The sequence below is a fragment of the Imperialibacter sp. EC-SDR9 genome (genome assembly GCF_902498805.1).
Taxonomy (GTDB): Bacteria; Bacteroidota; Bacteroidia; order Cytophagales; family Cyclobacteriaceae; genus Imperialibacter.
In genome coordinates this window covers 229,107-275,019 of the sequence record NZ_LR701578.1, presented here as the reverse complement: position 1 = coordinate 275,019, position 45,913 = coordinate 229,107, and the positions used below count along the sequence as shown (strand labels likewise).

The following is a 45,913-nucleotide window of genomic DNA, read 5'->3' as shown; positions in this document are numbered from 1 at the left end:
TCCAAAAAACAAAAGCCTATCGTCAAGCGGAAGCCCTGACTCTCACTTTTAATGCCTTCTTATGAATGTTGATTTCAAAAGGTGGGTGGCCCAAAAGCTCCCCGTCGATATGCATCCATTGCTTTTTGTCAGCCTCTATGCTTACGTGACTGGCTTTAAAGAAGCTTACTTCCTCTAGTTTGCCGTGCCTTCCGGCCCCAAGCTTGCTCAGGCTAAGGAACCTGTTCCAGGGGAGAATTCTTTCAATAAGGCACACATCCAGCAAGCCATCATCCACTTTGGCATCCGGAGTTAGCACAAAGCCACCGCCAAAAGTGGTTCCATTGGCCACCGTGAGCAAAAGAACTTTTTTGGTGTATTTCTTACCATCGATGCTGAATGATAGCTGCTTCTCCTGGTATGAGCTTAAGATTCTGAGCACCCTGTACAAGTAGGCCCCGTAGCCCCAGAGAAGTAACGGCCTTTTCTTTTGCTTCATATCAGCTACAATCTGACCATCGAACCCTATTCCAACCCCGTTGTGAAACAGCCGTTCGTTGCAAACGCCCAAATCGATGGTTTTCTCTACTCCATGAAGAAGGGTATCCAACTGCTGGATGAGATTGCTCCCAACATTTACCGACTTAATAAAGTCGTTGCCTGTGCCGGTAGAAATTACATTTACAACGACCTTCCTATTCTCGCCAATGCCGTTTATCGCATCGTTGAGCGTTCCGTCTCCGCCGATAACCAAAAGGTCAGTAAAGCTTTCGTCCAATCTCTTCTTCACGATTGCCCTTGCATTCTGGCCTTTCTTAGTAAAGAAAGATTCATAGACCAGGTCGTTCGTTCGCAGGAATTTCTCTACCTCTCCAACTATTTTGGCACCTTTGCCATACCCGGCGGCCGGGTTTACCATTAACAGAAGTTTTCTGGGCATAGTCGGCTATAGGTTGTCAATAATGAAATTGGTCATCATGGTGTACAAGTGATACCGGTACTTACCACCAGAAATGCCATGCGTTTTGTCGGGATAATAAAAAGACTCAAACTGTTTTCCCTCTCTGATAAGTGCGTCCTGTAGTGCTACCGAGTTCTGAAAGTGAACATTGTCATCGCCCGTTCCATGTATAAGCAAGAAATTGCCCTTTAGCTTATCGGCATGGGTAATAGGCGAGTTGTCATCATATCCACCGGCGTTGTCCTGTGGGCGCATGAGGTAGCGTTCAGTATAAATGGTGTCATAAAATCGCCATGTGGTCACAGGCGCCACCGCAATGGCCGCCTTGAAGAGATCAGCCCCTTTGAACAACACCAGTGAGCTCATGTAGCCTCCATAGCTCCAGCCCCAAATACCGATGCGGGAGATGTCGACAAATGGCAGCTTCCTAAAATAACGGGCCGCTTCTATGTGATCCTCCGTTTCATACTTGCCAAGCTGCTTGTAAGTCAGCTTTTTAAACTGTTCGCCACGCCCCCCTGTTCCCCGGGTGTCGACCACCGCAACGACATAGCCCTTTTGAGTCAGCATTTGGTGCCAAAAAAAGTGCCCTCCTCCCCAGGCGTTGGTTACGTTTTGAGAGCCAGGCCCGCTGTATTGGTACAGCAATACCGGATACTTTTTATTCGGGTCAAAATCAGCGGGCTTCAGAAAATAGCCATTCAAGTCGGTTCCCTGCGAAGTGGTGAAACTGAAAAACTCTTTATCAGCAAAGCCATGATCTTGAATAGCTTTCACCAGTGCGGCATTGTCCTTCAATACTTTTACTAATTTGTTGCCTTTGCTTTGATGCAAAGTAACTTTCTGTGGCTGCGTGGCACTGGTGAAGTAATTAATATAAAAACGGGTATCGGTGCTCATTACCACTCTGTTCCATCCTTTGTCCAGGCTCAACTTCGCCTTGTTTTTCCCTTTTACATCTATTCTGTAAAGAGCTCTTTCCATCGGCGACTCTTCAGTAGAAGTATAGAACAATACTGGGGTTTTGGTGCTTTGGTCAACGCCGACGAGCGACACTGCCTCCCATGGGCCACTAGTAATCTGCCGGACCAGCTCACCACTCAGGCTATACAGATAAAAGTGTTTGAAGCCATTTTTTTCGGAGGAAAACAAAAATGTTTTGCTATCCTCCAGATAGGTGAGGTCGTCACAGAAGGTGAAATCAATATATGTCTCTGACTTATCGGTGAGTATGATTGTCGATTTCCCGGTGGAGGCGTCGGTGTGCAAAATATCCAACTGGTTTTGAAGGCGGTTCAGCCGCTGAATCGAAAGGGTTTTTGCATCTTTCAGCCACTTGATTCTGGGGATATAAATGTCTGCCTCGCTGCCAATATCGGCTTTAACGTTTCTGTTAGCTCCCACCTCGTAAATAAAGATATTAACCACCGAATTCGATTCGCCTGCTTTCGGGTACTTGTATCGATAGTCCTCCGGGTACAGCTGTCCCTCATGCCACACTTGCATGTTGTACTCCTTCACCAACGACTCGTCAAACTTGTAGTAGGCTATTCGCTGACCGTCGGGTGACCATTCAAAGGCCTTTGTCAGGTACAACTCCTCCTCATACACCCAGTCGGTGCTGCCGTTAATGATGGCGTTGCGTTTGCCATCGCTGGTTATCTGCACCTCCTGGCCTGAGGCAATGTCCTTCCAAAACAGATTGTTGTCACGGGCAAAGGTAACTTTGGATCCGTCGGGAGAAAAGGTGCCGTATGCCTGGCGCCCCTCAGAAAGTTTTGAAACAGCCTTCGTTGCGATGTCATACACATAAAAAACCGCTGTGTAGGATCTCCTGAACACCGACTGCCTGTCAGTTAACAATAATATTTTAGCCTCGTCCTCACTGAATGTGTAGTCGTCAATTTTCAGAGAAGGGGAAAGTGCACCTCCATCAACAAGCTCCTCAACTGTCAGACCGGTAGTGACATCGTATTTCACCACCTTATTGTCCTCCAGTGCGGAGTAAAACTGCCCGTCCTTCATCCAGTTCACGCTGTTGACCGACTCCACGTTGAAAGTGTTCTTCAAAGTAAAATCTTCAACAGTTATCTGGCTTTGCGAAAGAAGAGAAGTATTCAGGCTAATTAGAATTAAGAGCGTTGCGACTAACTTATGCATTGTTTTCATCTTTGAACTTCGAAAATAACTATTTCCAGAAGTATTTCTAAACCGGCTATCAATCCCACACGGATGTCTTTAGAAACAAAAACACCTGAGACTTATGTCCCAGGTGCCCTCTAAATGTGATGTTGAACTACTTAGTTTCCTCCAGTTGGAGCAGCCTTAGGAGTAATCCCCATTTTCTGCAACACGATGTTGGAGATTTCGTCGCTGTCCTTGGCAAAAAGCAACGCTTCTGATCTGAATACGTGAGTGAAGCCATTTTCTTTGGCCACATCGTCAATCGCTTTCTGAATTTTGTCGTAAGCCGGCTGAAGCAACTGAAGCTCCTTGTCCTGCATAGACTGCTGCGCATCACGCTGAAATTTTTCGATAGAGGCCTGAAGGTTCTGAAGCTCCTCCTGTTTGTCGGCCCTTTCAATGTCGGTCATCGTCTGGTAGCCGCTTTGAAACGCCTGGCCTTTGGTTTGGAACTCCTGAATTTTCGCCTGAAGGCGGTTTTGCAATTGAGTTTCATATGCCTTGAGATCGGCCTCGATTTGCTTCGATTCGGGCATTTGGGTGAGTATATAGTCTACATTGGTGTACCCAACTTTCAGTTCCTGTGCTGTGACTGAAACAGCGAAAAGTACAAATACACCAAACAGCAAGCTTCTAAGTTTCATGACTTTACGTTTTAATTTTTAATTACATCGTTTTCGTTGGCCAGGCCAAGCTCTTCAAGTACATAGTCAGTATAATCATGAATCGGATCTGTGTAGATCATGACCAACTCACCGGATTTATCAAAAACAATGGCGAGGCGATTGTTCTTTGCCATTTTTTCAACAGCCTCCCATATTTTATCCTGAACAGGCTTTATCAGCTCCTTCTTCTTTAAGAAAAAAAGACCTTCAAAGCCAAACACTTTCTTCTGATACTCCTTCACTTCCTGCATTTTCCGGTCGATCTCCGCCCGTCTATCCTTCTTCATCTCCTCAGTAAGAAGCACTTCTTCTGCATGGAAGGCAATCTGCATCTGCTCCACTTCCTGGAACATTTTCTTTATTTCTTCTTCCCAGGACAGCGACAACTTGTCGATTTCTCCCTGGGCTTCCCTGTAATCCGGCATTTGCTCCAGGATATACCCGGTGTCAACATAGCCGAATTTTTGGGCAAAGGTAGTATTTATCCCTAAACTTAAAATAAATAGCGTAAAGACTGTCCTTTTCATAGTCACATGAGGTTAGCGTATTTGCTGCCCTATGGAGAAGTGGAACTGTCCACCACTTCTGGAGGTTTGGCCTGGTATGGTGTCAAAGCCATAACCATAATCAACACCCAGAAGCCCAAAAGCGGGCATGAATACTCTAACGCCTGCTCCTACCGATTTATATAAGTTATAAGGATTATAATCCTTCAAAACGTTCCAGTTGTTGCCGCCTTCAGCGAAGGTAAGCAGGTAAATGGTGGCAGTTGGGCTCAGGGACACTGGGTACCTCAACTCGAACACAAACTTGTTATATATCACACCACCCGTAATATTGTTTACCTCATCGTAGGTTCGCAGGGAGTTATCTGTATACCCTCTCAAACCAATAATGTCGGTGGCGAGAATAAAGTTTTGTCCTGCCAAACCACTACCTCCCAATGAGAACCTTTCAAAAGGCGTGCCAGGACTGTCTTTGTCGTAAGACCCGATAACACCAAAGTGCACACGGTTCACCAAAACAAGGTTACCCACCAGCTTGAGATAGTACCACGAATCGAACATCCACTTGTGGTATTCCACCCACTTGTACTTTTCGTTAGGGGGTAAGTCCGAGATCCCCTGACCTCTGATGGCAGAATACGGTGGTGTAAACGATGCAGTTAATGAGATGTTAGAGCCAGACCTCGGGTACATCGGCTGATCCACACTGTTTCTGGCAATGGTGGTGTTGAAAGTTAAGCTATTGGCAACACCGTCGGTAAAACCAAGAGACTGGGTGCTGGTGAATCCAGCCCCATAGTTATTCAAATCATACTTCAAATAAGAAAGGCTATTGCTTACCGTGAAGTAATCATCAGGCCATGTAACACGGCGACCCAAGCTTGCTGTAATGCCCTGCACACCAAGGGTTCCGATTGGGGGCTCAGTGGTTGTGTAAAGGTATTGCCTCTGAATGGAATAGCTGTACGAAAGTCCAAAGGAATTCGGCTTGCGACCTCCCAGCCATGGCTCAGAGAACGAAACTGAATAGGTCTGGAATCTTTTTCCGTTGGCCTGGAACCTAACGGAGAGCTTTTGACCATCACCCACAGGAAGCGGGCTCCATGTTTTCGGATAAGGTATCTTCCTTAGAGAGAAGTTGTTGAACGTGACACCAAGGGTACCTACAAAACCGATTGGTCCACCCCAACCGCCTGAAAGCTCTATCTGGTCACTTGGGCGCTCCTCTACCTGCCATTCGATGTCGGCAGTTTCCTTGGCCATGTTAGGGAGCACGTTCGGCGTTACTGTTTCCGGATTAAAGTAGCCTAGCTGTGCAAGCTCCCTTTGCGTACGGATCACGTCGTTGCGGCTGAATTTCTGACCGGGAAGCGTTCTCAGCTCACGAATAATTACGTGGTCGTTCGTCCGGTCATTGCCGGTCACATAAATCTTATCAAGCGTTGCTTGCGAGCCTTCAGAAAGGCGCATTTCTACGTCGATGCTATCTCCGTTTATTCTAACTTCTACCGCTTGGGGATTAAAGAAAAGGTAGCCATTGTCCATATACAGAGAGCTAATATCCGGACCCTGCGGGTTGAATGTCAGTTTCTTTTGAATGAGCTCCATGTCATACACGTCGCCCTTCTTAATGCCGAGCACCTTATCCAGCGTTTCACTGTCATATACGTAGTTGCCTGACCAGGTGATGTCCCCAAAGTAGTATTTCTGACCTGGGTCTACCGTGATGTAGACATCAAGCCCTTTGTCGCTCTTTACGGTTGAGTCGGCTACAATCTCCGCATCCCTGTATCCCTGAGAATTAAAATAAGTGATAAGGCTCTTTTTGTCCTCCTCGTATTTTGGCTGAAGAAACTTCTTGGTTTTGAAAAAATTGATTTTAACGTTGTCGTGCAAGTAGCTTCTGAACTCTCTCCACCCGAAGGGCTTGGTTGAAGTAACAAATTCTTTTATTTCCTTAGGCTGGAAGATTCTAAGAGAACGACCAACCAAGTCCTCTATAAGCGTGAACCTAAGCCGCTCTCCCGTGTTTTTCATTTTTGACTTTAGCTTGGAGTCAAGAAAAACATCATTGCCTGTAAATTTGATGTCGTTTACCTTGACCTTGTACTTTTTGTCAACCACTATCTTCAGCATGACGCTGTTGGAGAGCAGCGTGTCTTTTTGTTGCACAACCTTTACGTCGGCATTCAAATACCCTTTTCCCTGAAAATACTTTTGAATCGTCAGTTCGGTGTTCTTGATGACGGCGTCGGTTACAACCCTTCCTTTTATGAGTTTAATATCGTCTTCGATATCGCTTTTCTGCGTTTTGTTAAGGCCCTCGAAAGTGAACTTGGTCAGTCGTGGTCTTTCCTTCAGCTCAATCGTCAAAAAGATTTGGTTGCCCTCTATTTTGCTTACAAAAAGAGAGACGTCTCCCAAAATTCCCTGGTTCCAAAGCTTTTTGATGGCACCGGAGGTAGCGTCACCAGGCACCTTAATCGTTGACCCAACACTCAGGCCCGAAATTGAGATGATGGCATTCTTGTCCAGGTATTCTGAACCCGTCACTTCTATCCCCCCAATCTCATACTCCTTTGGGTTGGAGTAGTCAAGCTGAAGACCAGAGCCAGACGTGGCTGGCGTGCTCCGAAGTCCCGGGCGGATTTGTGCGTCCACACTTTGGACAATGCACAACAGGGAGGCCGCAAATACAATTACAATTTTCTTCATTCTCAGGAATTCACTTGTTCACTGATTTTTCCAAATCTTCTTTCTCTTCTTTGGTACCCAACTATAGCCTCATAAAGATGATCTCTTCTGAAGTCGGGCCAAAGCACTTCTGTAATAAACAACTCGGTGTAGGCAACTTGCCAAAGTAAAAAATTACTTATGCGCATTTCCCCACTAGTCCTAATTAACAATTCCGGGTCAGGAATGCCCTTAGTGTCAAGGTAAGCGCCCAGCAGCCCCTCCGTAATGTCTTCTGTGCTTCTGTGCCCGTCCACGATATCCTGGGCTACTTTTTTGACAGCTTCCGTAATTTCCCACCTACCGCTGTAATTTAAGGCCAGTATCAGGGTCAATCCATCATTGAACTGGGTCGCCTTCTTGGCATAGTCCAGGTTGTCCTGGGCATCCTTGGGCAGGCTCAGAATGTTGCCTATCGACTTAAGCCTTATATTATTTTTCTGTAGTGTTGGCAGCTCCTTTTTTATGGTGGATACCAACAATGACATTAATCCATTTACTTCCTCAATAGGCCTGGCCCAATTCTCCGTTGAAAATGCATACAAAGTTAAATAATCGACGCCCAGCTCTGCACTTCCTTCTGCCGCATCTCTCACTGCCTGTATGGCATTCTGATGTCCGAATATCCTTGCAGCGCCTCTTTTCTTAGCCCATCTGCCGTTGCCATCCATAATGATGGCAATGTGGCGGGGAATAGCGTCTGAATTAATCAATTCTTTCATGCCCTAAGGGTCTCTCAGTGTCTAGCAAACCGCAAAGTTGCTAATTTTTAGCTAAATAAATAAGGAGAAATCTAAATAGGAGAGTCAATTATACTCATAACGGTTGGGAACATACCTGAAAGGGCATGGAATTTCGTACAAAATATAGGTAATCGAGAACCCAGCGAAGTAATACCAGTCTTTGCTTTCCGGGTTGCCGTACTGGTAGTTCTTCAATGTAATGTCACCATCGGACACGCTGTCCAAATAGTCGAAAAAAGTCTTTCTCAAGCCAAATTCTAATCCTACTGCATATCTTTTTCCCACCAGCTGCTTAATGCCTACCCCAAATGGAATAACTGGTTGCAGCTTATTAAAGTCTGCTCTTGCCTCATCGTAGCCAAAGGTTCTGAAAATGCCAAAACCCGCAAAAAAGTAGGGAGAAAAGTAAACGTTGGTGTGTGGGTGCTTATAGTCCAGAAAATAGTACTCAAACACAGATGAACCCTCAATTAACGTGATATCGAATGAGTAGTCTCTATTGGTGCCTAGTATATCAACTGCCCGTTGATCGTCTCCTTTTATCTTTCCTGCCGTCAGCCCAAGCCTTACACTAACGACGTTGTTAACATTCATCCTGTAAAATGCGTTGAGTCCGGGAGTCCAGCCTTTCAATCGCAGTTTTGGGCTTAGATCTCCGGTATAAGTAAGCATTCCCAATCCCCCACCGTACTCTGTATATTGAGCAAGGGCCTTGCCGCTAAAAAAAATCACCAGCAGACTGGTGATTAATGATATGTAAACTCTCTTTTTCAACTTCCCAATATTATCTGAATTTAGCACTCCGGCGAACCTTGCCGAACACGTACATTAAACGTATCTGGGTGACAATATATTGGTCGTTGTTGCTGGGATTTCCTCTTATGTCGTCTTCGAAGCCCCAGCCAGCTATTGTTGGGTAAGGCTGACCATCAATTTGAGAAACCTTAGTACTCGTTCCACCATAGGCTTCGGTGATCAAAGTCAGCTGTCGGGGTTGCCCCGAAGCCGAGTTTGCTTCACGAGACCTGTCGGCCATGGTGCGGGCAAGTTCATTTGTACCAAAAGCTCCAGGATCGACGTATCTGCCACTCAAATCGTCAATATAATCGAAGAAAAGAAGGCGATACCCTATTTCGAAAGCAGCGTCGAAAGGGCCAGGCAGCCTAAATCTTGATCCTATACCAAACGGAATAGCATAAGAAAGCGACTTGTAGGGCTCAATATCATACTGATCGCTATTTTGACCTTCAGTACCCAAATCTTTTAGAGAAACCCATTTCCCTGCTTCGGCTAGTGGAGTGCCATCATTGCCAAGCTCCGGGGCAAGTCCTTTGGGGTTATGGAGAAAAGCTGCCCCCCCAGCAAATACGTAGGGAGCGAATGGTAGCCTTGACCCTGCACCACCTTCGTTTGGAAATATGTCCATTTCGAGAATTACTGACAGTTCCTTAACATCGTTTCTGAAGGAAAGATTTCTCGTGTATCGTGGAAGACTTTCGATTAGCGCAGGATCAGCCGAGTCAAAATCATCAGATTTCAATCTTACCCAGTTGAAACTAGACCGCACGCTGGCCATTTTATGGGCCCTGTAGGTATGGGTAATACCAAAACCAGGTCTGGTGAAAGAGATATCTGTACTGACAGCCCGGGAAAGTGGAGCTATATCGCCAAAGTAGTTTGATGCATTCAAATTCACGCCAAGGGAGTGATAGCTCTTGAACCGGGAAACACCGCCACTGATCCGGCCACCTCTGTAGGAGGACATAGCTTTGTTTCTTTGCAATTTGGCTTTGCTTCTTCTTTTGTACTGACCAAACGCATCTTCACTTGCAAGCAGTGCAGGAACCAAAATGATAAGTATGAGAATAAACTTCTTCATTGAAGAGTTCTATTTTTTTGTAAAAGTAGTGAAAAAAGAAAAGCTGGATTAAAATTAATTTCTAAGATCAAAGCCCCAATTTAGTTTATTCCTAAGTGTATCCAAAAACGAGTAGCCGTTGAGCTGGATCAATTTGGCTCTGAAATCCTCCTTCCTAACCGACATTTCTACCGAAGAATCAACCGTATGTGACCGTGAATCCAATGAGGCCAGGAAGTTTCTCCCCCTGCTTTCTATAACGAACGAAATGACACTTTCGTCAGGGACAATCAAAGGGCGTACGTTCAAGTTATGGGGACTAACCGGGGTTATCACAAAATTGTTTGAATGAGGCAGAATAACAGGCCCGCCACAACTAAGTGAATAGCCAGTGGATCCTGTTGGCGTCGAAACCATCAGTCCGTCAGCCCAATACGAATTAAGGTACTCTCCATTAATATAGCACTTAACGGTGATCATTGAAGAGGTATCCTTCTTTGTAATTGTGAATTCGTTCAGAGCAAAACTTGTATCGCCAAATACTTCCTTGTTCGTTTCTAGTCTCAGAAGTGTTCTGTAGTCGTAGGTAAAGCGTTGCTCAAAAAAAGATGTCAAAGCATTCTGAATATCCAGCTTTGAGATATTTGCCAGAAACCCTAATCTGCCGGTGTTAATTCCCAAAATTGGTGTTTCTGCATGCTTTACATAGGTGACAGTTTCAAGCAATGTCCCGTCGCCACCTAAGCTGATAATAGCATCCAATGACTCAACGGGATTTGCTTTGCTGAGGTCCGGGCCACCTGGCAAGTCAAACCCCGCTTTGGTAGCATGCTTTCGAAAGATTTGCGAAACTATTACCTCAACATTTTTCTTCTGAAGAAATAAGATAACCTCCTGAATAAATGGAATGGTGTCGCTGTTGAATTTATGACCATGGAGGGCTATTCTCATATCGGATTAACTAATTGTGCTGGCTTTAAATGCCCAGGTATTTCATTAAAATGTCCATTCTTTCCTGTTCGTCAACAGCTTCTGGAGCATTATTGAATTTAGCCACTATTTGATATCCAAACCTTTCCAAAGTTGCTTGTACCCGGCTAAGGTCTTCGAGGTTGATCTTGATCGTAAGGCTCACTTTTGAAGAATCATTTGGATCGTCAGTTAGATATGAGCTGAGAATCTTGCCATTGTCTGATTCTATGAGCCGACTAATTTCTGCCAGGGAATAATCTATCTGTTTCATTGAAAGCACAAGAATGCCCCCATGACTTTTTATCGAAGATGTCATGGCAAATGCCTGAATAACGTCCTCCAGTGTAATTACACCAAGGTAAGTACCAACGTTGTCCGTTACTGCCACAAGCGACAATCCATTGTTGTCGCAGGCCTTTATCACGTCATAATAATGCTGCGATTGATCTACTTTACATTTAACGCCCTGTAAATCGTAGTCTGCTACTCTTGGCAGGGCCGCATTCAATTCAAGGATCGTGTCCTCGTTGATGAATCCCAGAAATTCTCCCTTCTCAACAACAGGAAGTTCCGTCGAGTGGAGCTCTTCCATCCACAGAATTGCTTTCTGAATTTCGTCACTCAGCTTGAGTGGGGGAATCATGTAATTGATAAGATCACTCGCTATCATGCAGCTTCATTTAGTAGAAACTCACTTAATATATCGTTAAACTTATCAGGGTGTTCCATCATTGGGGCGTGGCAACACTTGTCGATGAACCTAAGTGTTGAATTGGGTATCAGTCTGTTGAATTCATGCGCCACCTCTGGAGGCGTAATAGTATCGTTAAGCCCCCACACCAGAAGGGTAGGTATTTTAATTGATTGTACTTCTTTGGCCATATTGTGGCGCTGAGCAGATTTTGCAATGGCCACTATGCGCATACATTTGGGGATGCTTTTAGTTGTCTCAAAAACCTCCTCGATATAATCCGGCGTGGCTGTTTTTGGATCGTAAAAAGTGTACTCAACCCTTTCCTTAATGTACTCATAGCTTCCCCTCTTCGGAAACGAGCCGCCCATTGAATTTTCAAAAAGCCCGGAGCTACCAGTAAGTATCATTTTCCTCACCTTGCTTTTATTTGCAAGGGTATATATCAGCGCTATATGGCCTCCAAGTGAATTGCCCATCAGGGTAAAATCTTTGAGTCCCATCATTTCGACGAAACCCTCAAGGTATTCGACTAATCCATCGAGCCCAGCTTCTCTAATTGGCATTTCGTAAATCGGAAGCATGGGAATGACGACTCTGTGCGTCTTGGAAAACCGGCGAACTACGCTATCCCAGTTACTAAGGGCACCAAAAAGGCCGTGAAGAAGCAAAAGCGTTTCGCCCTTGCCCTCGTCGATATACGGATAGTTATTCTGTGTTTTTAGTTCTATGTTCATTCTGATCACTGAATTAACCCAATATAGATAAAATCCGTTCTGAGATAAAGTTTTTTGTTGATGTGTTGCTCAAGCCTAAACAATTCTTAGCTGAGTTAATGCCACAATATAGGCTTGCCTCTCTGCAGGCTGTTGTTCCGGGGTCAGCTTTTCGAAAAACTCCTTGACAAACGGCAACACTACAGAAATAGTGTCGATCATCCAGGGGGCGAGGCTCACCACAAAAGGATAAATTTTGGCTCCTTCGACGTATTCATCAGCTAGTTGAAACCCAAAAAAGGTCAGCAGCCAAAGCAGGAAGCTTAAGGCTAAAGCCCATTTCAAAACCCCAGCCAGAGACCCTGCCAGGTCGTCGAAGCTCCCGAGTAAAGTTAAGTCAATCGTTTTTTTGAGAGCCAGGCCAATTAGGTTAACGACGAGCACTATAACGACAAAAACGATAATAAAAGAGATGACAGGAACAAGCCCCGGCACTTTAGTAAAGTATCCGTCGAGGAAACTTGCCACAAGTGGGGTGAATTGAAACCCGCCAATAATTCCCAAAATGAAGGCAAACAGGCCGACAATTTCCAACAGAAGTCCTTTTTGGAAACCCCGAAACGCTCCAAGAACAAGGATAATAAGAATGACTATGTCAATGACTCTCAACGGACTTACTTGCTTAATAGCTCTTTAACCAGCGTTGAGATCATTTTACCGTCGGCTTTTCCGGCCAATGCTTTCGTTGCTGCACCCATCACCTTGCCCATGTCCTGAGGGCTGGAGGCACCTACTTGAGCAATTATTTTTGCAACCTCCGACTTCACTTCCTCTTCTGAAAGCTGCTTTGGCAAAAATTCATTGATAACATCCAGCTCCGCCTGCTCCTTTTCCGCCAAATCGGGTCGGTTTTGTTCTTCAAAAATGGCCAGTGAGTCTTTTCTCTGCTTAGCAGCCTTAGTCAAAATAGCCATTTCTGCTGCCTGATCAAGCTCTGCTTTGGCACCCTTTTCAGACTCCGCCAGCAAAATCAGCGACTTGATAGCTCTCAGCGCCCTCAGCCTTTCTGAGTTTTTGCTTAGCATGGCTTGCTTTATATCTCCGTCGATTTGGGTTTTAAGGCTCATATCTGAATTTTTTAAAATCGTTATTGGTTAATTTGCAGCAAAGTTATACAAATCAGTATAAGAATGACCAGGCTCAGTGTTAACATAAATAAAGTAGCCACGCTCAGAAATGCCAGAGGAGCAAATAATCCGGACGTGGTAAAGGTTGCAAAAGACTGCGAGGTCTTCGGCGCACAGGGAATCACTGTACACCCACGGCCCGATGAAAGGCATATTCGCCATAGCGACGTACTGGAGCTTTCGAAGGTAGTGACCACTGAATTTAATATTGAAGGGTATCCCGACAGACGGTTTATCGATCTGGTAAAAACGGTAAAGCCTGCGCAAGCCACTTTGGTTCCAGATCCGCCGGAAGCGATCACATCAAACACAGGTTGGGATACCTTGAAACACCAGGTTTTCCTCGCTGAAGTCTCAGCAGAACTCCACACTGCTGGCGTAAGGGTCTCCATTTTCCTCAATCCGGACGTAAAATTGGTGGAGGCTGCAGCCAAAAGTGGAGCAGACAGAATAGAGCTCTACACCGAGCCATATGCCACGCATTATCATAGCAACCGGGAAAGGGCTATCGCTTCATATATCGAAACATCACAACTGGCAAAGTCTGCCGGGCTTGGCATTAATGCTGGCCACGACCTTGACTTACACAACCTGGCTTATTTGGTGCAGCAAATTCCGGCAATTGACGAAGTGTCCATTGGGCATGCCCTGATCTGCGATGCCTTGTACTATGGGCTGGAAAATACTATCCAAATGTATCTGCGCCAGTTAACTTAAAACTATGAGTGACAAAAAGCTATTCTTTAGAAAACTCGGCCAGGGAAAAGCACTTATTATTTTGCACGGGCTTTTTGGAGCCTCGGACAACTGGTTGACCATTGGCAAGTCATTGTCGGAACATTTTGAGGTTTATCTGGTCGATCAGAGAAACCATGGGCAGTCGTTCCATGACCCTGAGCACAATTTTGATGTGATGGCGGAAGACCTGGGTAACTTTATAAAAGAAAATAATATTGCTCAGCCGATCATTCTTGGGCATTCAATGGGTGGTAAGGTGGCTATGAACTATGCGTTGAGCCATCCGGGCAAACTTGAGAAGCTGATTATTGTAGACATTTCACCTCGTGGTTACAAAGTCCACCATGATCAAATACTGGAGGGGCTAAAGTCTATTGACCTCGGTTCTTTGGAATCGAGAAAGGAAGCGGATGATCAGCTGGCCAAATACGTTCCGAATGTGGGCGAAAGGCAGTTTCTGCTTAAAAGCCTTAGCCGAGCCGGTGACGGATTCGAATGGAAAATAAACGTGGCTGCCATCGATAATAATATCGGGCTGATTGTGGGGGAAATAGACGGAGAGCCAAATACAGTTCCCACCCTTTTCATTGACGGCGAGAACTCTAATTACATTCGGGACATTGACCTTCCTATTATTAAGAAGCTTTTTCCTGACAGCCAGGTTGTCACTATAAAAAATGCCGGCCACTGGGTGCATGCCGAGCAGCCTGAAGCCTTTCTTAAGACATTGATGGCCTTTCTATCGTAGCAGAGTACATGAGCGCTGGAAAATTGTACCTCGTACCAAGTCCACTTTCCGACAACAGGGTTGATCTGATAATAAATGGTCAGGTTAAAGAAATAATTTCCTCCCTCAACTGGTTCTTCGCTGAGAACATCAGAACCTCCAGAAGGTTTATCAGCTCCTTGAATTTAGGCAGGCCTATCGAATCGCTGCATTTTGCTGAGCTCAACAAAGACACTAAGGATGCAGAAGTTTCAAAGCTCATGGATATAGTCATTTCGGGCGAAAGCGCTGGAGTTATATCCGAAGCTGGCTGCCCCGGAATAGCCGATCCAGGTGCTAAAATAGTCGCCCTTGCCCACAAAAAAGGAGTTGAAGTAATCCCACTGGTTGGTCCTTCGTCTATCTTTTTGGCGTTAATGGGTTCCGGATTTTCTGGTCAGTCATTTACCTTCCACGGATATTTGCCGATCGATAAGAAAGCCGCGCAGGACAAGATAAGGCAAATGGAGAAAGAGGTTGTGCAGCAGGGTACAACACAAATTTTTATGGAAACGCCCTACAGAAACAACCAGTTAGTGGAGGTAATGATCAATACCTGTCAGAATAATTCGCTTTTATGCATTGCAAGCGATATAACAGGAGAGACAGAGTTTATCCAAACCAAGAAAATTTCTGACTGGAGGGTTAAACACCCAAATTTGCACAAAATACCAACTGTTTTCCTGCTAGGAAAATAATACCTGGGTCTCAGGTTTTTAAATAAGGAAAGCTCCACTAAATTTGCACGCTTAAAAATCAGACAACAAAGAAAAACAAATGCCATATCTATTCACGTCGGAATCTGTGTCGGAAGGGCACCCTGATAAAGTAGCTGATCAAATTTCAGATGCGCTGGTCGATCATTTTCTTGCTTTCGACCCTAATTCGAAAGTTGCTTGCGAAACACTTGTAACCACTGGTCAGGTAGTGTTAGCTGGTGAAGTAAAGTCAGACACTTATATTGATGTGCAGTCAATTGCCCGTGAGGTAATCAACCGCATTGGTTATACCAAATCCGAGTATCAGTTCGAGGGCAATTCGTGCGGGGTGCTTTCTGCAGTGCATGAGCAATCGCCTGATATTAACAGAGGCGTTGATCGTGGCAAACCAGAGGAGCAAGGTGCCGGCGACCAGGGAATGATGTTTGGCTTTGCCAGTAACGAAACCTCAAGCTATATGCCATTGGCGCTTGACCTTTCTCACAGACTGCTGAGAGAACTGGCGGTAATGAGAAGAGAAAATGGCGCCATCAAGTACCTGAGGCCTGACGCCAAGTCGCAGGTGACAATCGAGTACTCTGATGACCATACACCTATCAGGATTGACTCCATTGTTGTTTCGACGCAGCACGACGATTTTGATGAAGAATCAAAGATGCTTGCAAAAATTAAGCAGGACGTCATCAACGTTTTGATTCCAAGGGTGAAAGCGCAGCTACCGGCTCATATTCAAAAGTTGTTCAACGATAAGATAAAATACCACGTAAACCCAACTGGCAAATTTGTTATTGGTGGACCTCATGGTGACACTGGCCTGACCGGAAGAAAAATCATTGTTGATACTTACGGCGGCAAAGGCGCTCACGGTGGTGGTGCATTTTCCGGTAAAGACCCGAGCAAAGTTGACCGTTCGGCAGCTTACGCCACACGCCATATTGCCAAGAACCTTGTAGCCGCTGGTGTGGCTGATCAAATTCTTGTGCAGGTTTCCTACGCTATCGGTGTGGTAGAGCCCATGGGTATTTTTGTTGATACTTATGGCTCCGCAAAAGTGAAGTTGTCAGATGGCGAAATTGCTCAGAAAGTATCGGCAATTTTTGACATGCGTCCCGGCATCATCGAACAGCGATTGAAGCTTCGCCAGCCTATGTACCAGGAAGCAGCAGCTTACGGCCACATGGGTAGAAAAAATGAAGTAGTTAAGAAGAAGTTTAACAGACCTGGCGAAACAAAAGAAATGGAAGTTGAGCTTTTCACCTGGGAAAAACTTGACTACGTTGATAAGGTAAAGAAAGAGTTTGGCTTATAAGCCATGCAATAATTGATATTAAAAGGGACCTGTTGGTGAATGCCGACAGGTCTTTTTTTACTTGACAAACGCCTCAATCGTTACTGAATTGTCAGGCAGGTACCGCTGCATAAAGAAATCCTCCAGCGCCATTCCCTTTTCCTGGGCGTAGTCAAAAATCATGGTTTGTATTTTTTCCCGACTGGGCCGCACCAACCAGTGCATGGAAAGGTTCACCGTAAGGCTTCCGGGGGCTCTCAGCTTTTTCAATTGATAGTTGCCTTCAATTTGGGTTACCCTGCCTGTCAGCAAAACACCAAAAAACTGATTGATTTCATCGCCATCTTCCGGTGGATAAGTAAGCTCCACCAAATCCCCCTTCCAGTCTTCGTTGATAATTTTTGACCGGATGTCCTCAAAAACCATCCTTGCCGAATCAGCCACATAGCGACCTTTGAAAGGTGTGCCCACTATGTCGTAACTTACCGCACCAGACTCCTGAACTTCGTATTCTTTGGCGCCTCCCAGAAGAAAGTAAATGCTGAATGAAATAATTGCCAGAGAGACAGCTGAAACAGCGTAGTACTTGTACCTTGGGTCAATCGTCATGGATCTGATCTGTTGAGGCATCAAAAGAAATCAAAAAAAGGCCGATTTCAAACAATACTAAACAACCTCCTTGTATTGCATTTTATGCAGCTGAGCATAGTAACCATCCATGCTTAACAACTCGTCATGGGTGCCTTCCTCCTTTATTTCGCCTTTCTCAAGCACTACTATTTTGTTTGCTCGCTGAATTGTCGAGAGACGGTGAGCAATCACAATGGATGTTCTGCCTTTCATTAGTTTGTCAATGGCTCCCTGAATCAGTTCTTCAGTCTCCGTATCAACCGATGAAGTGGCCTCATCGAGGACAATGATTTTGGGATCATACACCATGGCCCGCACAAAAGAGATGAGCTGCCTTTGCCCAACCGAAAGTGTGGCTCCACGTTCCATCACATTATAGTCGAAGCCGCCTGGCAGCCGCTCTATAAACTCCCTTGCGCCAACAAGCTCAGCTGCCTCAATCACTTTTGACTTTGGAATCGCCGGATTGCCAAGTGTGATGTTATTAAGAATGGAATCTGAAAACAGAAAAACATCCTGAAGCACTACGCCGATATTGAGCCTGAGCGACGCAAGGTCATATTCTCTTACGTCCACCCCATCAATGGTGATGCTGCCCTTGTTGATTTCATAAAATCTACTCAGGAGGTTAATCACCGAAGACTTACCAGCTCCTGTAGCACCCACCAAAGCCAGCGTTTCTCCAGGATTCACTTCAAGGTTGATATCCTTCAGCACGTATTCTTCGTCGATGTAGGCAAACGATACGTGTTCAAACTTCACCTCGCCCTTTAAAGTAGTTGGCGCAAAAGTACCGTTATTGGCGATGTGCTCTTTGCTGTCGAGCAAATCCAGAATCCTGTTGGAGCTAACGATACCCATTTGTAATGTATTGAAGCGATCAGCAATCATCCTGATGGGGCGGAAAAACATCTGGATATACATGATAAATGAGATCAGGACGCCAAGGGTGATTTGATCGTCGATAACACCTCTGGCACCGTACCAAACTACAAGGCCGATACCTGCCGCCTGAATAACCTCAGCCACCGGGAAATAAATCGAATAATACAGTACCGACCTGATATTGGCCTTTTTATGTTCCCTGTTGATCTCCTTGAATTTTTCGTACTCCCTGTCTTCGCTATTGAATATCTGCACGATGTTCATGCCTGTGATATGCTCCTGTACAAAAGAGTTCAGGTTGGAAACGGCTGTACGCACCTCATTGAAGGCCACCTTTACTTTCTCCTTGAACACATAGGTGCTGATGATCAGCAGTGGCAGGGTTGAAAGACTTACCAGCGTCAGCTTCCAGCTAATCGCAAACATCATGGCAAAGATGACGACGATCTGAAGCAGGTCTCCAATAATAGCTGCCAGGCCTTCGCTGAATACGTCGGACAGAGTCTCTACGTCAGACACGTTTCTGGTCACGAGGCGGCCAATAGGCGTTTTGTCAAAAAACTTAAGTTTCAGCGTTTGGAGGTGCTTGAAGAGCTTGATCCTGATGTCTCGAATAATGAACTGGCCCAGCCAACCCGACAAGTAAGTATGGCTGTATTGCACAATAGCAGTGGCAACGATTACCCCGACCAAAATAAGGGTCATGTTCACCAGCCCCTGGAAATCACCAATGGCCACGTACTTATCAATCGTAATCTGAATGAGGTAAGGGCGAAGTGGTGACAAAAACGCCAGCAGAATGGTGAGCACCACGAGAAAGTAAAACTTGCCTATGTAGGGCTTTGCAAATACAAAAAGTCGCCTGAGTACTTTCAGGTCAATGATATTTCCGCTTACGGTTTCCTTTTCCAAAACTATCGACTAGGGACGTGGTTAGTAATTAACTGCAAATTTCAAGAAAGGATATAAATTTCTTCAGGATAAGTAACGTTTGTTAGAAAAAGACCTTCAGCTGGCACATTGCGAGCCGCCGACTTCCTGTCTCTGCTCTCCAAAATCTCCTTAAATTCAGTCTGGCTCAGTCTGCCTTGTCCTGCCTCCAGCAGCGTTCCAACCACGGCCCGAACCATCCCTCTTAAAAATCTATTGGCACTAACGTAAAATATGAGGCTATCGTTCTCTCTTCTCCAGCGAGCTTCGAAAATATCACAATCAAAATGCTTGACATCAGTCTTCACTTTGCTAAACGACTGAAAGTCCTTCCATGTCAACAGCAGCGCCGCCGTCTTATTCATGACATCCACGTCCAGCTCCGGCCTGAAAAGATAGCTGTATTTAGTTTTGAAGGGATCCTTTTTTTGATGAATGTGATATTCGTAAGATCGTGACTCAGCGTCGAAGCGGGCATGCGCTTCCGACCGGACGGGCTTAACCCAATGAGCGGCAATGTCGTGAGGCAACAGGGAATTAAGCCTGTAGAGAAATTCCTCAGGTTCGTGCCTGAGTTCCATGTCGACGTGCGCCACCTGCACCCGGGCATGCACGCCTGCATCGGTTCGCCCACTGCCGACACATTCCACTTCGGTGCCAAGTAACGTGCTCAAACATTGGGTAACAACCTGCTGCACAGTCACAGCGTTGTGTTGGGTCTGCCAACCGCTATATTTTGTGCCATCGTAACTCAACTGAATAAAATACCGCATGCCCGGCAAAGGTAATTCATTCAACATAATTCACATGTTCAGCCGATTAAGGTTTTCTCTAAAGTCTTTTATGCGTTTATTTACCAAAAATTCTTCCAATGCTTCAGCGAATCCAATCTATATTTCTGGCGCTTGCTGCCATCGTCATGGTCATCATTGTCTTTCTCCCGCTATGGCAAAAAATTGATGTCGAAAAAAGTGAAATAGTGACCATTACCGCTCTTGAAATCACCCATATCAGATATGCGGGCGATGGTGTAGCGATAGACGAGATTCTGGCTGAGAAAAACATCATGTACGTAGCCGCTCTTTGTCTGATTGCTGCAGGAGTGGCCATTTTTTCTATTTTTCAATATGGCAACAGACTCCGCCAGATTCAGTTCGGCGCCCTGAACTCCCTCATCATTGGTGGCACAATGTTTCTCGTTCTCTACTTTTGCTGGAATGCAGAAAAGACTATCGTTCCAGACGAAAAAGGTGCTTACCTGGCGGCCTTTTATCTTTTTCCTGTGGCCCTCATCCTCAACTCTATGGCCAACCGCTTTATCCGGCGTGACGAGAGGCTGGTGCGTGACTCCAACAGGCTCAGATAAAATCAAAATTCTTTAATGCAGTAGTAATCGACAAAATGGTCGACGAAGGTGGCTAATTCCGTTGGCCTGACACTTCTTACTGCCATCCTGACAGCCTTGTGGGTAAAATCGGGCTATGGAACGGCTTTTGCCAACCCTTCACTTATTGACCAATCATTTGCAAACAAATACAAACATGGTAACAGAAGAAAAAGGCACCCTTTCGATCCACACCGAGAATATTTTTCCCATTATCAAGAAATTTCTCTATTCGGATCACGAGATCTTTTTGAGGGAGTTGGTATCGAATGCCGTGGATGCCACACAAAAGCTGAACCGCCTGGCAGCCCTGGGCGAGTACAAAGGAAAAATTGGTGACACAAAAATTAAAGTGTCTATCGATGAGAAAGCGAAAACAATCACAATCAGTGACAAAGGCATTGGATTAACAACCGATGAAATAAAAAAATACATCAACCAAATTGCCTTTTCGGGCGCAGCCGAATTTGTTGAGAAATACAAAGATAAAGGAGAAGAGAAGCAAATCATCGGTCATTTCGGCCTTGGTTTCTACTCTTCCTATATGGTCGCCAAAAAGGTAGAAATCTTCACGAAATCGTATCAGACAGGTGCCGAAGCTGCCCGCTGGGAGTGCGATGGGTCGACTGATTTTGAAATTACTCCGACTAAGAAAAAAGACAGGGGTACCGACATAGTGCTTCACATTGCTGAAGATTCTGAAGAGTTTTTGCAAAAGCACAGACTTCAGGGTATTCTGGATAAATACTGCAAGTTTCTGCCTATCGAAATTGAATTCGACGACAAGGTGGTTAACAACCCAAGCCCCATCTGGACGAAGCAGCCAAGTGAGTTAAAAGATGAGGACTACCTGAACTTTTACAAAGAGCTTTATCCATTTGCTGAGGATCCTCTTTTCTGGATTCACCTGAACGTGGATTATCCTTTCAACCTTACTGGTGTGCTGTATTTCCCTAAGCTGAAAAATGAGCTGGATGTTCAGAGAAATAAAATTCAGCTATACAGCCGCCAGGTGTTCATTACCGACGAGGTGAAGGACGTAGTGCCTGAGTTTTTGATGCTTCTTCACGGCGTGATCGACTCGCCTGACATTCCATTGAACGTATCGAGGAGCTACCTTCAGTCGGACGGGAACGTGAAGAAAATCAACACTTACATTACCAAGAAAGTAGCAGATAAGCTTGGCGACCTCTTCAAGAAAGACAGAGCAGGGTATGAGAAAAAGTGGAACGACATTGGCCTTTTCGTGAAATACGGAATGATCAGTGAAGAGAAGTTTTATGAGAAGGCGCTTGACTACACGCTTGTGCAGGACATCGACGACAAGTTTTACACGCTTAAAGAATACGAAGAGCATGTAAAGCCGAATCAAACCGATAAAGACGGTAACGCTATTTTCCTTTACACAACAAAACAGGCACAGCAGCACAGCTACATTGAAAACGCCCGGAAGCGGGAGTATGGTGTGCTGAAAATGGACGGCCAGCTCGACAACCACTTCATCAACCACATGGAAATGAAGATGGAAAAGGTAAACTGGAAGCGAGTGGATGCTGATGTCCTGGACAAATTGATCGACAAAGACGAGAAGAAGGAGTCGGTGCTTTCGGAGAAGGAGCAAACTGAAGTAAAAGAACTTTTTGATAAGGCGATAAACAACAAAGCATTCACAGTAAATGTGGAAGCCATGTCGACTGACGACATGCCGGTGGTAATCACATTGCCGGAGTTTATGCGCAGAATGAAGGACATGTCGGCAATGGGTGGAGGAATGGCCATGATGGGCAATATGCCTGACGCTTATTCAGTAGCTATAAATGGCAACCATGCGTTGGTTGGCAAGATTCTCAAAGCAGCATCAGATGAGGAAAAAACTGCCCTAGCCAAGCAGGCATTTGATTTGGCCAAGTTGTCTCAGAACTTGCTGACAGGCCCTGAGCTTACCGCCTTCATCAAGAGAAGCCTTGATATAGTATCGGCCTAAGCGCCAATGCCAGCTATAAAGTTAAATCCCCGGAGCGATTCGGGGATTTTTTGTTTTTCAGCATTCAGTAGAAGTTACTTTTTGTATGTGCAGGTGCCAGGGTTCGATTTGATGAAATAGCTTTTGTAGTTGGTAGCCTTCGAATCCATGCAACCTTCCAGGTTAAGTAGCTCGATATTCTTGAAATCTATCGGCTGTCCTTCACTCTGCAAGGCAATATATCCTTCTGTCAATGGCTTACCTGGCTCCCAAAGAGCTGGATCGTAACCAGTAACGACGCCTCCGCCCATTTGAGGTTTAGAATAACGCAGCACTTCTTCGCCATTCACCTTATGAATGACCAAAGAGTCGCCCATCACGATTAACTCCGTGTGCACCCATTGGTCACCTTCATAGGTAGCTGAAGTAGAGTTGATACAGTGGTTAGGGTCAACCTTGCCATTGTACACCACATCAGTGCCCGGCGAGCACATGTTGCACGTGGGGCGTGGCTTACCATCGCCCAAGCCTGCGAGGAACTGCATTTCCACAGAGATCGGCCAGTTTTGCTCTTTCGGCATTGAGCGAGGGTCTTGAGAGTGGAACATCACGCCGCTGTTTTTTATCGTGTACTCCGGGGCACCCCGCTGCAATTCGCCAACAAACCGGTATTCCATCACAAGGCGATAGTAGGAGTACGGTTGCTTGTAGTATAAATGCCCAAACTGCTCGTTGAAGTCGCCGTATTGATCGTAGCGAACTTTGATGATGCCATCCTCTACCCTGAATGTGTTGCCAAAGTTTACGTCCACATCGTGGTGATGGATTTTGACAATCCAATCATTAATGTCCTTTCCGTTGAAGAGTGTCGTCCATTCCTCCTTGGCCTTTTTTGACTGGCCTACCACGGTTATTGAAAGCGTGGGGGTGACTAGAATCGCTATTACTATTGATTTGATTAAGCAGGAAACAGAGTGGCTTTTCATAGGTGTTTTTCTTGTAATTATAGGCAGTTCCAAAGAATTACTCCCCGGATACCATTGATCTTTTGATAATTAGACGACTTAACGGGGTTTGTTCCTAAATTCGCCTTTAAATTTGAGCAGCATTTGGCAAACCAAAAGGCGCCACTTCTTTGTTGTTGATATAATTCTGAAGACTAAAAATAACTATAAATGTCAAACCCTCTTTTAGAAAGTTTTAACACCCCATTCGATACCATTCCTTTCAGTAAAATTAAGAATGAGCACTATCTGCCTGCCTTTACAGAAGGTATTAAGCTCGCCAAGGAGGAGATAGCTCTTTTAACACAGTCCAGTGAGCCTCCTACTTTCGAAAATACTATTGTGGCCCTGGAAGCCTCTGGGAGCAAAGTCGACCTCATATCTAATGTTTTCTTCAACCTGAACTCGGCTGAAACAAGCGACGAGATGCAGGCGTTGGCCAAAGACATTTCGCCTTTGCTTTCCGAGTTTAGCAATGATGTGATGCTCAATGAAGCGCTTTTCAAAAAAGTAAAGCTGGTTTACGAAACTACAGACAAAGCCAAACTTGATGAGGAGTCTCTGACGCTTCTGGAGAAGACCTATAAAGGCTTTGTTAGGAATGGCGCCAACTTGTCGGCAGATAAAAAAGAGAAGCTACGTACGATAGACAAAGAGATTTCAGTGCTGGGCCAGCAGTACGGCGAAAATGTGCTTAAGGAAACCAATGCCTTTAGCATGGAAGTAACGGATGAAAAGGAGCTGGATGGACTTCCCGATTTCGTAAAAGAAGCGGCGGCGGAAACCGCGAAGGAAAAGAACAGGGAAGGTACGTGGATATTTACACTTCAATACCCCAGCTACATTCCCTTCATGACCTATTCGGCCAATAGGGAGCTTCGCAAGAAGATGTTCATGGCCTATGGCTCACGGAGTTTCAAAGGTAATGAGTTCGACAATCAGGAGGTGGTGAAGAAACTAGTGCAACTCCGCTTCGAACGGGCTCAGTTGCTCGGCTACCCCACCCATGCACATTTCGTGCTTGAAGAGCGCATGGCCGAAACACCTGAGAAGGTCAACGAGTTTCTCACCGATATACTAGCCATTTCCCAGCCGGCTACTCTCAAAGATGTGGAAGAGCTCACTGCCTATGCCAAAAAGCTGGACGGGCTTGATAAAATTGAAAGATGGGATTTTGCCTACTACAGCGAAAAACTGAAAAAAGAAAAGTATGAGGTCGATGACGAATTACTCAAGCCCTATTTCCAGCTGGAGAAGGTGATCGATGGGGTGTTTAAAGTGGCCGAAAAGCTTTTCGGGATTCATTTCGTAGAAAACAAGGACATTGACAGATACCACCCGGAAGTGCTGGTGTATGAAGTGAGGAATGGCAATAACGAGCTGGTAGCGATTTTCTATGCTGACTTCTTCCCCAGGGAAGGCAAAAGAGGTGGTGCCTGGATGACCGTTTTTCGGCAGCAAAAGAAAGTGAATGGCGAAGACAAGCGGCCACATATCAGCATCGTTTGTAGCTTCACTAAGCCAACCAAGTCCACACCATCACTGTTGACGTTTAATGAGGTGCAGACGCTGTTCCATGAGTTTGGTCATGCCCTCCATGGTATGCTGGCCAAAGGCAACTACGGCAGCCTGAGCGGCACCAATGTTTATTGGGATTTTGTGGAGCTTCCGTCGCAGATTCTGGAAAACTGGACACTTGAAAAAGATTGCCTTGACCTGTTTGCCAGGCATTACAAAACCGGCGAAGCTATTCCTGCAGATCTTGTGCAAAGGCTGAAAGACAGCGCTAATTTTCAGGCAGGTTATGCAACAACCCGTCAGGTGGCGTTCGGCATGCTCGACATGGCCTACCACGGTGTAGATCCGTCGGGCATAACGAATATTGGGGAGTTTGAGAAAACACTATTCGAGAAAATGGAGGTGCTTCCGCAGGTGAAAGAAACCAATATGAGCTGCCAGTTCTCTCATATTTTTAATGGAGGGTACTCTTCAGGTTATTATAGCTACAAATGGGCCGAAGTACTAGACGCCGATGCATTTGAGTTTTTCAAGGAAAAGGGCATTTTCAACAGCGAAGTGGCTGGAAAATTTAAAGACGATATCCTTTCAAGGGGAGGCAGCGAGCATCCAATGGTTCTCTACAAGAAATTCAGAGGGCGTGAACCAGACCCAAAAGCGTTGCTGCGTCGGGCTGGACTACTGAAAAAGTAGTGCTGAGAAGCAACAAAAAAGGCGATCGGTCTGAACCAATCGCCTTTTTATTTTCCTAAAAGGAGGATTAGAAAATAAGAATGATCAGTAGTACTATGATAATTACAGCACCTACTGACAATGTAAGCTTATTGTTCAAGAAATCCAGTTCTTTCTTGATCTCTCTCAGTTCTTTCTTCACCTCCTTGCGATCTTCCTTTGAGAGTTCATTTTTTTTCAACTCTTTGATCTCATTCACCCTTTGGGTCAGCTGAGTCACTCGCTCTTCGGCCTGCTCTTCTGTAAGGCTGTTAAGTTGCTCTTTTGTCATCGGCTCTGTTCCGGCAGCCAAAGCACTGGTGCCGAAAACCAACGTAAATGCCGCCAGGGCAAGAATAGATGTAAATAGTTTCCTTTTCATAGATTGATAATTTTCGAATTCAATTCAAAATAGGCCTTTTCGAAATACCAAACAAGATGGGAAGTGTTGGGAGAGAAAAAGAAAAGCCGATCTTAATTGACCGGCCTTTCCTGGATGCGATGTTTAGCCAACTATTTTATTTTAATGCCCAGATCTTGTCGTAGCCTCTTTCTATTTCGGCTTCTCTCAGGCGTGTCATTGCGTCCCTCAGGGCGTTCATCATGTCGTCTTTTCTCACAATGCTGTTCAGAGCGTTGATATCATTAAACTCAGACTCGGAGAATGGTTTGCCATCGGAGGCTGCTACCCAGCCGGAGCCATATTGGACGTCCTTGTTGGTGTAGGTCTCCTCTCTTCCCTGAATAAAAAAGTTGAGCCGTGGGATCAGGATAATTTTGTCGTTGTTGTCGCCTGCAATCTGTAAGTCCATCTGCACATTGATCAGGCCATCAACATCTGCGTCCTTCATCAGGTTAATGATTGGCCTGTCAGAAGTCATGTTGGTGGATACTGATCCGAAAATGTCGGCGATCTTCGTTGGCTGCATATTGACAGTGTTTTTGTAGGTCTTCACAATCAGCTCATCTGTATTCTTTTCTTTTACCGGATAAAACTCTTTGTAGTAAGAAGATGCAGTCAGCTTTTCAGTAGGCACCATTTCGATATCGAACTCTTCCTTGAACATGGTGACAATGTCAGCGTACATGTTGCTAAGCAGTTGATCCCAAAAAGCATCGGGCAGTTTTGGAAACTGATAGGTGGTGGTGGTAGTGGTGGTGATTTTGGTGTTGTAACCATAAGAAACAGATTCATCCACTTCCTGCTTGAACAAAACACCCCGTACCGAAAGCGATGACACTGCAAATTTCGACCCTTGCGAAAATGGCGCCCCTGTGGCAGCATTGGGCTTACTTGCTGCAAAATTCAAGACGCCGGCTGGATTGTCTATTTTACCTTTTACACTAGTCGACCCATAAACACTCTCCTGTTGTTTGCCTGACACGTTCACTTTCATTGAGCCATAAGCCCTGCTCTGAAGCTCCGCAGCAGCAGTCGACTGCTTGTCGGTCGGTGCTTGCACATATCGTTCCACTATCAGGTAGTTCTCGCCCTGGTTGTAGTTGCCCACACCATTTACACTACCCGAAATAGTAGGGTTGCTGAAAGCTTCCCTGGGGATAACTATTTTATCGGTTGACCTGAATGAAGCGAAGTAGTTGAATCCTCGGGCACCGGCCACGTCAGTTACCAGCGCCACATTTAAAAGGCTGCCTTCATGGCCGGAGCCATTTTCCAGCACCAGCTCGATGTCTTTGGACAGCTCGATCTGAGCGTTTGTCGTCGACCCATTTACAGACAAAATCTTCACCGAGGGCACAGGCTTGATAGTGAAAGAAGCTTTGTCTCCTGTTACAGTTTCCACATTCACTGTTTTTGGGGTAAGATCGCCAGGCTCAAGCTCGATCATGTAATACCCCAAACCCGTTGAAGTCAACTCCTTGCCCTCACTGGTTACTGAGCCATCTATATTGAGCATTCCAAGGCCTTCTGCTTTTGAGAAAAATATTGCCACGGCAACATCGCCTTCCTTAAAATCTTCGGGATATACCTCCTGGCCGGAAATCCGGGCTTCCATGGTGTGCATTCCGTTGATATGGTGCACCAGCACAGCCGCCTCCCCCAGGTTAGAGGTTTTCGAGGTCATCAGCTTGGCTGTTAGTTTACCTATTTTTTCACCCAACTTTAAGCCTCTTTTTTCCTGTGCTTTAGAAACCTCAGTGGCCAGTAAAAAGACAAACGGTATGAGTAATCCTATCTTTTTCATAGTCGATTAATTTGGTGCTAAGTACCAGATAATCGCATTTCGAGAAAATCGCTCATACGGGGTATTTAGTACTACCCACCAGCACGGATGCTAAAACAGGTCGACCTTGCTACTGTGTATAAAAAGGAACCTTTTAATGCAACTTATTAGCGTTGCTGTCGTTATTCCTTTCAATAAAGTGTTCGATGAAAAAAATTACCTCTTTCTTCTGGTTCTGTTCTGGAGCTTCTCCTTCGCTCCTGAAAAGGTGCTCAACAGAGTCAGCCCGGTTTGTGAGCATTGGCGGTGCCGTGTTCTTCACAGGTCTTTTGGCGGCTGTAAGTGGAGGTTTTGCTCTATATTCTGTTTTTAGCAATTACTGGGTCGCAGTGCTATTTGGTCTGCTTTGGGGGCTTATGATATTCAACCTCGATCGCTTTCTGGTTTCCAGCTTAAAGAAAAACGAAAACAAATGGGAGGAGTGGCTAATGGCCGCACCAAGAATCGTGCTGGCAGTGTTGATAGCCATAGTGGTAGCAAAGCCTCTGGAGCTGCGGATATTTCAGCCTGAAATAGAAGCCGAGCTTGTCCTTATCAAAGAAGAACAAAAAGCTGTTGAAGTAGAAATGATTGCATCACGCTATTCACCCCTGATAGCAGGATACAAGGCCGAACTCAGCCAGCTGGAAACTCAAATTGCCAGCAAGGAGGCAAAACGAGATGAACTCGTGAGGATGGCCCAGGAAGAAGCGGACGGAACGGGCGGGTCGGGTCGTCGTAATCTGGGACCTATTTATGCTGTGAAGAAAGCAAATGCTGAAAGAGCCGAAACTGAACTGAAAGAGCTCAAAGCAAATCACTCTGCTCTGATTTCAGCCCTACGGGAAAAGCAAGATTCAGCAGCGCTACTGCAAGCCAATGAACTGGCCAAAATTGATGTTTCGAATATTGATGGGCTGGCATTGCAACTCGAATCATTGGACCGGCTTACCAACAAGCATTCTTCAATAGCATTTGCCAATATTTTCATCATGCTTCTATTTGTAATGATAGAAGCTTCGCCCGTTTTGGTAAAACTCATGAGCCCCAGGGGGCCTTACGATGATTTGTTGGAAGCACATGAACATGCCTTCGCTAATTACAGAAAATCAAAGATTCACAGGCTGGACACTGCACTTGAAAAAGAGCTGGCCTGGAAGGGGTAACTAGTCGGCGTGGTAGTCCTGAAGTTTCTTTCTCATCATCCTCAGCTCTTCCGGTGCCTTCATATTGATGTGCACGTGAGGATACAACTCCATAAATGCGGCTAGTTGAAAGCCCAGAGAGTTGGCTATCTTTTGACAGAACAAAAGTTCAGAGTCCTGAATAACGCTGTCTGCCTTCATGAGCAGAATGACATTGTAGAGATAATCAAAGCGATCGTCGTAGGGCATCTTGTCAAGGCCTTCGACAGGGTCGGGCTGCTTGATCAAAAGCTCCAGTTCTTCCTGCGAGATATCCCCTGACCTCGCCACTCGTTCTATGACGTGCCTTTCTCTTTCATGAAATTCACCATCACTGTTGGCAAGGGTAATGAGGAGCGACAACTGCGTTCTGATGTTTTCCATAGAGCTAATTTATCTCTATAAGTCAATAAAAAAAGCCCTTTGAAGGGCTTTTTCGTTATTTACTTAAAAATGGGTACCTAAAATCCGTTGGCGGAGCAAAGGTTTCCTTAATGGTTCTTGGCTGCACCCACCGAATCAAATTAAGAATAGAACCCGCCTTGTCGTTGGTTCCTGACCCCCTGGCACCACCAAAAGGCTGCTGGCCTACGACGGCTCCTGTTGGTTTATCATTGATGTAAAAATTGCCTGCGGCATGCATGAGTTTGCTCATGGCCAGCTCGATGGCATAACGATCCTTCGAGAAAATGGCGCCTGTCAAAGCATAAGGCGAAGTGCTATCCACCAGTTCCAATGCCTCTTCGTAGCGCTCGGCCTGGTACACGTAAACCGTTAGCACCGGGCCGAATAGTTCTTCGCACATGGTTACATACATCGGGTCTTTGGCAAGCAGCACGGTAGGCTCTATGAACCAGCCTTTGCTGTTATCGTAGTTGCCACCGGCAACCACTTCCACCATGGGACTTTTCTTGGCCTCATCAATATATTTGGTGATTTTGTTGAATGAGCGCTCGTCGATCACAGCATTCACAAAATTGCCGAAATCTTCGACGTCACCCATTTTCACATGCTTTAAATCCTCAAGAATATACTTTTCCACATCGGGCCAGAGGTTGTCAGGAATGTACGCCCTTGAGGCAGCCGAGCACTTTTGCCCCTGAAACTCAAATGCACCACGGATAATAGCGGTAGCCAGCTCTTTTGCATTCGTCGATTTGTGGGCAATGATAAAGTCCTTGCCGCCAGTCTCGCCCACAATGCGGGGGTAAGTCCTGTATTTGGTAATGTTCTGGCCAATGGTCTTCCAAAGCTGTTGAAAAACACCAGTGCTGCCAGTGAAATGGAGACCCGCAAAATCTTTGTGGTTGAAAATAACATCACCGGCCACAGGTCCATCCACATAGATAAGATTGATGACGCCATCGGGCAAGCCCGCTTCTTTGAACACCTCCATGATCACCTGTGCCGAATACACCTGGGTATATGCCGGCTTCCAGATGACCGTATTACCGATCAGCGCTGGAGCTGCTGGCAGGTTGCCTGCAATAGAGGTGAAGTTGAAGGGTGTGATGGCAAATACAAAGCCCTCAAGTGGCCGGTAGTCCATACGGTTCCACATGCCTGGCGCCGAGTCGGGCTGCTGGTGAAACAGCTCCACCATAAAGGCCGCATTGAATTTTAGGAAATCAATGAATTCACAGGCGGCATCAATTTCTGCCTGAAAAGCATTTTTCGACTGCCCGAGCATGGTGGCGGCGTTTATTTTTGCCCTGTAGGGGCCCGCCAGAAGGTCGGCGGCTTTGAGGAAAATACTTGCCCTGTGCTCCCAGCTCATCTCTGCCCATGCCTTTTTGGCGCCAAGCGCAGCGTTAACGGCCTGCTCCACATGGCTGGCATCTCCTTCGTGAAAGTAGCCTAGAGTGTGTTTGTGGTCGTGAGGCGGCGACATCCGAATCTTCTTTCCGGTCCGCACTTCTTCACTTCCGATGTACATAGGAATATCAGCCTCTTTTGACTTCAGCTCCTTCAGTTCCTTTTGGAGTGCTGTCCGTTCGGGTGTGCCGGGTGCGTAGCTGAGAACAGGTTCGTTGGTTGGTTTGGGGGTCTTAAAAATCGCTAATGACATGTTGTTTATTTGGTTTTGTCGACTGCAATAAATTGAGGGGCGAATTTACTCACCACCGGCCTAAAAACCTTTAGAAATGGTGATGCAATTCACTAAGGGAATGTATTTCGAGTGTAACTGGTTCCGTATGTGGAAGTTTTTCAGGGTTGAAATAAAAGTGATCTATGCCATGGCCTCTCGCTCCTCCAATGTCAGTAACGAGGTTGTCGCCTACCATGGCCGATGTGGCTGGTGTGGCACCGGTGAGCTGCATGGCGTACTCGAAGATTTGTGGGGAGGGTTTGCGGGCGCCGGCTCTTTGAGACGTAATTACTTCAGAGAAGAATTTCTCCAGGCCTGAGCTTTTGATCTTCACCGACTGGATGTCGTCAAAACCATTGGTAATGATGTGAATCGGGTATTTTTCAACAAGGTAGGTAAGCAACTCTATGGCTCCTGGCATCACAGCCGTTTTGGTGGGGCATAGGTTCACATAGTCCTCGCCAAACTGAAAAGCAAGATCCATGTCTGCGAAACCCAGCTCTCTGAACACTGTCCTGAACCTCTCCTCTCTGAGGTGCTCCTTGTCAATTTTTTTAAGGTCGTACAGATACCAGAACTGCGTATTTACCCGGAAAAACTTATCAACTAGCTGCTCCGCCGAGAACTTACCGAAGTTTTTGAGAGCATACATGGAATAGAGCTCCATGAGGGACTCCCTGGCATTTTGATCATAATCCCACAACGTGTGGTCGAGGTCGAAAAAAAGGTGTTTGTATTTTTTGCCCATACATTTATCTAAGGCCTGTTAACTGGCGTTTTTCCATTTTGTTTTTTACCAGCTCCCTGTTCGAATAAAGGATTCGAAAGGTTTCAAGGTCTTTCTGGAGGCTGGCGTCTTTCTGCAAAAACTGAAATATTTGGCTAACGATGTCAGACACCTCCTCCTTGATAGAATAGAAAACGTACTGGTCTATTTTTCGGACGTTGACCAGCCCGGCGTTTCTCAGGTAGGTCAGGTGCCTCGACGTTTTGGTTTGAGTAAAGTCCAGAGACAATTCAATATCGGTAATGCAAAGTTCTTTTTGATTGAAGAGTAAAAAGAGAATACGCACTCTTGCCTCCTCCGAGAAGGATTTGAATATTTGGTTTCCGTATTGCAGACTAAAGTTTTTGAGCCTCATGGGAACAATAATGAAAGTTTACGGCTTATCCGTGTAACACAAAACCTGTGCAATTGATCTAATAATTTGTAGCTTAGGGCCCAATTGCAACTATTAACCCATAATTAGTATCCTCTTAATTCATAAGTAAAGAAAGGCTTGTCAAAGTTCATCTCTAAATATTTTCTGCCTTTTATGTGCTTCCTATTTATGCTGGTGGCACATCAGGAAAGCTGGGCCCAGGGCGGAAGCAGGGTCATCCAGTTTTCCGGGGTAATATTGGGAGAGGACAGCGTTTCGGGAGTGCCGGGAGTGCACGTGTATGTGCCGAAAGCCGGAAGAGGTACTACTTCCAATGTGTATGGTTATTTCTCCATGCCTGCATTGGTTGGAGACAGTGTGGTGATCAGTGCCATTGGCTTTGAAAAGCAACATTTCATTGTTCCGGGCAACAAAGGGGAAAACTTTACAGCCATTATTGAGCTCGTTACCGACACCACTTATTTACCACCCATAGAAATTTTGCCCTACCCCACGGAAGAGCTCTTCAAGCAGGCTGTGCTTGCCCTCAAGTTGCCTGATGCCGAAGACTATCGTAAGATGGAAGAGGTGCTCAGGGCGGACATTTTGATGAGAATGATGCAAGGGGCACCTATGGACGCTTCGGAAAATTACAGGTATTATTCCAATCAACAGTTTCTGGCGATGACGGATAAATTTCAGCCCAGAAGCAATCCGCTACTCAATCCTTTCGCCTGGGCGCAGTTTATCAAATCGTTGAAAAAGGACAGGAAGTAATTCAGCCTTTTTACCAGGTTCTGCTCACCTCACTCCAATAGAGCTGCACCCAACTTTCCATCCCTTCTGCCAATTGTATTCTGTCTTCTAAAAACACTACCACCCCAAGCGAAGACAACCTGATCAAGTCGTATTTAAGGGCTAAAGAAAGTGTGTTCATGCTCTCAGCATTTCTTGAGATATACTTGTTTGTAATTAAAGCATTGAATGCTTCGTGGGTGGCATTTTGGAACAATAGGTCAGTTTGCATGGGCATTGCTATTTGTTTGACTTTACAAAAATGCAATGATGCCCTTCGGCAAAGTATGATTTCTGTCAGGTATTAAGCTGATGTATTGTCGGTGTGATTCAGGCCCCGTTGGATTTTACCCAGCAATTAATCTCTCCTTTTTGAATTGAACTCAATCAGCTTATCCCAATTAATAGCACCCTTCGAATCGCAGAAATCTTTTGAAAACTCAAACGTAAACTTGTTGATCATCTGTGAGTAGGAGGCTATAAACTCGTCGTTCTTCTCCTGCGCTTTGTATCCAAGCGGGACAATGATTTCTTTATAAAGTTCTGGATTCCCAGAAATGAACTCCCAAAACGATTGTCCGCAAAGCTTATAATAGTCGCCTTTTTCTTTGTACTCGTGTTGTTTTGACGACTTGCCATAACAACAACCATTGACTGCTTTCACATTGATGTTTGCTCCGGAGGTTTTCAGTACCCTTCTGGCAGAATTGAAGTTGTCGGTCATTTTCTTAATCTGGCTGTCATTGCCCCAGTTTGGCCCCGACTTTATTGAAACTATATTTCTAACCCCATCATTATCAAATTCCAGATCGACACCGGGCGTAGCTGACTTCCAGCCATTGTAGACTATCCCATTAATGTAAATAGCAAAGCCCTCTAGCCAGTCGCCAAATATGCCCTCTTCACTGGAAGAAACGAAGGCCTCGACGATCCCCTGCACCAAATCTTTGGCAATCAACACATTCTTTGCCCTGAATAGGTAGGGGTTCTTCTTACCTAAAACGTCTTTTAGGCGTAATCCATTGACTTTCTCAATCCTTTTCTGGTGAAATGTCCCAATGTTTTCTTCCACGTACTTTCGTACGTCATCCATATCTAGTGAATTCATATGGCTATTTTGAACTGGCCTAACTCTCGGGACATATCTGATAACCAAGCCTTGTCGTCGGTATTCCTGTACCTGGAATACTTAAAGTCGGCGAAGCCAGCAATCTTTACTCCCCTGATGTGGTTCATGATGAGGTCTCCTACGGCTTTGCCCAAGCCTACAGGCACAGCGTTTCCAATTTGTCGATACTGCTCAATCAGGCTGCCTTCAATTTTCCAGCCATCTGGAAACTGCTGAACTCTCTTGTATTCCTCAATGCTTAAGGGGCGGTCTTCTTCAGGGTGGGCAAGGTCAGTGGCTGGCATGGCTGGGTGAGTGACCAAAGTCGGTGCAGGCTGATCCCAGGCAAGTCTCCGCAGGAACCCCGTTTTACCACCTCCCGAATAATATGATTGCCCTAACGCTTCTTTTTGTATGTCCTCTGGCAAGTGCTTCCAGTATTGTCCGGAGGTCAGCATTCGGTAGTATCTCAATCTTTTTTCTGGGAATTTTACGTAATGCATGTTCTGCTTTGGCAAATCTCTGACGGCATCTTCAAAGGTGTTCCAGAATGGCAGACCAAACTCACCCTTCTCGGAATTGCTTGGAGTCAAATAGGGCAATTTACCTCCATCTCTAGACGCAACTATGATGACACGCTCTCTTTTTTGGGGAGTACCAAAGTTAGCAGCGTTGTATAAATTAAAGCTTACACCGTAGCCCTCATTGTTCAGCACCTTAACTATATGCATGAGTGCTCCCCCATTCACCTCCTCAACGTTAAGCGGGGGATTGCCCAGTCCCCTTTTCTCATGCGGTCTGTGTTTCAATGCAGCTGATAAAATACCTCTAACATTCTCTATGACAGCGTATTTCGGCTTGAGCTCGATAATCCTATCCAAAAAAGTGAGAAAGACGTTACCACGATCATCCTCAAATCCTTTTCTCTTGCCTGCAGTGCTAAAAGCCTGACAAGGAGGCCCGCCTACAACTAGGTCGATCTCATCCGATGCACTTAAGCCAGCTTTTTCTCGGATCTGATCTGCGGTATAGTTTCTAATATCACTTATCAGCGCAATTTCAGGCCTGTTTCTGACAATAGTCTTCCTGCAAGCATTGTCGGTTTCGCAAGCGAGCAACGTTTTAAAGCCAGCTTTTTCAATACCGAGATCAAGGCCCATGGCGCCTGTAAAAAACGAAAGTGCAATCGGCCTCTTAAACTCAATGCCTGATGCGTCTTGATCGCTTGAAACCTCTTTGTCTTTTGTCAGTCCGCAATTGTTGTTTGCTTTGTAGAAGACAACCTGCTCTTCCTCCAGTATCCAGGTTTTACCCACTTTCTGGCTATATATCTTTTGATCCCTACAAAGGTTTCTTACCTGCTGTGGTGTCAAATTTAATTCATCAGCAGCATCCTGGATTGTGATTTTGGTACCTTTCATACTTTCGATAACGAAAATTTTAAGAGTACCCAAAAATAGATTCCGTTGGCCTAAGATCAAAGGGTGGTCAATAAACAATTTCGCTAAAAGCCACTCTTGGGCGTGTTAACTTTATATTGAATGGATTTATTTTTGGTGGTACATTCTATCCAAATCATTGCCCACTGCATGCAGGCTAATGACAGTGAGGTAAATACAAATGCCGGGGAAAACGGCCAACCACCAGGCCTGCAGGTTTTCGAGGTAGCCATGGATGATACTTCCCCAACTAACAGTCTCGGGAGAAACACCTACACCGATAAATGAAAGAGTGGCCTCGGCGATCAGCAAACCCGATATGGTAAAACACACCTGCGTGGCTACCGGCCCGATGGCGTTTGGCAGTGCATGCCGAAAAAAGACCTTAGATTCTGATAGCCCTATTACCCTCGCCGATTCGATATAGGTCATCTCTCTTACTTTCAGCATCTCAGCACGCACCATCCTCGCCATCACATCCCAACTGGTAACAGCAAACAGCATTATCAGAGTGAACATATTAATGGGAATGATCATAGCAAAAGCCACGATTAAATACAAGCGGGGAATGACGGAGATCACCTCAATAAACCGCTGAGTGACGGTGTCGAGGGGAAAAGTCATTCTGTCCCCCAAAACGCCAAATCTTTTAAGCAACCACCATATTACTACAACTGAAACAACCAGAAGAAGGACAACCAGCGCCCCGGCAAGCACCTGGCCAGTGGAAGAAATGGTCGGCCAAAGCACCACAGCAAAATAAACGGCAATGAGCAGCAGCAACAGTCCCGTAAGGTAGGTTCTGATAGTAAACCGCAGACGGTCATTTCCGAAAAAAGCAGCAACACTTCCAAAGCCAACACCTATGCTTCCACCGATCAACGCTGCACCAATGCTGACCAGAATTGACCTTTGGGAGCCAGCCAAAATAGACAGCCATACATCTCTGCCGAGTGTGTCTGTCCCCAGCCAATGGCCTGCTCCGGGGGGCAGGCTTCTCATGTCAAGCCTGAGCTCAGGCTTCAATCCGTCAAAGAACCACGTAAGCACAACAACCCCCAGGATCGCTCCCAGCATTGCCAATGGCCACCATCTGAATGTCGGTCGGTTGCTCATTGGTTGGACAGCCTTATTCTGGGATCAAACCAATAGTACAAGAGATCGGTAATTAAGTAGGATAGCATCCTAACCAAAATCAACAGCAGGATAATACCACTAACAACGGGATAGTCCTGCGCAGCAACCGACTGAGTGAGTAGCATGCCAACACCTTGAATCGAGAACAGCACCTCCACTACCAAAGCGCCGCTTACTACTGCCAGCAAATATTGTCCGAAGAGAGTGATAGCTGGCAGCATACTATACCTTAGTCTATATCTCCTTTTGATCGTATGCTCACCAAGGCCTCTTGCTCTGGCCATAAACACAAACGGAAGGTCGGCAGACTTTTGAAAGGCATTGTCGATGTGCTTGGTGATATAAGGCAAGGTGCTGATCCACAGAATACCTACCGGCAGCACATAAGGCCAGAAACTCCTCGACCAGAAAGAAAAGCTATTGAGTGAGCTGGCCGAAATATGTGACGGAAACCAGGAGAAAACCGTTCCACTAGCAAACAGAATCATCGCCAAAAGCGCCCAACCGAAGAGGGGAACCAGGTCAAAGAAATAAATGACCTGATCCGCCAATGCTTTGGTCCTGGGCCCGAGGTGCGACATCCCAATCACCAGCCAGTAGGCAGAAAGAAAAATCAGAATAATAGCAGGCACCGTGAACACAATGGTGTTGGAAAGCGCCCGGCTGATGACTTCAAACACCCTTTCCCGGTTTTTCCAGCTCACTCCCAGGTCTCCATGTAAAAGCTGAGAAAACCACAGATGAAACTGATTGTCTGAACCATTCCAGTACAATGCTGGCACATAAGCTCTCCACTGCTGGGACGAAGCTTCCAACTCATCTACCTGCGAAAGAATTTCGGATGATGCAGCCACCTCATTGCCTAAAACCCAGGTTCGCACACTTTGCCACTGCAATTTGGTATTGTCAGGCACCCATGCAGAGAAATTTTTAGCCTGCAAAGCTGCTGCCAGTTGCAGAACCCTTTCTGGCTGACCTGTAAGCAAACAAATGCTCCTGACCCATTCCTTTTGCACATCCGGCATGTCAAGAGGCAGGGCTGCTGGCAACGCTGCAGATCGCAAGGACAGATAAAACACCGGGAGGTCAAGACCAAGCTCTTTCCTTATCCTTATTTTTTCCTGTTGGATTCTTAGTGTGTTATAGCTGCCTCCTTCCAATGCCAGAAGGTCAATCCTTTCCTCCCACACCGACTGCGACGGCAAAACCCTGAAGACAAAAAGCCCAATCAGTCCAAGGAGTAGTGCGGGGAATGCAGAAAGTAACCGTACAATCAGGTATCGCAGCATAAGTCTCAAAAATAGCAAACTGACAATAAGAACTGCTAACCGGGTGACTCTTTAGGGAGAGGAGATGGCTCCAGCGTCGATACGCAACCCGTAAATAGTACTAAACCGACATAATTTAGAAAAATACCTAAAAACAGGTATGTATCCGGGATGGGCGATACTTAACATTGTAATGTGTATTTGAAATGGGCTCAACATCAACCTTGACTCGTAGATTTTACACATAAGCTCACAGGTTAGAAGTGAAAAAGGACTACTCTCAATGAGTAGTCTTTTTTTGTTCAGCTTGATTCCGCCTTGTTCATATCGAACACCTTATTTGTAATAGCCCACAATTACTCTTAATTTTCACAGGTATTCTAACAAGCATCAATGACCTCGACTTATGAAAGCTATTGTTAAACTAGGGCTGGTATTTTTCATTGTAACATTTTTTGCGGCCTGTAGTGGCAGGTATCCCAAGCACAACTGGGGTTCTAAGTATGAGTATCTGGAAAAATACGAATCCGACGAAGGTCATCATATCACGTATACCCACGACTTGATTTTAAGAAAGCCCCGCAGACCGGATGAGGAGCATCATTACTCTGTCATCTTAAAAGGACAACAGGAAGATGACGACAGCGATGCAAACTTTTGGGTTGAACAGTATCTCGGACGGGCGGTAGAAACCGACAGCACTTTACATATCATCTATTCCTCCATGCAAACTGACGTTGATCATGGACACGACAGGTTCAGTTTCACCTCCGGCGACACACTCATCCGAATTCACCGTGACGGCGAAGTATACCACACAGAGTGGGTGAAGTATACGCCAGTGGCAAGCCACAATCACGAAGATGACTGGGTAAGAATGAACTAAATATTGACCACCATCAATGATTCCCGGAATTTGGTGCACCTATGACCATCCACTTCGTTCTCAGCCATCCGGCTGTTTCTGAAAACATCGGGTTTGCCTCCCGTGCCATCAATGCAATGGGATTTGGCAGTCTCAGGCTGGTTAATCCAACAGATCACCTTTCGCAGCAGGCCAGGAAAACAGCCTACGGCTCACATGATATATTAGAAAGCGCACTTGTCTATCCATCGCTGGCAGATGCTTTGAGCGATATCGACCTGAGCATAGCCACCACGGCTAAGAAAAGACTTGGGAGACATGACTATCATTCTCCAGAGAAAGTCGGCAACCTTCTGCAAGAAAAAGGCAGAACGATCAACAGCGTTGCAATTGTATTTGGGAGCGAACGAGACGGTTTAACAAAGGAAGAAATCGGTATGTGTGATCTGATTAGTAGTATTCCGCTTGCAGCCCCGCACCCCTCCCTAAACTTGGCTCAAAGTGTCCTTATTTACGCCTGGGAGCTTTCGAAAGCCTCCTTTAGTAGCAAAGCGAAACCACCAAAAAAGGAGGCGGAGGAAGGTGCTCAAAAAGCTCTGAAAGAAAAAGCCAAGAAAGTGCTGAGTGACCTTGACGTGCCCCGCCAGCCCAGTCTTTACAACCGGCTAAAAGACCGACTGATGACTGCTGATGCGGAAGACACCAGGCTGATGCTGGCGCTTGCCAGATTCATTGAGCATAGACTTAAAAATCAATAGGATCAGCCTGTGTTCTAGTTGCCTTGAGCGGTATGGTGACAACAAAATTAGAGCCCACCGGCTCCACTTACCCATCTCCGCAGGCAATACCGTTTGGCCTAAAATTTCTGGAAAAGAACATATCAATCTATTTCCTACAGGATTTTGTTAGTTAATTTACTAACAACCGGCGTTAAGTTTGAAAAATTCACATTTTGACTGGGAATATTTAGGACGCATAAATTGGCATGTCAATTGATAAGGACTATCTTTGTCATCCGAATTTCGATATGGAAAAGATACTTTTTGCACTTACGTCTTTTTTGATTTGTTTCATACTTACTCCGGCGGTTATCTATTTTTTCGTAAGGAACAGGATTACCGATACGCCAGGGGGAAGGAAAATACACAAAGCAAGCACTCCTTCAATGGGCGGAATACCAATCATGATTGGTGTGTTTTTTGCCGTTTTGCTTTGGTTTACCCTTGGGGAGTTGAATCAAAGCCGTAGTATTCTATTTGCTGTTACTATCATGTTTATTGTCGGCCTCAGGGACGATCTTGTTAACCTTTCAGCATTTCATAAGCTGGTAGGTCAGCTGGCTGCGGCATTGCTTGTAGTTGTCTATGGTGGGGTTCAGCTCACTTCGTTGTACGGACTTTTTGGTGTATATGAGTTACCCGTATTTGTAGGTATACCAGTCTCTCTATTTACAGTTATAGTGTTAACCAACGCTTTTAACCTTATAGACGGTGTTGATGGGCTGGCGGGTATGTGCAGCCTTTTAGCGTTGACCTTTTTTGGAACATGGTTTGAACTGAACGATCAGCATCTGTATGCAGCCATAGCTGCTACGTTCGCCGGTGGCATAGTGGGTTTCTTGATGTTTAACTGGTCGCCTGCAAAGATTTTTATGGGAGATACCGGAGCTTTGGCAATTGGTTTGCTACTGGCATCTTTCGCCGTTTTATTTATCGAAAGCAATTACGCTCTTGAAGCGAGCTCTCCAATAAAGTTCAGTGGTTCGGTGGCCACAGGAGTGGCGGTAATGATTTTACCTATTTTTGACACCGCCCGTATTTTTGTGAAAAGGGTGAAAAAAGGAAAGTCTCCGCTTTCGCCTGATAAGAGTCACGTACATCATTTCATCATGCGGATGGGTTTTGAACACCGCCAAATCACTCTGATATTAGCGTCCGTAAACTTGTTATTCATAGCGATCGCTATCATTGGAAAAGACTATTCAGACTTGATGATGCTTCCCATTGTTATTGGTACAGCCATTTTTCTCGGACTTACGTTAGACTATCTTGTTTTGCGGTCCGTAAAAAATAAAGTCAGAAAAAGCCCTAAATTACTGGTCAATAAAAAATTTCCTGGAGCCAAAGTACCTACTAATCACCCTATTGTAGAAAAGACCCTTATTGAGACCGAAAACATTTTGCAGAATTAATTTTACTCTGTAACGCATTTTGAAATGCCTAAAAGGTTTTACAAACTATTTCCAGCACTTTTCATATTTGGAGAGCTCGTTATAATATCCATTCCGTTCCTGCTTTCCTATTACATTATCAATAACAACCTTGAGCTTGCGCCAGTGTACCGTTGGGCTTTTGGGTTTTACTTGGGCATATGGCTCTCTGTTTCTGTTGTGGCGGAGGACTTTAAAATTGGCCGATCTACAAACTATTATGTGACGCTGAAGCGAGCTTTTTTTACGCTCTTCATTTCCCTCTCACTAATATCGTTCTTCTGGGTTTTGTTTGAAGCATACGAGCTGAGCCGGGAATTTTTAGTTCTTATTTTCATTCAGCTATTTGTTGCGGTCGGCTTCTATAGAGTGCTAGTTCACATAGCGCTTAATAAATATCGGAAGTTTGGAGGCAACGTTAGAAGCGCCATTATTATTGGCTTCGACCAGCAGGGAGTGCGACTTTATAACTTGTTTAAGAGAAAGCCTGAGTATGGAATAAGGTGTGTGGGGTTTTATGACGATACTCATTCCGGGCTCTCTCAAAGAGATGGGATTCCAATTCTCGGTGGAATAGACGACTTTATCAGGAATGGTATTGACGATACGGAGTTTATTTATGTCAGTGAAAGTGTAAACCGATTTGCTCTTAGCCAAATTGTTAATGTTGCCGACGCACAACTAAAAAAGGTTAAGTTAATTCCACAGTTCAACACCGAACTTTTTAAGACCTACTCCCTTACAAGATTTGATGACATCTCAATAGTCGATATTAACGACCTGCCCCTGGATGGCATCTTGAATCGTGTTGTGAAAAGAACTTTTGACATTGTCTTTTCGTTGTTTGTTGTGGTTTTTGTGCTAAGCTGGCTATATCCGATACTCGGGTTGCTAATTAAACTTGAGTCCTCGGGCCCCGTTTTTTTTAGGCAACTTCGCCATGGGAAGGGAAATTCACCATTTGTATGCTACAAGTTCAGGACGATGGTGATCAACAATGTGGCAGACACCAAATGGGCATCGAGAAACGATCCAAGAATTACAAGGGTTGGCACGTTCCTCAGAAGGACAAGCCTTGATGAAATCCCACAGTTTTTAAATGTCCTGATAGGCAATATGTCGATAGTTGGGCCAAGACCCCACCCAATTCCGCTAAACGAGTCTTATCAAAACCGAGTGCACAAATTCACTCAGCGTCATGCCTCGAAGCCTGGTATCACTGGGCTGGCACAGGCTATGGGGTATAGGGGCGAGATACAAAAGTTCCATCAAATGAGCTCACGGGTGAAACTGGACAGGTTCTATCTTCAGAATTGGTCTTTTATTCTTGACTTGAAAATCATAGTTTTGACTGTTTATTCAATAGTATTCAATAGGGAAAATGCCTATTAGAATGGTCTTTAAAATGTTCTAGCAAGTGCATAAAGAATCAAAAGTGTTTATTGCCGGCCATAGGGGAATGGTCGGCTCTGCTATTTTAAGGGGTTTGCAGAAGCGTGGTTTCTCGAATCTTGTATTGAAAGCTTCGTCGGAATGTGATTTGCGTCGCCAAACTGATGTGGAAAGCCTGTTCGAGGCTGAAAAACCAGATTATGTCTTTCTGGCCGCTGCTAAGGTCGGAGGAATCAATGCCAACAACACTTATCGGGCAGAATTTCTACATGACAACCTGATGATTCAGAACAATGTCATTCACTCGGCCTGGAAATATCAATCGACTAAATTGATGTTCCTTGGCTCTTCTTGTATTTACCCGAAACTTGCCCCACAGCCGCTTAAAGAAGACTATTTGCTCACAGGCTTGTTGGAAGAGACAAACGAACCCTATGCGATAGCTAAGATTGCTGGCATCAAAATGTGTGAGGCCTACAGAGATCAATACGGTTGTAATTTTGTATCGGTAATGCCTACCAACCTATATGGACCGAACGACAATTATGATCTGAAAAATTCGCACGTGCTGCCTGCGCTTATTAGAAAATTTCATGACGCAAAGATAAGTGGCGCCAGTGAGGTGGAGGTGTGGGGTACCGGTTCTCCCAAAAGGGAGTTTCTTCATGTCGACGACATGGCTGAAGCGTGCATTTATCTGATGGATAAATTCGATGCCAAGCCACATTCAAAGAATCCGTCATTTTTGAATATCGGTTGGGGAGAGGATATTAGCATAAAAGACCTGGGGCTGTTAATAAAAGATATTGTTGGCTTTCAGGGAACCTTAAAGTTCGACACATCAAAGCCCGATGGGACACCAAGAAAGCTCATGGACACATCCCGTCTCTCGGCGATGGGTTTCAAGCCAACTATTACTTTGGAACAAGGAATAAGAAGTGTTTACGAAGAGTTTCATAGAATATATAGCTCGAAAAACATACGGCTTTAGTTTGGCTCTTGGTCGGCTGCAACTAGCATTTTGATTAAGGGGCGAGTTGCTTACTTTTGTAAAAAATTTCTTTCATGATTGAGCGAATTGAAGAGTTAAAGGAAGAGGTGCAGAAATTTGTTGCTGAGAAGGAGGCTGACCTTGAGTCGTTCAGGATGAAGTTTGTCAGCAGAAAGAGCGTTCTTACAGATTTGTTTGATGCTTTCAAGGACGTTCCCCCAGCTCAAAAGAAAGATTACGGAGTCGCTCTGAACCAACTAAAAGTGCTGGTACAGGATCGTTTCAAGGAGCTGGTGTCTGGCTTGGAAGAGAGTAGGGAGGCAACCACAGAAACAAAGGATTTAACACTCCCTGCCGCAACAGACCAAATAGGAGGCATTCACCCTTTGACTGCCCTCAGAGCAAGAATAATAGAGATTTTTGAAAGAATAGGGTTTTCGGTGGCCGACGGGCCTGAAATTGAGACTGACTGGTATAACTTCACTGCGCTTAACTTTCACGAAAATCATCCTGCAAGGGAAATGCAGGATACATTTTTCATTGAGAAGAATCCTGACGTGTTGCTGAGAACGCATACCTCTTCCGTACAAGTAAGGTTAATGGAGAGCGGCAAGCCACCTTTCAGGGCTATTATGCCGGGAAGAGTTTTTAGGAATGAGGCCATTACCGCACGGGCTCATTGCATTTTTCACCAGGTAGAGGGCCTGTATATAGATGAAGGAGTGAGCTTTGCGGATCTGAAGGACACCCTGTATCATTTCGCCAAGGAGATGTTCCATAAGGATGTCAAAATAAGGTTCCGACCCTCCTATTTTCCTTTCACGGAGCCCAGTGCAGAGATTGACATCTCTTGTCTTATTTGCAATGGAGAAGGTTGTAACATATGCAAGTATACAGGGTGGGTGGAGATAGCTGGCTCTGGAATGGTTGACCCGAATGTACTGGAGAACTGTGGCATTGACTCGGAGAAATATACGGGCTTTGCTTTTGGAATGGGGATAGAGAGAATGGCCTTGTTGAAGTATCAGGTGAGAGACCTTCGCCTCTTTACTGAAAACGATGTTCGCTTCTTGAAACAATTTTCCTCCATTCTTTGAGCAGGCTGGCTAGTGTCTTTGGAGTTTTAGCAGTGGCGTTGATTTTTGCTCAATGTAGTGAATCGAACACTGGCCCTAATATCCCGCCAAAAATTGTTAACATCGAAATAAACCTGTCTAATATTCAATATCAATCACTTCGGCAGGTTGGAGGCTTTGTGTACTTATCGGGCGGAAATAAGGGCCTGATCGTTTACCGGCAATCTCAATCAGCATACAGGGTATGGGATCGAATCTGCACCTACGGGCCAGACAAAGAATGTGAAGTAGTAACTATGAATAGTTCTGGGTTTTATATGGAAGATCTTTGCTGCAAATCGACCTTCGACCTTGACGGCTATCCTACTGCTGGGCCAGCAAAATATCCCTTGGTGGAATACAGGGCTGTGTCGGATGGCACATTCCTCTACATTTCTAACTAGCTCTAAAGGAGCCGGGTGATAATCTTCTCTTCGGTTATTCCCTCCGATTCTGCTTTGAAGTTACGCACTATTCTGTGTCTGAGGATAGGCTCCGCCACGGATTGGACATCTTCGATGTCTGGAGAATACTTACCGTTCATAAGAGCATTGCATTTGGCGCCAAGCACAAGGAACTGCGATGCCCTGGGGCCTGCCCCCCACTCGAGGTACTGCTTGGCAAGTTCATCTCCACCGTCGTTCGGTCTGGTTTTATGAACCAGCTTCACAGCGTACTCGATCACATTATCTGCGACAGGAACTCTTCGCACCAGCTGCTGATAGTATTTGATCTCGTCGGCCGTCATTACTTGATCTACAGACTGTACCCGCTCCGAAGTAGTGTTCTTCACAATCTCAATTTCGGAGGCCAGCGTGGGGTAGTCAAGGTTGATATTGAACATAAACCGATCCAGCTGCGCTTCAGGCAGTGGGTAGGTGCCTTCTTGTTCGATGGGGTTTTGCGTCGCCAAAACGAAGAAAGGCTTTTCAAGAGGGTGGTTTTTACCGCCAATGGTTACTGAGTATTCCTGCATCGCCTCTAACAACGCAGACTGAGTCTTTGGAGGGGTTCTGTTTATCTCGTCGGCCAGAATGATGTTAGCGAAAATGGGGCCGAATATGAATTTGAAGTTTCGTTCCTTATCAAGTGTTTCAGCTCCCAGAATATCGGAGGGCATTAAGTCAGGAGTAAACTGTATCCTGTTAAACTTCAAATGCAGCGCCGATGCCATTGTGTGAATAAGCAGCGTTTTAGCCAGGCCAGGTACTCCTACCAGAAGA

45 protein-coding genes (1 of these 45 running past the window's edge) are annotated in these 45,913 nt (G+C 45.4%); 16 read left to right on the top strand and 29 right to left on the bottom strand.

The window, feature by feature from the left end:
* Positions 1 to 22: 22 nt before the first annotated feature.
* The 13 genes from GC130_RS08210 to GC130_RS08150 all read right to left on the bottom strand — a co-directional run bounded on the left by GC130_RS08210 (position 23) and on the right by GC130_RS08150 (position 13,135).
* Positions 23 to 919 carry a diacylglycerol kinase family protein gene (locus tag GC130_RS08210; protein WP_151997792.1) on the bottom strand — a complete coding sequence of 299 codons (897 nt, stop codon included), beginning with the start codon at positions 917 to 919 and terminating at the stop codon, positions 23 to 25.
* A gap of 6 nt (positions 920 to 925) precedes the next feature.
* Positions 926 to 3,100: a S9 family peptidase gene (locus tag GC130_RS08205; RefSeq protein ID WP_151997791.1), complete on the bottom strand. Its 2,175-nt coding sequence runs from the start codon at positions 3,098 to 3,100 to the stop codon at positions 926 to 928.
* Between the two features lie 140 nt (positions 3,101 to 3,240).
* Positions 3,241 to 3,768: an OmpH family outer membrane protein gene (locus tag GC130_RS08200; RefSeq protein WP_151997790.1), complete on the bottom strand. Its 528-nt coding sequence runs from the start codon at positions 3,766 to 3,768 to the stop codon at positions 3,241 to 3,243.
* An 11-nt stretch (positions 3,769 to 3,779) separates the two neighbouring features.
* Complete coding sequence (locus GC130_RS08195) at positions 3,780 to 4,316, bottom strand: OmpH family outer membrane protein (protein ID WP_151997789.1); 537 nt, start codon at positions 4,314 to 4,316, stop codon at positions 3,780 to 3,782.
* A gap of 12 nt (positions 4,317 to 4,328) precedes the next feature.
* The gene (locus GC130_RS08190) at positions 4,329 to 7,010 is read right to left on the bottom strand and encodes an outer membrane protein assembly factor (RefSeq protein ID WP_151997788.1); all 2,682 of its coding nucleotides are present in this window, start codon (positions 7,008 to 7,010) and stop codon (positions 4,329 to 4,331) included.
* Positions 7,011 to 7,012: 2 nt separating this feature from the next.
* Positions 7,013 to 7,750 carry an isoprenyl transferase gene (locus tag GC130_RS08185; protein WP_151997787.1) on the bottom strand — a complete coding sequence of 246 codons (738 nt, stop codon included), beginning with the start codon at positions 7,748 to 7,750 and terminating at the stop codon, positions 7,013 to 7,015.
* An 84-nt stretch (positions 7,751 to 7,834) separates the two neighbouring features.
* Complete coding sequence (locus GC130_RS08180; RefSeq protein ID WP_151997786.1) at positions 7,835 to 8,545, bottom strand: DUF6089 family protein; 711 nt, start codon at positions 8,543 to 8,545, stop codon at positions 7,835 to 7,837.
* Between the two features lie 10 nt (positions 8,546 to 8,555).
* The gene (locus GC130_RS08175) at positions 8,556 to 9,650 is read right to left on the bottom strand and encodes a DUF6089 family protein (RefSeq protein ID WP_151997785.1); all 1,095 of its coding nucleotides are present in this window, start codon (positions 9,648 to 9,650) and stop codon (positions 8,556 to 8,558) included.
* Between the two features lie 54 nt (positions 9,651 to 9,704).
* Complete coding sequence (locus tag GC130_RS08170; protein WP_151997784.1) at positions 9,705 to 10,580, bottom strand: NAD kinase; 876 nt, start codon at positions 10,578 to 10,580, stop codon at positions 9,705 to 9,707.
* A 25-nt stretch (positions 10,581 to 10,605) separates the two neighbouring features.
* Entirely contained in the window at positions 10,606 to 11,271 is a 666-nt protein-coding gene (locus GC130_RS08165) for a cbs domain containing protein (RefSeq protein ID WP_226940409.1), read from the bottom strand.
* A complete protein-coding gene (locus GC130_RS08160; protein ID WP_151997783.1) occupies positions 11,268 to 12,029 on the bottom strand; it encodes an alpha/beta fold hydrolase in 762 nt (253 codons plus the stop codon). Before GC130_RS08160 ends, GC130_RS08165 begins: the two co-directional genes overlap by 4 nt.
* Positions 12,030 to 12,104: 75 nt before the next feature.
* Entirely contained in the window at positions 12,105 to 12,677 is a 573-nt protein-coding gene (locus GC130_RS08155; RefSeq protein WP_193217808.1) for a CvpA family protein, read from the bottom strand.
* 5 nt (positions 12,678 to 12,682) lie between these two features.
* On the bottom strand, positions 12,683 to 13,135 hold the full coding sequence (locus GC130_RS08150) for a GatB/YqeY domain-containing protein (protein ID WP_151997781.1): 453 nt from the start codon (positions 13,133 to 13,135) through the stop codon (positions 12,683 to 12,685).
* 63 nt (positions 13,136 to 13,198) lie between these two features.
* Here GC130_RS08150 and GC130_RS08145 point away from each other — a divergent pair, with 63 nt between their 5' ends.
* The 4 genes from GC130_RS08145 to metK all read left to right on the top strand — a co-directional run bounded on the left by GC130_RS08145 (position 13,199) and on the right by metK (position 16,727).
* Positions 13,199 to 13,912, top strand: a complete 714-nt coding sequence (locus GC130_RS08145) for a pyridoxine 5'-phosphate synthase (protein WP_151997780.1) — start codon at positions 13,199 to 13,201, stop codon at positions 13,910 to 13,912.
* A 4-nt stretch (positions 13,913 to 13,916) separates the two neighbouring features.
* Entirely contained in the window at positions 13,917 to 14,681 is a 765-nt protein-coding gene (locus GC130_RS08140; RefSeq protein ID WP_151997779.1) for an alpha/beta fold hydrolase, read from the top strand.
* A gap of 8 nt (positions 14,682 to 14,689) precedes the next feature.
* Positions 14,690 to 15,397 (top strand): SAM-dependent methyltransferase, encoded by a 708-nt coding sequence (locus GC130_RS08135; RefSeq protein ID WP_151997778.1) that lies wholly within the window; start codon positions 14,690 to 14,692, stop codon positions 15,395 to 15,397.
* A 79-nt stretch (positions 15,398 to 15,476) separates the two neighbouring features.
* Positions 15,477 to 16,727, top strand: a complete 1,251-nt coding sequence (gene metK, locus GC130_RS08130) for a methionine adenosyltransferase (RefSeq protein WP_151997777.1) — start codon at positions 15,477 to 15,479, stop codon at positions 16,725 to 16,727.
* Between the two features lie 57 nt (positions 16,728 to 16,784).
* On the opposite strand, the gene GC130_RS08125 is transcribed toward metK, so the two are convergent.
* Genes GC130_RS08125 through truA form a run of 3 tightly spaced genes read right to left on the bottom strand, consistent with a single transcriptional unit; the run spans position 16,785 to position 19,951 of the window.
* Positions 16,785 to 17,315, bottom strand: coding sequence for a hypothetical protein (locus tag GC130_RS08125; RefSeq protein ID WP_151997776.1), 531 nt, complete (start codon positions 17,313 to 17,315; stop codon positions 16,785 to 16,787).
* 57 nt (positions 17,316 to 17,372) lie between these two features.
* Positions 17,373 to 19,139 carry an ABC transporter ATP-binding protein gene (locus GC130_RS08120; protein ID WP_151997775.1) on the bottom strand — a complete coding sequence of 589 codons (1,767 nt, stop codon included), beginning with the start codon at positions 19,137 to 19,139 and terminating at the stop codon, positions 17,373 to 17,375.
* Positions 19,140 to 19,174: 35 nt separating this feature from the next.
* On the bottom strand, positions 19,175 to 19,951 hold the full coding sequence (gene truA, locus GC130_RS08115; protein ID WP_226940408.1) for a tRNA pseudouridine(38-40) synthase TruA: 777 nt from the start codon (positions 19,949 to 19,951) through the stop codon (positions 19,175 to 19,177).
* A 71-nt stretch (positions 19,952 to 20,022) separates the two neighbouring features.
* Here truA and GC130_RS08110 point away from each other — a divergent pair, with 71 nt between their 5' ends.
* Together GC130_RS08110 and htpG are read left to right on the top strand one after the other, a co-directional pair.
* A complete protein-coding gene (locus GC130_RS08110; protein WP_151997774.1) occupies positions 20,023 to 20,517 on the top strand; it encodes a DUF4293 domain-containing protein in 495 nt (164 codons plus the stop codon).
* A gap of 175 nt (positions 20,518 to 20,692) precedes the next feature.
* Entirely contained in the window at positions 20,693 to 22,519 is a 1,827-nt protein-coding gene (gene htpG, locus GC130_RS08105; RefSeq protein WP_151997773.1) for a molecular chaperone HtpG, read from the top strand.
* Positions 22,520 to 22,593: 74 nt separating this feature from the next.
* Here the strand turns inward: htpG and GC130_RS08100 are convergent, their stop codons facing one another.
* A complete protein-coding gene (locus tag GC130_RS08100) occupies positions 22,594 to 23,484 on the bottom strand; it encodes a DUF1080 domain-containing protein (protein ID WP_151997772.1) in 891 nt (296 codons plus the stop codon).
* Between the two features lie 189 nt (positions 23,485 to 23,673).
* Between GC130_RS08100 and GC130_RS08095 the strand changes: the two genes are divergently transcribed.
* Entirely contained in the window at positions 23,674 to 25,713 is a 2,040-nt protein-coding gene (locus GC130_RS08095; RefSeq protein ID WP_151997771.1) for a M3 family metallopeptidase, read from the top strand.
* 67 nt (positions 25,714 to 25,780) lie between these two features.
* On the opposite strand, the gene GC130_RS08090 is transcribed toward GC130_RS08095, so the two are convergent.
* Positions 25,781 to 26,113 (bottom strand): hypothetical protein, encoded by a 333-nt coding sequence (locus GC130_RS08090; RefSeq protein WP_151997770.1) that lies wholly within the window; start codon positions 26,111 to 26,113, stop codon positions 25,781 to 25,783.
* Positions 26,114 to 26,249: 136 nt separating this feature from the next.
* Positions 26,250 to 27,938 (bottom strand): hypothetical protein, encoded by a 1,689-nt coding sequence (locus tag GC130_RS08085; RefSeq protein ID WP_151997769.1) that lies wholly within the window; start codon positions 27,936 to 27,938, stop codon positions 26,250 to 26,252.
* 185 nt (positions 27,939 to 28,123) lie between these two features.
* On the opposite strand from GC130_RS08085, the gene GC130_RS08080 reads away from it, so the two are divergent.
* Positions 28,124 to 29,122, top strand: coding sequence for a DUF4407 domain-containing protein (locus GC130_RS08080; protein ID WP_151997768.1), 999 nt, complete (start codon positions 28,124 to 28,126; stop codon positions 29,120 to 29,122).
* On the opposite strand, the gene GC130_RS08075 is transcribed toward GC130_RS08080, so the two are convergent.
* The 4 genes from GC130_RS08075 to GC130_RS08060 form a co-directional block, all read right to left on the bottom strand.
* Entirely contained in the window at positions 29,123 to 29,524 is a 402-nt protein-coding gene (locus GC130_RS08075) for a TerB family tellurite resistance protein (RefSeq protein ID WP_151997767.1), read from the bottom strand.
* Positions 29,525 to 29,579: 55 nt separating this feature from the next.
* Positions 29,580 to 31,208 carry an L-glutamate gamma-semialdehyde dehydrogenase gene (gene pruA, locus GC130_RS08070; RefSeq protein ID WP_151997766.1) on the bottom strand — a complete coding sequence of 543 codons (1,629 nt, stop codon included), beginning with the start codon at positions 31,206 to 31,208 and terminating at the stop codon, positions 29,580 to 29,582.
* A gap of 70 nt (positions 31,209 to 31,278) precedes the next feature.
* Positions 31,279 to 31,977: a YjjG family noncanonical pyrimidine nucleotidase gene (locus GC130_RS08065; RefSeq protein WP_151997765.1), complete on the bottom strand. Its 699-nt coding sequence runs from the start codon at positions 31,975 to 31,977 to the stop codon at positions 31,279 to 31,281.
* Between the two features lie 4 nt (positions 31,978 to 31,981).
* Positions 31,982 to 32,371 (bottom strand): helix-turn-helix transcriptional regulator, encoded by a 390-nt coding sequence (locus tag GC130_RS08060; protein WP_151997764.1) that lies wholly within the window; start codon positions 32,369 to 32,371, stop codon positions 31,982 to 31,984.
* 174 nt (positions 32,372 to 32,545) lie between these two features.
* Here GC130_RS08060 and GC130_RS08055 point away from each other — a divergent pair, with 174 nt between their 5' ends.
* Complete coding sequence (locus tag GC130_RS08055; protein ID WP_151997763.1) at positions 32,546 to 33,148, top strand: carboxypeptidase-like regulatory domain-containing protein; 603 nt, start codon at positions 32,546 to 32,548, stop codon at positions 33,146 to 33,148.
* A 10-nt stretch (positions 33,149 to 33,158) separates the two neighbouring features.
* Here the strand turns inward: GC130_RS08055 and GC130_RS08050 are convergent, their stop codons facing one another.
* The 5 genes from GC130_RS08050 to GC130_RS08030 all read right to left on the bottom strand — a co-directional run bounded on the left by GC130_RS08050 (position 33,159) and on the right by GC130_RS08030 (position 38,139).
* On the bottom strand, positions 33,159 to 33,398 hold the full coding sequence (locus tag GC130_RS08050; RefSeq protein WP_151997762.1) for a hypothetical protein: 240 nt from the start codon (positions 33,396 to 33,398) through the stop codon (positions 33,159 to 33,161).
* 126 nt (positions 33,399 to 33,524) lie between these two features.
* On the bottom strand, positions 33,525 to 34,274 hold the full coding sequence (locus GC130_RS08045) for a PmeII family type II restriction endonuclease (protein ID WP_151997761.1): 750 nt from the start codon (positions 34,272 to 34,274) through the stop codon (positions 33,525 to 33,527).
* On the bottom strand, positions 34,271 to 35,695 hold the full coding sequence (locus tag GC130_RS08040; protein WP_151997760.1) for a DNA cytosine methyltransferase: 1,425 nt from the start codon (positions 35,693 to 35,695) through the stop codon (positions 34,271 to 34,273). Before GC130_RS08040 ends, GC130_RS08045 begins: the two co-directional genes overlap by 4 nt.
* A gap of 126 nt (positions 35,696 to 35,821) precedes the next feature.
* Positions 35,822 to 36,829 carry an ABC transporter permease gene (locus GC130_RS08035; protein ID WP_151997759.1) on the bottom strand — a complete coding sequence of 336 codons (1,008 nt, stop codon included), beginning with the start codon at positions 36,827 to 36,829 and terminating at the stop codon, positions 35,822 to 35,824.
* Entirely contained in the window at positions 36,826 to 38,139 is a 1,314-nt protein-coding gene (locus tag GC130_RS08030; RefSeq protein WP_151997758.1) for an ABC transporter permease, read from the bottom strand. The genes GC130_RS08035 and GC130_RS08030 overlap by 4 nt, the downstream gene beginning before the upstream one ends.
* Before the next feature lie 385 nt (positions 38,140 to 38,524).
* Between GC130_RS08030 and GC130_RS08025 the strand changes: the two genes are divergently transcribed.
* From GC130_RS08025 to GC130_RS28850, 7 genes are all read left to right on the top strand, one after another.
* Positions 38,525 to 39,004 (top strand): hypothetical protein, encoded by a 480-nt coding sequence (locus tag GC130_RS08025; protein WP_151997757.1) that lies wholly within the window; start codon positions 38,525 to 38,527, stop codon positions 39,002 to 39,004.
* A gap of 41 nt (positions 39,005 to 39,045) precedes the next feature.
* Positions 39,046 to 39,741, top strand: coding sequence for a tRNA/rRNA methyltransferase (locus tag GC130_RS08020; RefSeq protein WP_151997756.1), 696 nt, complete (start codon positions 39,046 to 39,048; stop codon positions 39,739 to 39,741).
* 269 nt (positions 39,742 to 40,010) lie between these two features.
* Positions 40,011 to 41,174, top strand: coding sequence for a glycosyltransferase family 4 protein (locus GC130_RS08015; RefSeq protein ID WP_193217807.1), 1,164 nt, complete (start codon positions 40,011 to 40,013; stop codon positions 41,172 to 41,174).
* 24 nt (positions 41,175 to 41,198) lie between these two features.
* Complete coding sequence (locus GC130_RS08010) at positions 41,199 to 42,584, top strand: exopolysaccharide biosynthesis polyprenyl glycosylphosphotransferase (protein ID WP_151997754.1); 1,386 nt, start codon at positions 41,199 to 41,201, stop codon at positions 42,582 to 42,584.
* Positions 42,585 to 42,609: 25 nt separating this feature from the next.
* Positions 42,610 to 43,575, top strand: a complete 966-nt coding sequence (locus GC130_RS08005) for a GDP-L-fucose synthase (RefSeq protein ID WP_151997753.1) — start codon at positions 42,610 to 42,612, stop codon at positions 43,573 to 43,575.
* A gap of 74 nt (positions 43,576 to 43,649) precedes the next feature.
* Entirely contained in the window at positions 43,650 to 44,672 is a 1,023-nt protein-coding gene (pheS, locus tag GC130_RS08000) for a phenylalanine--tRNA ligase subunit alpha (protein ID WP_151997752.1), read from the top strand.
* Positions 44,669 to 45,094 carry a hypothetical protein gene (locus tag GC130_RS28850; RefSeq protein ID WP_201621359.1) on the top strand — a complete coding sequence of 142 codons (426 nt, stop codon included), beginning with the start codon at positions 44,669 to 44,671 and terminating at the stop codon, positions 45,092 to 45,094. Before pheS ends, GC130_RS28850 begins: the two co-directional genes overlap by 4 nt.
* Positions 45,095 to 45,096: 2 nt before the next feature.
* On the opposite strand, the gene GC130_RS07995 is transcribed toward GC130_RS28850, so the two are convergent.
* A protein-coding gene (locus GC130_RS07995; RefSeq protein WP_151997751.1) for a MoxR family ATPase crosses the window boundary here: on the bottom strand, positions 45,097 to 45,913 show its 3' portion. It continues 146 nt past the right edge of the window; only the last 817 of its 963 coding nucleotides appear in the window; the start codon falls outside the window, past its right edge; its stop codon occupies positions 45,097 to 45,099.

Bases quoted from the DNA above. Each gene is read 5' to 3' on its own strand.
- GC130_RS08210 (WP_151997792.1), bottom strand. From the start codon at position 919: ATGCCCAGAAAACTTCTGTTAATGGTAAACCCGGCCGCCGGGTATGGC.
- GC130_RS08205 (WP_151997791.1), bottom strand. From the start codon at position 3,100: ATGCATAAGTTAGTCGCAACGCTCTTAATTCTAATTAGCCTGAATACT.
- GC130_RS08200 (WP_151997790.1), bottom strand. From the start codon at position 3,768: ATGAAACTTAGAAGCTTGCTGTTTGGTGTATTTGTACTTTTCGCTGTT.
- GC130_RS08195 (WP_151997789.1), bottom strand. From the start codon at position 4,316: ATGAAAAGGACAGTCTTTACGCTATTTATTTTAAGTTTAGGGATAAAT.
- GC130_RS08190 (WP_151997788.1), bottom strand. From the start codon at position 7,010: ATGAAGAAAATTGTAATTGTATTTGCGGCCTCCCTGTTGTGCATTGTC.
- GC130_RS08185 (WP_151997787.1), bottom strand. From the start codon at position 7,750: ATGAAAGAATTGATTAATTCAGACGCTATTCCCCGCCACATTGCCATC.
- GC130_RS08175 (WP_151997785.1), bottom strand. From the start codon at position 9,650: ATGAAGAAGTTTATTCTCATACTTATCATTTTGGTTCCTGCACTGCTT.
- GC130_RS08170 (WP_151997784.1), bottom strand. From the start codon at position 10,580: ATGAGAATAGCCCTCCATGGTCATAAATTCAACAGCGACACCATTCCA.
- GC130_RS08165 (WP_226940409.1), bottom strand. From the start codon at position 11,271: ATGATAGCGAGTGATCTTATCAATTACATGATTCCCCCACTCAAGCTG.
- GC130_RS08160 (WP_151997783.1), bottom strand. From the start codon at position 12,029: ATGAACATAGAACTAAAAACACAGAATAACTATCCGTATATCGACGAG.
- GC130_RS08150 (WP_151997781.1), bottom strand. From the start codon at position 13,135: ATGAGCCTTAAAACCCAAATCGACGGAGATATAAAGCAAGCCATGCTA.
- GC130_RS08145 (WP_151997780.1), top strand. From the start codon at position 13,199: ATGACCAGGCTCAGTGTTAACATAAATAAAGTAGCCACGCTCAGAAAT.
- GC130_RS08140 (WP_151997779.1), top strand. From the start codon at position 13,917: ATGAGTGACAAAAAGCTATTCTTTAGAAAACTCGGCCAGGGAAAAGCA.
- GC130_RS08135 (WP_151997778.1), top strand. From the start codon at position 14,690: ATGAGCGCTGGAAAATTGTACCTCGTACCAAGTCCACTTTCCGACAAC.
- metK (WP_151997777.1), top strand. From the start codon at position 15,477: ATGCCATATCTATTCACGTCGGAATCTGTGTCGGAAGGGCACCCTGAT.
- GC130_RS08125 (WP_151997776.1), bottom strand. From the start codon at position 17,315: ATGACGATTGACCCAAGGTACAAGTACTACGCTGTTTCAGCTGTCTCT.
- truA (WP_226940408.1), bottom strand. From the start codon at position 19,951: ATGTTGAATGAATTACCTTTGCCGGGCATGCGGTATTTTATTCAGTTG.
- GC130_RS08110 (WP_151997774.1), top strand. From the start codon at position 20,023: ATGCTTCAGCGAATCCAATCTATATTTCTGGCGCTTGCTGCCATCGTC.
- htpG (WP_151997773.1), top strand. From the start codon at position 20,693: ATGGTAACAGAAGAAAAAGGCACCCTTTCGATCCACACCGAGAATATT.
- GC130_RS08100 (WP_151997772.1), bottom strand. From the start codon at position 23,484: ATGAAAAGCCACTCTGTTTCCTGCTTAATCAAATCAATAGTAATAGCG.
- GC130_RS08095 (WP_151997771.1), top strand. From the start codon at position 23,674: ATGTCAAACCCTCTTTTAGAAAGTTTTAACACCCCATTCGATACCATT.
- GC130_RS08090 (WP_151997770.1), bottom strand. From the start codon at position 26,113: ATGAAAAGGAAACTATTTACATCTATTCTTGCCCTGGCGGCATTTACG.
- GC130_RS08085 (WP_151997769.1), bottom strand. From the start codon at position 27,938: ATGAAAAAGATAGGATTACTCATACCGTTTGTCTTTTTACTGGCCACT.
- GC130_RS08080 (WP_151997768.1), top strand. From the start codon at position 28,124: ATGAAAAAAATTACCTCTTTCTTCTGGTTCTGTTCTGGAGCTTCTCCT.
- GC130_RS08075 (WP_151997767.1), bottom strand. From the start codon at position 29,524: ATGGAAAACATCAGAACGCAGTTGTCGCTCCTCATTACCCTTGCCAAC.
- pruA (WP_151997766.1), bottom strand. From the start codon at position 31,208: ATGTCATTAGCGATTTTTAAGACCCCCAAACCAACCAACGAACCTGTT.
- GC130_RS08065 (WP_151997765.1), bottom strand. From the start codon at position 31,977: ATGGGCAAAAAATACAAACACCTTTTTTTCGACCTCGACCACACGTTG.
- GC130_RS08060 (WP_151997764.1), bottom strand. From the start codon at position 32,371: ATGAGGCTCAAAAACTTTAGTCTGCAATACGGAAACCAAATATTCAAA.
- GC130_RS08055 (WP_151997763.1), top strand. From the start codon at position 32,546: ATGTGCTTCCTATTTATGCTGGTGGCACATCAGGAAAGCTGGGCCCAG.
- GC130_RS08050 (WP_151997762.1), bottom strand. From the start codon at position 33,398: ATGCAAACTGACCTATTGTTCCAAAATGCCACCCACGAAGCATTCAAT.
- GC130_RS08045 (WP_151997761.1), bottom strand. From the start codon at position 34,274: ATGAATTCACTAGATATGGATGACGTACGAAAGTACGTGGAAGAAAAC.
- GC130_RS08040 (WP_151997760.1), bottom strand. From the start codon at position 35,695: ATGAAAGGTACCAAAATCACAATCCAGGATGCTGCTGATGAATTAAAT.
- GC130_RS08035 (WP_151997759.1), bottom strand. From the start codon at position 36,829: ATGAGCAACCGACCGACATTCAGATGGTGGCCATTGGCAATGCTGGGA.
- GC130_RS08030 (WP_151997758.1), bottom strand. From the start codon at position 38,139: ATGCTGCGATACCTGATTGTACGGTTACTTTCTGCATTCCCCGCACTA.
- GC130_RS08025 (WP_151997757.1), top strand. From the start codon at position 38,525: ATGAAAGCTATTGTTAAACTAGGGCTGGTATTTTTCATTGTAACATTT.
- GC130_RS08020 (WP_151997756.1), top strand. From the start codon at position 39,046: ATGACCATCCACTTCGTTCTCAGCCATCCGGCTGTTTCTGAAAACATC.
- GC130_RS08015 (WP_193217807.1), top strand. From the start codon at position 40,011: ATGGAAAAGATACTTTTTGCACTTACGTCTTTTTTGATTTGTTTCATA.
- GC130_RS08010 (WP_151997754.1), top strand. From the start codon at position 41,199: ATGCCTAAAAGGTTTTACAAACTATTTCCAGCACTTTTCATATTTGGA.
- pheS (WP_151997752.1), top strand. From the start codon at position 43,650: ATGATTGAGCGAATTGAAGAGTTAAAGGAAGAGGTGCAGAAATTTGTT.